The following is a 57671-nucleotide window of genomic DNA, read 5'->3' as shown; positions in this document are numbered from 1 at the left end:
AACGCCCAGTTTGCTTTAGGGAGTACAATGCAAGAAAATTTACTGAATTCAGTCATCAAAATAACAAAAAATAGAGACGTAGATTCTCTTGAATATAGTTTGATATCGACCATCCAAGAATTTATAGGCTGTAAAGAAGTCTCAGTTTATAAAGATATAGAAGTTCAAGGCCAACTGACTATTGAGCAAAGTCTTTGCTTAAAAGTCACGGGTGAAAAGCAATTCGAGTGGGTACAACGACAAATTGTTGCACAGCCTGAGGATGAACTTCTATCGTGTTTACGTTCTGCCTGTATTATTACTGTTCAGTCTGCCGATGGAATTGAACGCCGTTGGCTCCCCATTACCCGCCAAGAAAAAACAGTTGCTGCCATTTCTGTGGTTTCAAAAAGTTTAGATAGTTCGGCTCAAGTGATGCTAAATGCTTTTTGCCGCATATTTGAAAACTATTTAGTGATACTCCATGAAAACGAAAGAGACAAATTAACGGGGCTGTTAAATAGACAGACCTTTGAGAAAAAAATAAAACAGCTAATTGAAAAACAAGTATTAAAAATGCACGGCTCATCCCGAGATAAGGATAAAAGGCAACAAAAGCAGGCATCAACATCTTGGCTGTCTATTTTAGATATTGATCATTTTAAAAATATAAATGATCAATACGGTCATATCTGTGGAGATGAAGTGTTACTGGTATTAGCGCAAAAAATGCGTCACTTTTTTCGCTCAACAGATTTAATTTTTCGTTTTGGTGGGGAAGAATTCGTGATTGTTTTTGAGCCCACAGATGCTGACTCAATCAGTAATAAAATGGCTGAATTTATACAGCTCATTAGAGATACATCGTTTCCTTTTGTTGAAAATATGACGATCAGTGCTGGTTTAGCGCGTATTAGTCCTTATGATTTTCCAATTGCAGTGCTAGAAAGCGCAGATAAAGCGCTTTATTATGCAAAAAATAATGGCCGAAATAAATTTTGTATCTATGAAGATTTACTTGCCGAGAACTTAATCAGTGTACAAGTTAATTCCTCAGAAATAGATTTATTTTAAACTACTGCGGCTGAGGATGGCTTCGCTGCACTTTCACTTTGGTTACTTGGTCGAGCTTTATAAAATAAACATTGCCGCCAATGCCTTTAAACTCCTCATCGGAAAAGGCGATGGTATTGTCATCATAAAAGGTGATTGCCTCTTTTTGGGTTACAATACCTAAGTCAATTTTAAATACATCGCCAGAGAAAAACTTATCGTCTTTAAAGTTTTCAAACAGCCAAATACTGGTTGAATCTAATAATGCGAGCTTTTTTCTATCTGGGCTAAGTGCTGCGGATGTGATCCAGCAAAGCTTTTCCATGGTGGTGCACGTTTTAAATGAATCTATCAGCTGGGCATCAAAATTCGCTGCATGGTCGCCTACTTTGTAAACGTTAGTAATTCCATCAAATGGCTCTGTGCGATTTTTAGTAAACAAGTATAAATGTCGACCAAAAGCCACAAACGCTTCTAAGTCATAATTACGTTGATCAGGTTGTATTGGGCTGCCATCTAATTCTGGGTAGGTAAACTTTATAATTTCAGCTTCTGTTGTATTGGTTTTTATATCTATGGGGTTTTCTATTTTATAAATTGTTAGCCATTTACGATCATTTTTATTATTACCAAAGTCGCCTAAAAAGAAATGACCAAACTTATTTTGCGTCATATCTTCCCAGTCTATATTTTTTGCATTCGTGACGAGTACTTCTTTTGCAATTGAACCATCGTCATTGAGCCTATAAAGCTTAGGCTCGTCGCCACTATCGTTAATAGCCCAAAGTCGTTTATGTTTATCAAACTCAATGCCTGAAATTTCTTTTAGTTTTGGGTCTACAGAGACTACCTTTTTACTATATAGTGTATAAATTGAACTGCCTACAACAGCCGTAATGATGCTAAAGACGATAACAGAAGTAATAAGGATGCTTTTTTTCAACATTGTATTTAAGTGTTCATCGGGTTGGCTGAGTAGATAGTTATTATCGCTGATGATGTTGTTAAGCTAAAGGTTTTTATAGTTTTAATGTAGTAATAAAAATTAATAAGTATGTGTATAAGGACAAAAGCAAATTAATTAGCTGTTATGGTGTAGTTGGTTTAAAAGTTGCTCAGTTGCAGTGCTTACTTAAAAATCAGTTTTAATGGTTAAAATTGCACCAAACCAGTGCGGTAAAATAAATAACGCACTGTAATAATGCGTAAATAAAGTTTTGATTAACTTTAAAGCTGTTTTTATGTGAATGAATGGATTCCACATCGCCTTTTTAAGCTGTTTGGCCTGTGGCAAAGATGAATAACCCTTATGGTTTAGTTGGAGCCTATTATGTTGAATAAACGCTTTTTTAAAACAAAAAATGAAGCAGAAGTAACCTTTGAATTTTCTCACCCAGATGCAGATGATGTCTGTTTACTTGGAGAATTTAATGATTGGCAGCCGGTGCCAATGAAGCACAACAAAAAGCTTGGCGTATTTAAATGCAAGCAACGTCTTCCCGTTGATAAAGAGTTTCATTTTCGCTATTTAATAAATGGTAAACAGTGGGATAACGATCATCAGGCTGATGGGTATATTGCTAATAATTTTGGTACAGAAAATAGTATAGTAAATACACAACGCATTAATTAAGGTCGCTGAATGGACGCACTATCGCAATTGTTTTATTTGCATGGTATTGGTTACGAATACACTAAGTATACGGGTGAACACGTTATATTTAGCGAAGACACCCGTAAATCTGCTTTGCACTGCTGTGGCGTTGACACACGTGATACGGCGAAAATAACCCAGTTAAATTATCAATTAGATGCGGCTACATGGTTAACACTCGCACCTGCTGTTAGCATAATAGATCAGGCTAGTAATGTGCTAAAGGTGCGTGTTAATGAAGCTGATACGCATCACAAAATTACATTAACTGTGGCAGCATTAAATATAAAGCTGCAATTTGAACACATTGCTCAGTATGCAGCATTAGGTGAGTACTTTGTAAATGGGTGTCGTTATATAGAAATAGCGCTACCACTGACGCATTTACCAACCGGCTATTATGATGCGTTATTAACGATGGGTGAGCAATCAGCGAAAACACAAATTTGGTCGACCCCTGAACAAGCCTACCAAATAGCGGATAAAAAACGCTTTGGCTTATCAATTCAGTTATATACATTAAAAAATAAAGCCGGACTCGGGATTGGCGATTTTAGTGATTTACTTGAGTTGGCAACCTTATGTGCAAAGCAAAATATGGACTATATTTTACTTAACCCATTGCACTTATTGTTTGCAGATAACCCTGAGTGCGCCAGCCCCTACAACCCAAACAATCGTGCCTTACTCAATCCGCTATATATCGCAATTAATTTATCGCCAGACAGCTTTAACAATCCGGATTTAACTAAGTTGTTATCTGCTAATACCTCAAGTAAATACAGCGACCAAGGTGTAGCCTTTATTGATTATAAAACGGTTACTGAGTGTAAATATGCTGCTTTTAAGCTGCTTTTTAAGCATTTTCAACAACAGGGCAGTCAAGCACGGCAAAACGAATTTAGTGCGTTTTGTAAACAGTACAGTGATGTACTGGCTCTGTTAGAAACTACAGAACCCACATTTGAATATTACCTCCAATGGCAAGCACACAGCCAACTTACGCAATGCCAACAGCATTGTATTGACCAAGGGATGGCGATTGGTTTAATTAATGATTTAGCGGTGGGCTGTGCTAATGAGGGCACTGAATTTAAATATCAGCAGGGATTATTTAGTCAAGATGCAACCCTTGGTGCACCACCAGATCCTTGGGCACCTAACGGCCAAAATTGGGGGCTGCCAGCAATAAACCCGCAGCGCCTTGCTGACAATAACTATCAGTTTTATCGCTCACTTATACGCGCCAATATGGATGCTGTAGGCGGGTTACGAATCGACCATGTAATGGCGATTAGGCGTTTGTGGTGGTGTTTCATAAACAATAATACCCAAGATGGCTGTTATGTGTACTACCCATTTGAGCATTTATTAGCAATTTTAAAAATTGAATCTCATCTTAATCAGGCCATAGTAATAGGCGAAGATTTAGGGGTTGTACCACCGGAGGTAAAAGAGGCACTGGTTGATAGTGGCATTTTCTCAAACAGCTTATTTTATTTTGAAAAACAACAAAATGATGAATTTGTAAATAGCGATGACCTTAGCGATCAATGCCTGCTAATGATAGCCAATCATGATGTACCGCCATTTGTGGGCTGGTGGCAGCATAGCGATTTAAAAATTAAACAGCAGTATGGGCTGATTGATACTGATGAGTATCAGCAGTTAGTTCAGCAGCGAGAGCAAGAGCAACACCGGTTATTACGCTTTTTAAATCCACAAAACACTTCCTTTTCACTTAACACGGATGCTTTTGACGTTTATAGCGCTTTGGCTGTATGTTTAGCTAAATCGCCGTCTCGTTTATTTGCATTACAGCTTGATGATTTAGACAAGCAACACTACCCAGTCAATATTCCTGGCACCGATAAAGAGTATCCTAATTGGCGACGGGTACTCACACATACATGCGACGATATTTTTAAAGATAATGCTGCTCTTTTGGCTGCAATACATTCAATAAGGAATGCGTAAATGGGCAGTACTAAAAATAGGGTATCAACGCAATTAGTTGATTATGACGCACAGGTAAACGCATTAACTGCAGGGCGATTTAAAGACCCGTTTAGTTTTTTAGGCGCGCACAACACCCAAAGTGGCACTGAAATACGCGTGTATTTGCCAGCGGCATTACGCGTCGAACTGTTAATTGATGGTCAAGTTATTAGCGCGTTACGCTATAAACACAGTGATTTATTTATCGCTGAGTTATCAAGTATGCCTAGCAGTGTTTACCAATGCCAGGTTAGTTATGAAAATAGCGATGTTACATTTTATGATGAATACAGCTTCAGCAGTACATTGGATGAACAGGCTATGTACTTGTTTAACGAAGGTAGCCTTGAGCATGCTTATACTCACCTAGGTGCGCAATTTACTACACAACAAGGGGTAGATGGTGTTCGTTTTTGTGTGTGGGCGCCTAATGCCGCCAGTGTATCGGTTATTGGTGAGTTTAATTTTTGGCAAGCGAATCGCCATTTTATGCGATTTCATCCGGCAAGTGGGGTATGGGAATTATTTATCCCGGGTTTAAGTGCAGACATGTGCTACAAATTTGCTATTACTACGCTCAGTGGCGAAGTTTTAGATAAAGCCGATCCTTTTGCATTTAAAATGCAGCAAGCACCGGGCACTGCCAGTATATTACAGTACAAACCAGCGCCTATTTTGCTAAGTGAACAAGCGATTATAAATCGCCAAAAGCGTAATCATATTGATGCCGCTATTAGTATTTATGAAGTGCACTTAGGCTCTTGGCAACGCGCTGAGCATAACCGTTACTTAAGCTACACCGAGCTTGCAGATAAGCTTGTAGGCTACGTGATTGAAATGGGGTTCACGCATTTACAACTTATGCCGATCAGTGAATACCCGTTTGATGGCTCTTGGGGTTATCAGCCAGTAGGGCTGTTTGCACCTACGAGCCGCTTTGGTGATTACAACAGCTTTAAATACTTAGTTGAGCAATGTCATAAAGCTAACATAGGCATATTACTTGATTGGGTTCCTGGGCACTTTCCAAGCGACCCACATGGCTTACATTGCTTTGATGGCACCCATTTATACGAACACGCTGATATGCGCCAAGGGTTTCATCCTGATTGGAACACCTATATTTATAATTATGACCGCCCTGAAGTAAAAAGCTTTTTAATTTCTAATGCGATGTATTGGCTTAGCCAATTTGGCATAGACGGACTGCGTGTAGATGCGGTGGCGTCAATGCTTTACCTTGATTACAGTCGTAAAGAAGGACAGTGGGTAGCTAATTGTTATGGCGGTCGAGAAAACTTAGGGGCAATAGAGTGCCTAAAACAAGTGAACTTACGCAGTTATAAAAATAACCCCGGCATTATGATGATTGCCGAGGAGTCAACGGCTTGGCCTGGGGTCACGCAAAGTGTTGAACACAATGGCTTAGGTTTTGGTTATAAATGGAATATGGGCTGGATGAATGACAGCTTAGATTATATGCAGCAAGATCCGTTATTTAGAAAATATCACCATCATAAAATGACATTTTCTATGGTGTATGCATTTAGTGAAAATTATATTTTACCGCTCAGTCATGATGAAGTGGTGCATGGCAAGGGATCACTACTAAATAAAATGCCCGGTGACGATTGGCAGCAGTTTGCAAACTTACGTGCTTATTATGCGTTTATGTGGGCACATCCAGGCAAAAAATTACTGTTTATGGGCGCCGAAATAGCACAGCGTAAAGAGTGGGATCATGACCATTCACTAGACTGGCACTTGCTTGAGCATCAAAGCCATCAAGGGATTCAGCATACGGTTAAACGTCTTAATCAAGTGTATCAAGCGCATCCATCTTTATATGAGCTTGATAGCTGTGCAACGGGCTTTTCATGGATAGATAATAATAACAGCCAGCAGAGTATCTTTAGCTTTATTCGTTATGCTAAAAATGCTGACCACTTTATGGTTATTGTCGCTAACTTTACACCAACGGCTTATCAACACTACACCTTAGGTGTGCCAGCGAAGGGCACATATAAAGTGGTATTAAATACCGATGAAGTTTGCTTTTTTGGCTCAGGTTATCGTGTCACAGAGGATAAAAACCAGCTTATCCATTCAGTCGTTCAGCCAAGTCATGGGTTTGATCACAGTATTACAGTTAATATTGGTGGCTTAACCACACTTTACTTAGAAAAGGTGAATGATGAGTAATTGCTTTGAGGTTACTCAGGGTGCGCCTTTGCCACTGGGTTCGAGTGTACAAAACCAAGGCGTTAATTTTGCCTTGTATGCCCCTAATGCAAGCCAAGCTTTTGTGTGCTTATTTGATAAAAGCGGCCATACAGAAATATTAAAAATAGCCATGAATATTAATGAAGGCGGCGTATGGAGCATTCACATAGCCCCATTAAGCACAGGCGCATTGTATGGCTTTAGGGTTGATGGCGAATACAGCCCAGAAAAAGGCATGTTATTTAATGAACATAAATTACTGATTGATCCGTATGCAAAAGACTTGTTTAACGAATTTACTTGGAGCGAACGTCATTACGGGCAAATGCCCATTGGCACTAAAAGCGTGGTTAATAATGCGATAGATATGCCTAAATCAAAAGTGACTGCGCCGGTTGCTTATTCAAATAATAAGCCACAGCATAGTTGGGCCAATACCGTTATTTATGAGTGCCATGTTAAAGGTGCCACCTGTCGCCATCCTGATATTCCCAAAGCGCTACAAGGGACATTTTTAGGTTTGAGTCATCCCAGTTTTATTGATCATTTAAAAAGTTTAGGGGTAACAGCTATTGAGCTTTTGCCTGTGCATGCTTTTATAAGCGAACAGTTTTTAACCGCTAAAGGACTGCAAAATTATTGGGGCTATAATAGTCTTAATTTTTTTACTCCTCATAAAGACTATTTGGTTAATGACGATATAAACGAATTTAAACAAATGGTGAGTGAGTTACATCGCGCCAATATTGAAGTTATTTTGGATGTGGTATACAACCACACCGCAGAGGGAGGAAATGATGGCCCTATTTTATCTCTGCGAGGGCTCGACAACTTGACATATTATCGCACCATTGACGGGCAACCCAATGTTTATATTAATGATACAGGGTGTGGCAATACGTTAAATATCGATCACCCTAAAACCTTACAATTGGTACTCGACAGCTTACGTTACTGGGTTGAAGTTATGGGCGTTGATGGCTTTCGATTTGATTTAGCCACCATTTTAGCGCGTTCAAATACGGGCTTTAGTGCGTCTCACACCTTTTTACAAGCAATTGCCCAAGATCCTGTGTTAAATAAAGTTAAACTGATCAGTGAGCCGTGGGATATAGGTCCTGGTGGTTATCAGCTTGGTGCATTTCCTTCACCTTGGCGAGAGTGGAACGATCAATATCGTGATGTGATTAAACGCTTTTGGCAAAGTGAAAAAGGCATTATTAGTGATGTGGCAAAGCGTTTACATGGCTCGTTTGATATTTTTGAACACAGTAACCGAGGCCCGCTAAATAGCATTAACTTTATTACCAGCCATGATGGGTTTACGTTAGCCGACTTAGTCAGTTATGAGCAAAAACATAACCAGGCCAATGGTGAAAACAACCAAGATGGCCATAGCGCTAATTATTCGTTTAACTGCGGGGTTGAGGGATTTACCAGCGACCCAGAAGTAATGAGTTTGCGCTTACAACAGCAAAAAAACTTTCTACTCACCTTATTACTCTCCAAAGGCGTGCCAATGATAGCCGCTGGCAGTGAGATGGCGCACTCGCAAGGCGGTAATAATAACGCTTATTGTCAAAATAATCGCACCAGCTGGCTTGCCTGGAAAGACTCACAACTGAATCATTCATTGATTCAGTTTATTGATGATGCGCTAAAAATCAGGCGTGGTCACAGTGCATTTAAACACAGTGTGTTTTTGGATGATATTGATGAGCGCTTCACCGTTAAGTGGTTTACCGAGCAAGGTAAAAAAATGGATGAAACACATTGGCATGAAGATACACGGCAATTTTTAATGTATAGCTTACTTGATAAGCAAAATAAGCATGCGTTATTGATTATTCTTAATGCTAGTAAACAGCCTGTGGTCTGCCAATTACCACAATCGCCCATTATCGCGCCATGGACGTTAGTGTTATCAAGTGTAAATAACGCATCATCTGTTATTCAAGAAGATGCAACCGTGAATATTTCAGCACAAAGTAGTTGGGTTTTTAGTGCCAATTTAGAAGGCGATGATTATGACTAAGCAAGACGAGCAAGTGTGTGTAGTAAAAGGCTGGCAAGCAGGCCCAGTGATAGACGAAAGTACTTTAAGTGATGATTTAACACGGCACTTTTATTACACCTTAGGGCGTGATGTGGTGGGCGAGTCACAGCTGTATTTGTATCATGCATTAGCACTGACGATCAGAGACCGATTAGTGGCACGCTGCAGGGAAACCAATCAACAAATAAAACAACAAAAACGCCGTAAAACAGCCTATTTATCGTTAGAGTTTTTAATGGGCAGAGCGCTGGGTAATGCAGTATTAAATTTAGATTTAGAATCACAAGTTACAAAGGCACTGCAAGCTTACTGTACTGAGCTTGAAAGTGTGGAACAAGCTGAGCATGATGCCGGTTTAGGCAATGGCGGCTTAGGGCGACTAGCGGCCTGTTTTTTAGATAGCTGTGCCAGTTTAGCGCTGCCAGTAGTCGGTTACGGTATTCGTTATGAATATGGCATGTTTAATCAGTCAATAAAAGAGGGTAATCAGGTTGAGCAACCAGATAACTGGTTACGAGAAGGTCATCCTTGGGAATTAAGCGCACCGGAGCAAGCTAAACGAGTTAAGTTTTCTGGTTATGTACAAAGCTACACCGATAAATTTGGCCGTGAGCATCGCCAATGGATCAGTTCTCAAGATGTATTAGCAGTGCCTTATGATGTACCTATTCCGGGCTATAAAAATAATATTGTTAATACCCTTAGACTTTGGAAGTCTGAAGCAACGGACGAATTTAATTTAACAGAATTTAATGCCGGAAGTTATTCTGAAGCAGTAGCACAAAAAAATCTCGCTGAGCAAATAACCATGGTGCTGTACCCTAACGACAGCAGTGAAAATGGTAAAGAGCTGAGATTACGTCAACAATACTTTTTATCATCGGCAAGTATTCAAGATGTACTTACACAATGGATTGAACAATACGGTAATGATTTTACTGAATTTGCTCAGCATCATGTGTTTCAGCTTAACGATACCCACCCAAGTATTGCGGTTGCCGAGCTGATGCGAATTTTAGTTGATGACCATGAACTGGATTGGGATCAGGCATGGAATATCACCACCAAAACCATGGCTTACACAAATCATACCTTACTACCAGAGGCATTAGAGAAGTGGTCGGTATCATTATTTGCTAAATTATTACCGCGTATTTTAGAGATTATTTATGAAATTAATGCCCGCTTTTTAGCCGAGGTGGCCATGCATTGGCCAGGTGATGTGCAAAAACAACGGGATTTATCATTAATTGAAGAAGGGGGCGAGCCGCAAATACGTATGGCCTTTTTAGCCATTGTCGGCAGTTACTCTGTCAATGGTGTGGCAGCGCTACATACGCAGTTATTAACCGCGGGTTTGTTTAAAGATTTTTACGCGCTATGGCCTGATAAATTTAACAACAAAACCAATGGTGTTACTCCACGGCGCTGGCTTGCATACTGCAATCCGAGTTTAAGCCAGATCATTAGCGAAAAAATAGGCAAAGACTGGATAGGTGATTTTGCACAAATTGGCCAATTACGTCGTTACTACGATGACCCGCAGTTTCATATAAAGTGGCAGCAAGCAAAACAGCAAAACAAACAACGCTTAGTTGATTTAGTAAAACAAAGATGTGGCGTAGAGTTTGATATCAATATGCTATTTGATGTGCAGGTAAAACGTATTCACGAATATAAGCGCCAGTTACTTAACATTTTACACGTTATTCATTTATATGACCGCATACGCGGTGGCGACACACAAGGCATGGTGCCTCGTTGCGTTTTATTAGGTGGTAAAGCAGCACCGGGTTACATGATGGCTAAAAAAATCATTAAACTCATTAATAATGTTGCTGAGGTGATCAATAAAGACCCACAGGTATCTGCTTTTCTAAGAGTCGCGTTTTTACCTAATTATAATGTAACCGCCATGGAAACCATTTGCCCTGCAACGGACTTATCGGAGCAAGTATCAACCGCGGGCAAAGAGGCCTCAGGTACCGGCAACATGAAGTTTATGATGAATGGCGCGCTAACAATAGGCACCCTAGATGGCGCTAATATTGAAATACGTGACGCTGTTGGGGCTGAGAACTTTTTCTTATTTGGCGCACAAGCTGAGCATATTGACGACATAAAAGCGTATTATAACCCCAGTGAAATAATTGCGAATAACCCTGATTTGAATAGTGTGATGCACTTACTCGAAAGTGGCCATTTCAATCTATTTGAACCTGGCTTATTTGACGATGTGATTAATGGCATTAAAAGTAACAACGATCCTTGGTTAACCGCCCATGACTTTGCCAGCTATATAGCTGCGCAACGTGATGTTGATAAAGCCTATGCAGATCAAACCTACTGGACTCAAATGAGTATTTTAAATACTGCCGCCAGTGGCTCATTTTCTAGTGACAGAACAATTAGTCAATATTGTGATGATATATGGCATTTAACTCCACTAGATACCACACACCAAACAGTAAAAACAAACACTGACACTAACAGCTGACACTAAACGGAGAGAGTAATATGCCCAGTTATGCAAATCGTTATATAAGTAATTTAACCAGAGAAACCTACGCTTTAATTCTTGCCGGAGGTCGCGGTTCTCGCTTGCATGAGCTAACCGACTGGCGTGCTAAGCCCGCCGTTTATTTTGGTGGTAAACATCGTATTATTGATTTTCCACTATCAAATTGCATTAACTCAGGTGTAAGACGTGTCGGAATTGCAACGCAATATAAATCACACTCACTGATTCGCCATGTAAATCGAGCGTGGGGGCATTTTAAAAAGGAATTAGGTGAGTCAGTTGAAATATTACCTGCGTCACAGCGCCATGGTGATGAATGGTATTGCGGTACTGCCGATGCGGTATTTCAAAATATGGATATTATTCGCCATGAGTTACCTAAATATGTGATGATTTTATCTGGCGACCATGTGTATCGTATGGATTATGGCGGGCTGTTGGCAAAGCATGTAGAAAATGGCGCCGACATGACGGTATGCTGTTTAGAAGTACCGGTTGAAGAAGCTGCGGGTACCTTTGGTGTGATGACGGTTGATGAAGAAAGTCGTGTACGTCGCTTTGACGAAAAACCTGCCGAGCCCAGCTCAGTGCCTGGTAAACTAGGCACCTGTTTAGCATCAATGGGAAATTATGTATTTAATACTGAGTTTTTATTTGAGCAGCTACAAAAAGATGCGCAAACAGAGGGCTCAGGGCGTGATTTTGGCCATGATATAATTCCGGCTATTATTGAAGAGCATAATGTGTTTGCCTACCCGTTTAGAGATCCCGCACAGGTAGGACAACCCTATTGGCGCGATGTGGGAACTCTTGATTCGTTTTGGGAAGCAAATATGGAACTGGTTATGCCAGAGCCTCAACTGGATTTGTACGATCCTACTTGGCCAATTTGGACTTACCAAGAGCAACTTCCTCCTGCCAAATTTATTTTTGATGATGATGATCGCCGAGGGATGGCGGTTGACTCAACGGTGTCGGGTGGGTGTATTGTTTCCGGCTCTTTAGTGAGAAAATCATTATTATTTTCTAATGTACATATTCGTTCATATTGTACCATTGAGGAGTCGGTCATTTTACCCGGTGCTATTGTAAATCGAGGGTGTAAAATTAAGCGAGCAATTATAGATAGAAGCTGTGAGATCCCACCTGGACTAGAAATTGGTTTTGATCGTAAAACCGATGAATCCAATGGATTTCGGGTATCAAAAAAAGGGATTGTATTGGTCACCCGCGATATGCTGATGAAGTTAGGCAATAAGTCACATCGTTAATAAATAATAATTAAAAGAGCAAGGCGAAAGCCTTGCAGCAAACTATAAGAGTAAATTAATGCATGTATTAATGGTTGCTGCAGAGAATGATGCGTTACCTAATGCCAAAGTTGGTGGTGTTGCTGATGTTATTCGTGATGTACCAAAGGCGTTAGTGGCGCAGGGGCTGACGGTAGATGTGGTTATTCCTGATTATGGTTTTGAACTAGGTGAGCGCTGTTTTATTGGTGAAGTGAGTGTGGCATTTAAGTCAGAGACCCACGTTTTATCTTTGTTTGAAATTACACAGAATCAAAAAGGGGTGAGGCAAATAGTTATAAGTCATCCTCTTTTTAGTCAATCATTGAGTGTGTATTGTAACGACAACGATAATAGACCATTTGCTACCGATGCGACCAAGTTTGCACTGTTTAATGCCGCTATTTGTGAAGCCCTGATACAGGGCGTATTAACACAACCCAACACTTTACATTTGCATGATTGGCACAGTGCCTGTGTGGCCGTGTTACTTAAATTTAACCCTCGTTATGGCAAGCTTGCTAAGCTGCGCTTGGTATATACGGTGCACAATTTAGCTTTGCAGGGAATTCGTCCTTTTAAAGGGGATGATTCCAGCTTAGAAGCATGGTTTCCCTCGTTAAGTTACGACGGGCAACGATTATGCGACCCTCGTTATCCGCATTGCTTTAACCCTATGCGCAGTGCCATTAATTTAGCCGACAAAGTACATGTGGTTTCACCGAGTTATAGCCAAGAAGTGCAAATAGCAAGTAATGACGCCCACGGATTCTTTGGTGGCGAAGGACTTGAACGAGATTTACAACAAGCGGCTGAGCAAGGCAAATTAATTGGCATACTCAACGGCTGTGATTACGCAATTCAAGACGAACATGAAGCAACCTATAGTCAGCTATTAGAGCAAATAGAATCGACTTTGTTTAGTTGGATGGCAAAAAGCGCGCAATTACACAGCAGCCACTACATCGCCCATCAGCGTGTTTTACAATTTATGGCGTGTGATAAGCAAGGGCCACTTGTAACAAGTGTAGGGCGGCTCACTGAGCAAAAAGTATTGTTACTTTGCCAGCAACAAAGCAAAGACCTGACTATTGATTCAGTGTGTCAGATCATTAATCAATTTAAGGGGCGTTTACTTGTGCTGGGCTCAGGCGATAGTAAACTTGAACACCTTTTTACCTGCGCTATGGCACGTAATAACAACTTTTTGTTTTTAAAAGGCTATGGGCAAGGTGTTGGCGATTTAATGTATCAATTAGGTGATTTATTTTTAATGCCGAGTTCTTTTGAGCCCTGTGGGATTAGCCAGATGCTCGCAATGCGAGCCGGCCAACCTTGCTTAGTGCACAGTGTCGGAGGTTTAAAAGATACCGTAGAGCATAATGTCAGTGGATTTTGTTTTAACGGCGATACACTAAGTACACAAGCTGATGCACTCTTGCAGAGTTTAACTGAGGCACTTAGCCTATATCAAACAAACCCTAAGCAATGGCAAGCAATAAAAAGGCGAGCTGCTGATGCACGATTTAGTTGGGATAGTGTGGTAACTGATTATATAACATACTTATATTAAAAAATTTTATAAAGTTCAGTGACATCCGTTCTTATTTACGCTTTAATTACTTAGTCTGGTGGAAATAATATAAAGTAGGTAATGTGTCTGTATTTGTGGCAAGGCAAGCAATACTAAATCGAAATCAAAATGTAGTTGCTTATGAACTGCTATTTCGCGATAGTCCTGAAAACTGCTTTCCTGGTGTATCTGATGGTCAAGCAACGGCGAGGCTTATCATGGAAAACCAGCTTAACCTAGGTACTCGTCACATTACCTCGGGTAAAAAAGCATTGATCAATATTGGCCCTGAGTCGTTAAAACTTGATTTGTGTGATTTTTTACCTTGTAAAGATGTGGTTATTGAATTACTTGAAACCATAGAGCCCACCGACGATACCTACGAGCTATGTCGCAAACTATTTCACAGTAACTACAAATTAGCCCTGGATGATTTTGTTTATACGCCGCAGTGGGAGCGCTTTTTAAAGCTGGTCAACTTAATTAAATTTGATATTCGCCTTACTCCACTTGCTGAAATTCCGCTGGTGGTTAATAAGCTTAAAAAGTACAAAAATATTAAACTACTAGCCGAAAAAATAGAAACCGATGAAGAATATAAATTGGCCCGTAAAATGGGCTTTGATTATTTTCAAGGTTATTATTTTGCGCGCCCAGTGATGATAGAACAAAAAGATATTCACTATAATTACGGCCTAGTGATCGCCATTTACTCAGAAGTAATGAAGCCAGATCCTGATGTTAAAGTGATCACCGGTTTATTTGAGCTTGATGCGGCATTGGCCTACAAGTTACTGCGTTTATTAAATAGCGGTGTGTTTCCGCTACAAAGCCAAATTTCGTCGTTAAAACAAGCGTTAGTTTACCTCGGCCAAGCACGTTTAAAAAAGTTTGTTAGTTTAATTGTCACTGCCCATACAGCACGCTCTAAGCCTATAGAGCTCATGCAGATGTGCGTTATTCGCGCACGGTTTTGTGAATTAATAGCTGCTAAAGTTGCTAAGCAGGTTCAAGGTGAAGCATTTTTAACGGGGCTTTTTTCACTGCTCGATGCTATTTTAGACAAGCCAATGGACTTGCTGGTTGATAAACTTCCATTCCCGGAAGATATAAAAGCAGCGTTAACTGGTGAAAAAAATAACTTATATTATATCCTTGAAACAGTCAAAGCCTACGAAACAGGAAGCTGGTGGGCGCTTGAGAATGCAGTATTACTGATTAATTTAGACAGTGCTTTTTTACCAAAATTATACAAACAAGCGGTACAATGGGCCGATAGCTATAAAGATAATATTTAGGGAATTCATGCTTTGCGCAATTATAATATGGACTTTATAAGAGGCATAGCCGTACTTGGTCTGGTATTTATTAACTGTTTTTCCTTCGCTATTTTCGAGATTAATTATACGCCACTCACAACACCACCACCTAGCGATCAGTTTCTAAACATACTAAGCCTTATATTTGTTGAAGGGCGGTTTCGCACTTTATTCACTTTACTGTTTGGTGCGGGTCTTTATATTCAGTATCAGCGATACCAATGCACTGAGCCACTAAAAAAACGATTACATTGGCTAATTGTGTTTGGCTTAATACATGGTTTTTTATTGTGGGCGGGCGACATTTTGTTTTTATATGGGGTGTCAGGTTTATTTATATTGCGCTATTTAGATTACACGAATGAAGAGCTTAAAAACAAAGCGGCGCTTTTTACTTTTATTTCTTTAATGACCATTGCCATATTTATGTTAGGGCTTAATGAGGCGCCCTTATACAGAGATTCCCCCGAGTACTACGAAATATACACTAGTTACTACCAAAGCATCGGTGCTCACTTTAACCAAAATATAGCAATGAGCGCCTATATGTTGTTGGCTGTGCCTATTTTATTATTGTGGGCTAGTGCTGGGTTTATGCTAATTGGTATTTTGGCTTACAAATACGGTGTGTTTAGTAAAGGGCTTAGTAAGGCGCTGCTTATTAAGCTTATTCTATTAAGTGCGTTATTTATTAGCTTAAGGTTAATGTTAGTGCCATACAATCAAGGTATTGGTTATGCCTTACAAGAGCCTGTTAATGAACTTGCTGCCTTATGTGTTGCACTGCTTTATATTCATTTAATTGTTAAACTTTGTGACAACAGCGCCCACATAGGGGGGCTTATCCAACAAGTTGGACGCTTAGCGTTTACTTTATACATAAGCCAAACCATTATGCAGTTATTATTGTTTAAAGTGTTTTTTCCGCAGTGGACGCTCAAATTTAACCGACTCGATTATTGGCTGCTCGCCATTAGCTTAATGATTGTACAGCTTATATTTACAGCTATTTATTGCCGGTATTTTAAGCAAGGCCCGCTTGAATACCTATGGCGTAAATTAGCGAAAATTAACCGCGAAAAAATAGCTTGAGTAGTTTAAACTATGCGCCTTTATATTTAAGAAGATTTGCCTGATGACAGACTTGAAGCGTTTAAATAAATTTATTAGTGAAACCGGGTTTTGCTCTCGCCGCGAAGCCGATAAATATATTGAGCAAGGTCGTGTTACCGTTAATGGCGAATTACCAGAAATGGGTGTTAAAGTTGCCCAATCTGATGTGGTATTAGTGGATGGTAAGCCATTAAAAGCGCCACCTAAACGTGTGTATATTGCTTATAATAAACCTGTGGGCATTACCTGTACCACAGAGCGTAAAATTCAAAGTAATATAGTTAAAGCCGTTAATTACCCCGAACGTATATTTCCGATTGGTCGTTTAGACAGACCCTCAGAAGGGCTGATTTTTTTAACCAATGAAGGCGATATCGTTAATAAAATTTTGCGAGCTGGCAATAACCACGAAAAAGAATATGTGGTTACTGTAGACAAACCACTTAATCGTCAGTTTGTAAATAAAATGGCGAACGGTATTCCTATTTTAGATACCGTGACTAAAAAGTGTAAAGTTACTCAGACCGGTGCGCAGCAATTTAGCATTATTTTAACCCAAGGCTTAAACCGTCAAATTCGCCGTATGTGTGAATACTTAGGCTACGAAGTAGTTACACTAAAACGTGTACGTATTATGAACGTAACCCTCAAAGGCTTAAAAGTAGGGCAGTGGCGACATTTAAGCGACGCTGAAATGGCGGTCATTAACGACTCAATTGCTGATTCAGGTAAAACGCAAGAACACTCACTTTATGATGATACTGAACAGCGCAAGTACACTGAACAAGATAAAAATAGTGGCGCTAAATCTGCTCATAAGCGTGATTTTCAGGGCGGGAAACTACGTCGTGAAAATAATGACGAGCAACAAAAGCACGCTAAAAAAAATAGTCGAAATACCCCTTACCAAAAACGCTCTACTACTTATGTGGGTAAATCAAATACCCACAAAGCAAATACTGCCACAGGAAACAAAACCCGCAGCAGTGGCACGTTAAGCTTAAAAAAGTAATTAAGCTTGTGTAAAAAAGCAAATAAAAACGCAGCCTTAGCTGCGTTTTTTGTTAGCCTACTGTTTGGGGTAATCAATCCTAAATACCACAGTGTATAAAACCGGCACTACAATTAGCGTCAGTATGGTGGCAAACCCTAAGCCAAACATAATGGTGACCGCCATCGACTGAAAAAATACATCGAATAGTAATGGGATCATGCCAAGTATTGTCGTGATAGCGGCCATGGCTACAGGGCGCACACGGCTTACGCCTGAGTCAAACACTGCTTGATATGGCGATTTACCTTCACTCAGTTCTAAGTTTATTTGATCAACCAGTACAATGCCGTTTTTAATTAGCATGCCGCTTAAGCTTAATAAGCCCAGTAGCGCCATAAAGCTAAACGGCGCATTCATCACTAATAAGCCTGCACTAACACCAATAATAGCCAGCGGTACAGTTGCCCAAATAACCAAAGGTTTTTTCACTGAGTTAAACAGTAATACTGTTACTGCAAACATTGCTAAATAGCCCAGTGGTAACGAGCCAAAAATAGCCTTTTTCGCTTTGCTTGATGATTCGAACTCGCCGCCCCATTGCATTTCATAGCCACGGGGTAAATCAATTGCTTCAACCTCAGCGCGAACCCGAGCAAATAATTTTGCAGGCGTTTCATCACCCAAAACATCATGATCTGCCATCACAGTAATGGTGCGTTTACGATCGCGACGCATAATTAAGCTGTCTTCCCACTCAACAATAAATTCATCAACCACTTGGGTAACCGGCACAAACACGCGTAAAACAGGGCTATAAATTTGTAAATCGTGAACACTGTCTACATTTAAACGCTCGCTTGCCGGTGAACGGGCAATAATAGGCAATAATTGCGTACCATCACGATACACACCCACTTGCTTACCCGACAGGCTCGTTAACAGAACTTGGTCAAGATCAAATTTGGTGATCCCTAAACGGCGCGCTTTTTGTTCATTAAATTGCGGACGAATCATTTTAGTGCGTGCACGCCAATCATCTCGAATGTTAAAGGCACCGTCGTCTTTGGCAATGATCTCTTTAGCCTGTGATGAAAGCTGTCTTAAAACAACCGGATCGGGGCCTGAGAACCGCGCTTCTATTTTGGCATCAGTTGAGGGGCCAATCTCCATTGGTTTTACTTTTAACTTTGCTGACAGTGGATGTTGCTTTGCGTAATCGCGCACTTTTTGCATGACTTTTGCGACGGCTTCACGATTGGTGACACGAATAATTAACTGCCCATAAGCAGGGTAGGATTTTTCAGGCGCGTAAGTCAGCATAAAACGCGGCGCACCTTGGCCAACCGTACTGGTGATTTCTGTGACCAGTTCATTCTTTTGTAAATAAGCTTCTAGCTGCTTAATGCCCTCAAGGGTTGCGCGAATATCAGCGCCTTGATCTTGCCAGTAATCGACATAAAACATCGGGGTATTCGAGGCTGGAAAAAATGATTGCTTCACAGCACCAAACCCCACTACAGCGCTGCATAAAAGAGCAACCATAAGGACTAAGGTTGTTTTTCTAAAGCGCATAGCTAAATTTAATATCGCTTTATAACCATTGAATATGATGCCTTGGTAAGGGTCTTCATGCTCTTGATTATGTTCGTGTTTAAATTCGGTTTCTTTAAACATCAAGTGGGCAAAAAACGGCGTGAGCGTAATTGCGGTGATCCAGCTCAAGAGCAAAGAAATAAACAGCACCCAAAATAAGCTACCAGCAAATTCACCACTGGCATCTGAGCTTAAACCAATCGGTGCGAAAGCGGTTATGGCAATAACTGTTGCGCCAAGTAGTGGCCACTTAGTTTGATCGACAATATTAATTGCCGCTTTAAGCTTTGTTTGTCCGCGCTTGAGGTTGATGAGAATACCTTCGGTCACAACAATGGCATTATCGACCAGCATACCTAGTGCAATAATTAGCGCACCTAATGATATACGTTGTAAGTCGATCGCAAACAGCTTCATAAATATAAAGGTGCCTAATACGGTCAGTAATAATATACCGCCGATTAAAACCCCACTTTTAAAGCCCATAAAAATAAGTAGTACTACAATAACTATTGCAATGGCCTCTATTAAACTAACAATAAAGCCATCTACCGACTGCTCTACTTCTTTAGGTTGGTTATACACTGAGCTAATATCAATACCATGCGGGCGTTGATACTCAAGAGATGCTAAGTGCTCATCTATGTGTTTACCCACATCAACAACATTAACCCCAGACATAAACGACACACCAATAAGCAGAGCCTGTTGTTGATTGTAATGAATCACATTGGTCGGTACTTCAGCATATTCACGGTAAACCTTTGCAACATCGCCTAGATAAATGAGTTCGCTGGCACCTGATTTTGAAATTAGTAAGGTTTCAAGTTCTTTTACATCTTTAAATTCACCAGTAGGGTGCAAGCGAATAGACTCATCACCCACGCGAATACGTCCAGCGTTAGATACGGTGTTTTGTGATTGCAGTAAATCATAAATATGACTAGGCGCAATACCGAGTTGGGCAAGCTTTTGCGTCGATACCTCAACCATTACTTGTGGCTGCTGTTGGCCCGCAATTGTAACTTTACTCACTCCTTTGACTAAAACAAGTTCTCGTTTTAAATAATCAACATAGTCTTTTAATTCATCATACGAGTAGCCATCGCCCGTGACGGCAAACATAACGCCGTAAACATCGGCAAAATCATCAATCACATTACTAGGGTAAACACCACTTGGCAGCGACGGGCTAAGGTCGTTAATTTTACGACGCATTTCATCCCATATTTGTCTAAGCTCTTGTTTACGATAGGTGCTTTTCATTTCTACGGTAATTTGTGATTTACCATTGGATGAAATAGAGGTGACATAATCAACATAAGGGAGCTGTTGAATGGCATTTTCAATCGGAAATGTGACTTCTTCTTCTACTTGCTGTGGAGAGGCGCCCGGGTATAAAGTGATCACCATGGCTTTTTTTAAAGTGAATTCAGGGTCTTCCAGCTGGCCTAAATCAAAATAAGACACACTGCCGCCAATTAACAGCAACAGCGTAAACATCCAGCTAATGACCTTTTTCTCAATAGATAGTTGCGCAAAGCCCATAATTATAAGCCTCGCTCTTTATTCCAAGGGCGAACAGACATGCCCTCTTGTAAAGAGTGAACACCAGCAGAGACAATTTGTTGGCCTTCTTTTACGCCGCTAAGAACTTCAATAGTGTCGTGATGCAATTGGCCCACTTGTACTGCTTGTTTATGCACAGTGCCAGTTTGCTGATTAAAAACCCACACATAGGCATTATCGCTTAGGCTTTTATTAGGATCTGAAAATACCGACTCAATAGGTAAAATAGTGTAGGGGATTTGTGAGCGTGTAACTTTGCTCAAATCTATCATCACTTGTCCCGACATACCCGCAAGTAAGTTAAAATCTTCTGGCACCGGTAATGAAAACACCACTTTATAGGTGAGTGTTGCAGGATCGGCTTGGGTATCCCATTCTTTAAGTGTGAGTTTGTATTGCTTGTCGTGATAGCCATCAAATTCAACCATAGGTTGATATTGGGTATCTTTTTGAATACGTGCCACGATTTTTTCAGGAACCTGTATTGCTACATCCATAAAATCGCGGGTTTCTAAGCGCAAAACATTTTGTTTTGCTTGAATACTTTCAAAGTTTTTTACAAACACTTTGGCTACTATGCCAGCAAAAGGAGCACGAAGTTCACTGTACTCTAAATTTGTTTCTGCAATTTTAAACGCTGACTCAGCGACTTGTTCATTGGCAACCGCTTGATCAAGCTCGGATTGACTGGTGATATTTTTATCAAATAGTTGTTTAATACGTTTTAGCTGCGACTTAGCCAGTTCATAGCGCGCTTTGCGCTCATTATATTGTAATTGAAAATCTTCAGGGTCTAATTTCGCCAATAGTTGCCCTTTTTTTACCTGCTCACCGGCTAATACAGGAAATTCAACCAACTCACCATTGACCCTAAAAGCCAGGTACGAGCCCTGGTTTGCAACGACTTCCGCAGGAAAACTGCGTATGTTTGTTTGCGAATCATGACCAATACTAAATAATTTAACAGGGCGAATCGGCTCTTCTTTAACTATTTTCTCGGGCTCCGAGCAGCCTATTAAACTTAGTAATGTCGCAGATAGTAAACATAAGCGAAACAGTGGCATGATATCTCCATGATAAAAAAAGGCTAAATAAGTCAGTGCAGCATACGCTGCAAACATATAAAATAAAATTCATTAAATTTTAGAAACTCAATAAGTTTTACTTATAATGTGCTGGGCTGACTATGAAACTTAATCAATTACAAATTTTAGATGCTATTGTGCAAAGTGCGAGCTTAAGTGGCGCTGCATTAAAGCTACATAAAACTCAGCCTGCATTGACACTGGCGATTAAAAACTTAGAGGCGAAATTAGGTTTTGATCTACTCGACCGTTCTAAATACCGATTACAACTTACCGAAAAAGGACGTATTTTTCATCGTGAAGCTAAACAGCTTTTAAACGCGAATGAGCAGCTTACACAGCTTGCAACTGAGCTGGCGCTGGGGAATGAAGCGCAATATAGAGTTTGCTATGAGCAAATTTGTCATGTGCAAAGTTATAACGAGATCATAAGTAATACTTTTAAGCATTTTTCTAGTACAGAATTTCGTTTAACCAGTGGTAAACGGTTTGTATCTTTAGAGCAAGTGAATACCGGCCAAGCCGAGCTTGGGATTGGCCCATGGTTTGATTTATTTCATGCCACCGGCGATTTAGAAAGCTTACCGATAGGCAAGCTCGATATAGGTATTGTTGGCGCAAAAGGGATTTTACCTAAGCAGCTTACCTACGATGAGTTACAACTTTACCCGTGTTTAGCGATGTTTGAAAGTGGCTTGAGCATAGACAGCGACAGGCTGTCTTATTCTAAAGGGGCTGCGGTGATGAAAATAGATGACATATCTACCCTAAAGTCGTTTTTATTGTCAGGTGCAGGATGGGCAATGATGAGCTTAGGCCACTGTAAAAAAGAAATTGCCGCGGGCTCATTACAACAAATAATAGTAACAGACAGAGAGCATCAGTTTAGCGCACAAATTCGTGCTTTTCGTCAACATGCTATGCACCATGGTCCTGTTGCCCGTAAAATTTGGCAGCAATTTGAATTACTCAGTCAGGAGTACTTAAACAATAATGGACGTTAATAAAGAAACGGTTATTTATACTATTATTGCGAGTATACCCTCAGGGTGTGTTGCCAGTTATGGCCAAGTAGCGGCGCTTGCAGGGTATCCTAATAATGCAAGGCTAGTTGGCCGATTATTAAAAGAGATACCAAAAGATTCGACGATCCCTTGGCATAGAGTGGTTAACAGCCAAGGTAAAATAGCGTTTGCACAGGGCAGTGCGCAGTATCAAACACAACGAGAAAAGCTACTTTCTGAGGGTGTTACTTTTAACAATCAACGAATCAATATGGCAAAACACCGCTGGCAATAAACTAATTATCCATTTTATGTAAGTCAGTTAAAGCCCAAATTTCATCTGCGGTCCATTCGTCTAGCCAAATAGGAATATCTTCGGCTTTCATTGGCTTAGCAATACCATAGCCTTGTGCTAGATAACAGCCAAGTAGCATTAGTGTTGCTGCATGCTCAGGGGTTTCTACGCCTTCAGCTATAACGCTTCGTTTAAACGAATTAGCCAGTGCAATAACGCCTTTTACAATTGCTAAATCGTTCGAGTCTTCAAGCATATCTCTAACAAAGCTTTGATCTATCTTTATTAAGCTTGCAGGTAAACGCCTTAAGTATGTGAGTGAGGAGTAACCCGTACCAAAGTCATCTAGTGAAAACTCAACGCCCAAAGCTTTACAATCTTGCATGGTTTTAGATACGTGGGCCACATCTTTAAGTGCACTGGTTTCAAGTACTTCTAGCTCTAGGTTTCTAGCATCGACCTGTGGATGAGCCAATAGTAATTCAGTTAGCCGCGCTGTAAATTCAGGCTGCTGTAATTGAACTGCGGCAACATTAACGCTCACTTTTATGTTTAAACTAGGTGTTAAAATTTGCCATTGGTTAATTTGAGATAATGCAGCGTTAATAACCCATTCGCCAACGTCTATCATTAGCGCATTGTTTTCAATTACCGGTAAAAATTCAATAGGGCTAAGCAGGCCGCGCTCTGGATGTTGCAAGCGTATTAATGCCTCAACACCAATCATACTGCCCGTTCGCATATCTACTTTTGGTTGATAATAAAGCACAAACCAATTATTGGCTAAGGCTTCACGGATAAGTGAAATACCGGTTTGCTGTAATTTAACTGTATCTCCTTGACTCGTATCGAATAAATGATAACGATTTTTGCCCATTTGTTTGGCAATATACATGGCTTGATCGGCATGGCGCATCAGTTGTTCAGCATCTAAATTATCTTCTGGGTATATTGTTACGCCAATACTGGCAGAGACATTCAAAACAATATCGTTAACAGTGACAGGTTTAGCTGCTGCGGCCAGAAGCCTCTCAAGTACGGGCACGCAATCGGCAACTGATCCTAAATTAGTCAATACAGCAACGAATTCATCGCCACCAATACGGGCCAAGCTATCACCTTCACGAAGTGCATCTTTTAAACGAATAGAAAGTGCAATTAATAATTTATCGCCAATATCATGGCCATGAGAGTCATTAACATGCTTAAATCCATCTAAATCAAGAAACACCACAGCCAGAGAATTGTTAAGGCGACGGCATTGCAACATGGTTTGACTGAGTCTATCGGCAAGCAATACGCGGTTTGGCAAGTTAGTTAATAAATCATAATGTGCAATACGACTAAGTTGCTCTTGTTGGCGTTTAGCTTGGGTGATATCGGTAAAAATTCCTAAGTAAAAAGTAACGTTGTTGTCGTCTTTTAAAACTGAAATATTGAGTAGTTCAGCATACAGTTCACCGTCTTTTTTGCAGTTCCATACTTCACCTTGCCAATGACCATATAGGCTGAGCTGTTTCCATATGTTTTTGTAAAATGACTCAGTTTGTTTGCCCGAATTTAAAAATGATGGATTGCGACCTATAACTTCATCATGGCTATAACCGGTTATATGACAAAAGGCAGGATTGACATCAACAATAACTTTATCCGCATTTGTAATAATTATCCCTTCGTGGGTATCTCTAAAAACCCGAGAGGATAAATGCAGTTTTTCTTCAATTAATTTACGTTCAGTAATATCAACCGAGACACCCAGCATGGTAATTGCGCTACCAGAGTTGTCTCTAACAAGAGTCCCTTTAGTATTAAACCAACGAACGTTACCCCGTTTAGTAATAATACGATGATCAACATTATATTCTTTCGCAGCGTCAATACATTCATTTATATCGCTTACTATATTGGTACGATCATCTGGGTGAATACTGGCTAGGTATTCATTTTTAGTCATTTCTAATTGTTTAACATTGCCGGTAATTAGTCTTATACCATGTTCAGAAAAGCGGATTATACTGGTTTTTATGTCCCATTCCCAAGTCGCAATTCCCCCCACTTTTTGGCTTAAAAGAAGTCGTCTTTCGGTATCAGTTAGTGCTTTAATGTTATTTTGTAATGCATGAGTACGTTGCTCTACTTTTTTTTCTAATTTTAGGTGGCTCGCTCTTAATCGGGTTATCAGATAAGATGAAAGTGTAGTTAAGAAAGTAAACACAACCGCAATAGCAATACCAAGTAACAGCATACTATTGTCTTGCCAGCCCCTGATAGGGTAGGCTTTAAATACCCAAACGCCGTTTGGCACTTGTATGTTAAAGTCGACCGTGTTTTTTGTTATTTGGTTGTCTGAGGTAGCAATGATTTGCACATCATTTGTGTCGGGCATGACTTTTGAAAGCTCATAACCAATGCCTGCCTGTGGCAGTTGAGCTAAATTAACGCTTTGAAGAATATCAGGAAAACGAATAAGCGCAGTGGCAAATCCCCAAAACTGGTTTCCCTGTGGGGTATCTAGATACACAGGCAGCCTAGCCGCTGCACCCATACCACCTTGAAATAATTCAAAAGGGCCAGCAAGGGTTAATTTACCTGTTTTTTTGGCTAAAAATGCCTCTTGCGTTCGCAGTGGGTTCTCTAAAACATTATTACCGATAGCACTTTCATTGCCCTTAAGTGGAACAACGTGTGTAAGAATACCGTTTTTATGAAGTTGTAAGGCGTCAAGACCAGGATAAAGACTTAACATTTCAGAAGCGAGTTCTTCAAAGCCTTTAGTCTCGCCATTTTGAGTACGAATTAATGCCGCAATTGGGTAGGCTGCAGAAAGTGCTTGGTTAAGGTTATTTCTAATATGGTTAACGTAGCTACCCGCCACCTTTCTAATAGAGTTTTGCTTTTGCTGATAAATGTATTGATCAAGTAGGGATATTGAATACACAGATGCAAGCGTTGAGATTAACAATGTGATCAACACCAGTCTTGCTTTTATAAACAAGCTCAGTATCTGTGGTCGAGTATTAGATGGTGACAATGTAAATAACACCTAGCGTTGTTTAAGCTGCGTCCATTTAGATCAATGGCGTTTTAAGTTCCTGAAACAGTATAGCAAACAGTCATCTAAAGCATTAGGGAGATTTAATTATACTTTAAAATAACCACCGTGATTTACTAAAGCTTGAGTAAAATAATAGGCTACATTGTGAGATTAGCTAGGAAGGCACTATGTGTATTTAGTTAATACACATAGTGAGTAATGGCAATATAATGACTTACACAACCGCCAATGACAAAAAGATGCCAAATAGCGTGGCTATATTGAGTGTTTTTAGCGCTGTAAAACAATGTACCCACGCTATAAAATAAACCGCCAGTAAGTAGCCAGTATAGTGCGTTGATAGGTAAGTTTGAGTAAAGTGGGTATATAATTGCCAGTGCAAACCAGCCCATTAATAAATAGGTAGCGAGTGACACTTTTTTATTGCCATTTTTAACAAGCAGTTTATAAGCAACACCGGCTAAAGCTACTGTCCAAATAAATACCAAGGTGGCCCAAGACCAAACCCCAGATAAAGAGAGTAATAAAAAAGGGGTATATGTGCCAGCAATAAGCATGTAAATAGCACAGTGGTCACATTTTTTATAAAACGCTCTTAATTTAGGGCGAACACTGGCGTGATAAAGTGTAGAGGACAAAAATAAAATAAATAAGCTGCTGCCATAAACGACTGTGCTGGCGTAACCTTTTACAGAGTTAGCTTGATTAAATAAATCCCAAATTACAAATGCAGCAAATAAAATACCTAAAGCATGGCTAACAACATTTAATAGCTCTTCTTTTTTAGAATAGGGCGCTTCAACAGACATAACAGATCCTACCACTTACAATTTAACGTTTAGTGTACAAGTGTGCGCTGAAATTATCAATTGAGAATTGATTGACATGGTGCTGCCAGTTTATGGATTACGGCATGTTAAAAAATACACTACTATTTGGTTATATTTTTTAAATTGTTAGTTAAATTAACTAACCCATATTTTGCAAATCTTAACATTTTTATTTTATATCCTTATAAAACAAAGGTTTATTGATTTTTTTCTTTATGGCACAGCCCTTGATTGTATCTAGGTGTATTAACCAATAAACAAACAAGGAATAACATTATGAAAACTTCAATTAACATGACACTGGCTAGTTTACTTTTATTAGGTTCATCTCAAGTACATGCAACAGAGGTCGATTTAGATATTACAGATATGTTGACTAAAACGGTGACAACTTATGTATCACAAGCAACCCATGAACTTGAACAGTCAGTAAAAGAAGCCGTTTCTTTTGATGCCCAAGCTATTTTAGATGGTTTACTACAAACCAACCCAGTTGTTGATAATAGTGGCATTGATGAAAAGCAACTTGTAGTAAAAACACAACAAAAGCAATAAAAATAGGGAATAAGTGATGAACAGCGAGTTCGAATTGTTAGCCCTGATGTTGGCGCCAGTGGCAAGTGTACTGAGTGTATATTACATCGCTTACATGATAAAAAATGTGGGAACGAGGTTTAATTAGCGAATGCACTTACACGGTAAAACAATCGATGTAACTAAAGCTGATCGACTTCAATAGAGCGCACGTAAATAAAGGCAGAGTGTTTGAAAGAAGTAGACTTTATGAAACGTGCGATTTTCCCATTACCGATTTTTATATTACCTGAAGGCTATACGCGATTACGTATATTTGAGCCTCGTTATTTGACGATGGTTAAAAACGCATTAAAAACAAACAGCGGTTTTGTACTTTGCACCTTCGAACACGACACACCATTTAATATAAGCGCCCAAGGGTGTTTAATGGATATTATTGATTTCGACCAAGACGAAAGCGGTATGCTGTTGATTGATGTTTTTGCATCAAAAAGTGTGCAACTAGATAACGTGTACCAAGACGAACAGGAGTTACGCCATGGCGAGGTCTCTGCGTGCAATACACCTTATTGGTACAATAGCAGTAACCATGACATTGGTGAACATCAACTACTTCAAGTGGCACTAGAAGAAGTATTCTCTAATAACCCACAGCTACAGTCTCTTTATAAACATACCCAGTTTAATCAACTTACTTGGGTTGTTGCCAGATGGCTTGAGCTTCTCCCTATTTCTATTGAGAAAAAACAACAACTTGCATTTGAAACTAATTTTGATAACTTGCTGAATTTCCTCCATACTGTGATTAATAACGAATTTGCCTAAAATAATTTTGATCCGCTTATAATCTTAGCTCGTAATGGTACTTACAAAAGCTATAACGGGACATTTTACTATGGTAAGTCAACAACAAACATTACGTTGTGAACCTAACACAGGTAAGTATACTGCCATGCCAGAAACGCCAAGTACGGAACTCAGGGAAGCATTAGTTAATGTAGCCCAATCTCGCGATAAAAAATCTTTCGCGTACTTGTTTGAATATTTTGCTCCAAAGATCAAACGCTTTGGCATTAAGCAGTTTGGTGTAGAGGCCCAAGCAATGGAGTTGGTGCAAGAAACGCTCACTTCAGTGTGGCGAAAAGCGCATTTGTACAACAGCGACAAAGGCGCAGCCACTACGTGGGTTTATACGGTAATGCGTAATGCGTCCTTTGATATGCTTCGAAAAATGAAAAGCAACAAAGAAGAAAATATCAGCGAAGACATCTGGCCGTTATTGAATGAATCAGAAGATACACATCACGAATACAGTGACCACCTTGAAGATAAACAAATTAAGCGCTACCTAGATAAACTGCCACAAGCACAAAGAGAAGTGGTACGCGGTGTTTACTTTCAAGATATGTCGCAAGAGCAGCTTGCTCAACAATTAAACATTCCAGTAGGCACGGTAAAATCACGATTACGTTTAGCCTTGCAGAAATTACGTAATGAAATGGGAGATCAGCATGATTAAACATCACCCGAGTGAAACACTACTGACACAATACTGTGCAGCAACACTTCCCGCATCACTAAGCTTAGCCGTATCTATTCATGTAGATATGTGCCCAATATGCCAAGCTGAGGTTGAAAAACTCGAGGCAAGTAATGCAAAAGCAGTGTTTAGTGACAACATGAATGTTAATAACGATGAGCAAAGCGACGATATAGCGGACTCAGGGTTGCTTGAATTAATCACGTCAGACGATTCGATTGATGAAGTTTATGCCGTTGAACCTGTTACTATTGAAGTGAATGACTATAATTACAGCTTACCAAGAGCATTAACACGTATTTCTCATAGCAAATTTACACAAGTAGGTAAGCTTGCTCGTTCACGTATAGCGCTTGACGATGGGCATTTGCGCTCGAGTTTATTGCACATAGACGCAGGCGGTGAAATTCCTGAGCATACACATACAGGTTTTGAAGTTACGCTACTTCTTGATGGCGAATTTACAGATGAAGAAGGCAGTTATGTACCAGGTGATTTTATTTGGCAAGATGGCCGTCATCAACATACTCCTTTAACAAAAGAGGGATGTTTGTGCTTTACTGTAGTCAGTAGTGCGCTACATTTCAATAAAGGACTTAGCAAGTTGCTTAATCCAATTGGCAGCTTGATTTATTAAGAGAATCTATGCAAACAGATACAATAAAAATAGGTATTAGCGCCTGCTTAGCAGGCGAAAAGGTAAGATTTGACAGCGGCCACAAAAAATCTAACTTTTGTATGGAAGAGCTGGCAAAACATGTTGAATATAAAATGTATTGTCCTGAGGTTGCGGTTGGCTTACCTATACCGCGCCCGACAATTCGTCAAGTAAGAACTGCTGATACTATTAAAGTGTGTCGTCCAGATGGTACAGGTGATGTTGGCCCTCAGCTAACAGAATACGGTAAAAAAATAGCCACAGAGCAAGCTGGTCATTTAAGTGGTTTTGTTTTTTGTGCTAAAAGCCCGAGTTGCGGCATGGAGCGCGTTAAAATTTACAATGAAGCAGGAACCGGTAACACCTCTGAAGGGATTGGTTTTTTTGCAGAACAAATCATGAAACACAATCCATTACTGCCCTGTGAAGAAAACGGTCGCTTGAACGACGTTCATTTACGCGAAAATTTTGTTATGCGTGTTTATACATTACATAACTGGCAGCAGTTGGTGAAAGAACCCATTACAGTTCATCGGTTAACTCAGTTTCACGCGCAATACAAATACTTGTTGATGGCTCATAACTATCAAGCTTACCGTGACTTAGGCCACTTGCTTGGTACTTATTTAGGTGATGATATAAACGCATTAGCCGATGAGTATATTCTCGGTTTAATGACCGCGTTGAAACGTCCTGCGTCAAGAAAAAACAATTCAAATACTTTAATGCACTTGCAAGGTTACTTCAAAAGAGATTTATCGAAAATCGAAAAAGAAGAAATGCGAGATGCAATAGACGAATATCGCCAAGGGTTGGTACCGCTTTATGTACCACTAACCTTGCTTAAGCATCATTTAAAGGTTCATCCTAATGAATATTTAAGCAAGCAAATATACTTTAACCCTTATCCTAATGAATTAAAGTTACGTTACGGTTTGTAATGAATACACTATTTTGGTTTAGGCGCGATTTGCGCCTTTTTTCAAACGAAGCGCTTATTGAAGCGTTAAATAATGGTGCTAAACACACCATTTTTTTTGTGTGCGAAAAACAATGGGCACAGCATAACACTGCCCCAATTCAAATTGACTTACTAAAACGCAGAGTCAGTTACATACGTGAAAAATTAGCTGAGTATGGCATTAATTTACACGTGATAGAGGCTCCTTATTTCACAGACTGCCAAACTAAGCTTCTCGATTTTTGTCAGCAGTATGAGATTAAACACATAATAGCCAATAAAGAATATGAGCTTAATGAGTTTAATAGAGATAAAGCGATTCAAGCGCAATGCGATCAACAGCAAATAACATTTACTTTATACGAAGGTGACATCATTGCACCTGTTGGCAGTGTACGCACACAAAACAATGAAATGTATAAAGTGTTTACGCCCTTTAAGCGGGCGTGGCTAAAACAGTATCAAGATACTCACTTTAGCTTGGTGCCGTGGCCATTATCTTCAAACCCTATTGAGATTGAATCGTGTGAATTACTCAGCAGTGATGACAGTTCAAAAAAATGGCCGGTTGATGACGACACCTTAGCGAATGTGGTCGATAATTTTATCCATGAAAAATTAGCAAGTTATGATGATGTACGCGATATACCTAGTGTAAAAGGAACATCGGGTTTAAGCCCATATTTAGCATTAGGGGTTGTTAGCAGTAAGCAGTTAATGGTCAACATACAACAGCAGTATCCAGATATTTTGACTACTTCAAAAAGTAAAACCTTTACGTGGGTGAACGAGCTGATTTGGCGTGAATTTTATAAACACCTCATTGCCGAATTTCCTAAATTATCGCGCGGTGCTAATTTCAACGAAAAGTACGATAGTGTTGTTTGGCGTGATAATGAGGCTGAGTTTAAGCTTTGGTGTGAAGGCCGCACTGGCTATCCACTTGTTGATGCTGCCATGCAACAGCTATTGCAAACTGGTTGGATGCACAACCGTTTGCGAATGGTAGTGGCAAGTTTCTTAACTAAACATCTTTTAATCGACTGGCGTAAGGGCGAGCAGTTTTTTATGCAGCACCTTATTGATGGTGATTTAGCCTCGAATAATGGCGGCTGGCAATGGGCGGCAAGTACAGGCTGTGATGCACAGCCTTATTTTAGAGTGTTTAACCCTATTACTCAAAGTGAACGCTTTGATCCAAATGGTCAATTTATTCGTAAATATCTGCCTGAATTAGAAAAAGTCCCAGATAAACACATTCATTTTCCTCATACCTATTTAGCAGCAACGGGGCAAAGTGAACACTGTTACTGGCCGGCAATTGTTGATCATAAAGCAGCACGAGCTAGGGCTTTAGATGCATTTAAGGTGTGATATGGATAACCAATTATCAGTCGATAAATTTGTAGAAATATATCAAAAGCTTGATAAAAATAACCTTGAGTTATTAACCGAAATTTACGCAAAAAATATACAATTTATAGATCCGCTGCACGAAATTAATGGTCTAGAAGATTTAAGGCGTTATTTTTGTGGTTTATACAGTAATGTTAAGGATTGTCGATTTGACATAACCGATTCATTTACCAACGATAATAACGCATTTGTGTATTGGACAATGTATTACTCTCACCCAAAACTGAATGCCGGTAAAACCATCACAGTGCAAGGGCACAGCAAGTTGGTATTTGAAGGCGACAAGATTGTAAAACATCGAGATTACTTTAATGCTGGTGAGCTGTTATACAAGCATATCCCATTACTAGGTAATATCATTAATTTTATTGATAAAAGGGCTGGTTAACTATGATTACCCTTATTACAGGTGCAACGTCGGGTATTGGTGAACAACTTGCTATTAAGTATGCCGAGCAGGGTGATACAGTGATCGCTTGCGGGCGTAATACGCAAAAACTTGCTGAACTAGGTAAACACAACAACATAGAAACCTGCCAATTTGACGCCACTAATTTGCAAGATATAAAAGCGGCAACGTTAGGGTACACTCAATTTGACCGCGTAATTCTTAATGCTGGCAACTGCGAGTATGTTGACGATGCACGTAATTTTGATAGCGCCTTATTTGAGCGCGTTATTAACGTTAACTTGTTATCAATGGGTTACTGCTTAGAGGCGCTTTTACCAAAAATAGTCTCTGGCGGGCAATTAGTAATGGTTAGTTCAAGTGTTACTTATTTACCATTACCACGTTCAGAAGCCTACGGCGCATCAAAGGCAGGCGTTAGCTATTTAGCTAAGAGCCTAGCGATAGATTTAACCGATGTTGATGTGACATTAGTACATCCTGGTTTTGTAAAAACCCCTTTAACTGATAAAAATGATTTCCCTATGCCGATGGCTGTTACAGCCGAAAAAGCGGCTAACTATATAATAAAAGGCGTCGCTAAACGCCGCAAAGAAGTTCATTTCCCCTATCGTTTTACACTTATACTTAAAGCATTGCGAATATTGCCACTTTCGCTTTGGCTTAAAATTGCAAAAGGATTAACCCGTTGAAAAAAATAGCAATAATTGGGACTGGCGTATCAGGTTTAACCTGCGGGCATTTACTGCACAAGCATTACGATGTCACATTATTTGAAAAAAATGATTATATTGGTGGTCACACCGCAACTGTAGATGTAGAGCACAGCGGTATTAATTACGCGGTAGATACGGGGTTTATTGTATTTAATGATAGAACGTACCCTTATTTTGAAAAGTTGCTTGAACGCATTGGTGTAAAACGTAAACCGACACAAATGAGTTTTAGTGTGCATAACGAGGCAACCGGCTTTGAATACAATGGGCATACATTTAGTAGTTTATTTGCTCAGCGCAGAAATATAGTTAGACCTAAATTTTGGCGTTTATTGTATGACATCGTGCGTTTTAATAAGTTATGTAAGGCTTTGCACGCAAAAGGTCACTACACAGAGCAATCACTAGGTCAATTATTACAACAACATGGTTTTAATGATTTCTTTAAATACCACTACATTTTACCTATGGGTGCTGCCATTTGGTCTACTAGCATTAAAGAAATGGAAAATGTAGGGGTTGAGTTTTTTGTAAAGTTTTTCTTCAACCATGGTTTGCTAGACATTACTAATAGACCTCAATGGTACGTTATTCCCGGTGGCTCGCGAGAATACATTAAGCCTTTAATTGCCGGTTTTGCCGACAACATAAAACTTAACAGTCACATTAAGTCTGTCACTAGAAACGCAGAAGGCGTAACAATTACCTTTGCAGATGATCAGCAAGCACAGTTTGATAAAGTCATTTTTGCCTGTCACTCTGATCAAGCTTTAGCTTTGCTTGGCGATCCTTGTGAGCAAGAAACCACTGTTTTGGGTGCTATCCCGTACACAGAAAATTCAGTAGTACTTCACACTGATGAATCATTATTACCGGATAGAAAAGCCGCATGGGCAAGTTGGAATTATTTGCTCAATAACAATACCGATAAAGCGGCGGTGGTTACGTATCAAATGAATATACTGCAAGGGATCAAATCAGATACACAGTTCTGCGTTACCTTGAACCACTTAGAAGGTATTAATCAGAGTAAAATTTTACGTGAATTTACCTATCATCATCCGGTATTTAATCAAGAGTCTATTGCCGCTCAACAGCAAAAGCATACCGTTGATGGACAAAATAACACGTACTTTTGCGGAGCGTATTGGTACAACGGTTTTCATGAGGATGGTGTGCGCAGCGCCGTTGATGTGGCCAAGCAACTTGGAGTAGAGTTTGACTAATGCAGTGTATTTAGGCGATGTTAAACATCGCCGTTTTGCTGTTAAACACCACGCGTTTAATCACCCGCTTTATATGATGTGGGTTGACTTAAATAACATCGAAGCACTTAACGGGGTACATAAACAACTTGGTACCACAGGATTTAAGGCTTTAAAATTTAAACAGTCTGATTATTTGAAAGGATTGGCGAATACTGACAATAACCCCATTGTAGAGCGTGCTCACGGTCAGTTAGCTGCGCTAGGGGTTACAGAAAAGTTCAGTCATGTTTATATGTTAGGGCAGTTACGCTGCTTGGGTATTTACTTTAGCCCCGTTAATTTTTATTTTTTTGGCCATGATGATAATCAATTTAGCTACATGGTCGCTGAGGTGAGTAATACCCCATGGAATGAACGACATTACTACTTGGTTCCACTACAAAAAAAAGTGAACTTTAAGAAAGTTTTTTCCGTATCACCTTTCATGAACTTAGATATGAACTACCATTGGACTGTTCGACAAAAGCAAGACAATATACTGATACGTATAGAAAATAAGCGTGATGACGAATTACTTTTTGACGCATCACTAAGGTTACAGCGTCAAACACTGAGCTGTGAACAAATGAGTAAATTGCTTAAGCGTTTTCCAGCAATGACATGGTCTATTTTCAAAGGTATTTATTACCAAGCGTTTAAACTATTTGTTAAAAAAGTCCCATTTTTAGGTCATTCAGGTAGATCATAATTTTTTATTAATTTATGTTGTTTAACAAGTAATAACAATAATATAGGTAAGTGTATGGAAAAGGTATCGAGCTTACGCGTTCAAGAACGCACAAGTTGGTTTACTAACTTATACAAGAAGTTAGTATTCAAAGCGTTCTCGTCTATTGAAACAGGCCAAATAGTGCTTGTAGACAATAATCAGCAGTCTGTATTTGGCGATATGTCATCAGAGCTTAAAGTAACGGTAACCGTTAATGATACTGCTATGTATAAAGCATTTGCGCTCTCGGGAAGTATTGGCGCGGGAGAATCTTACATATTAGGGCAGTGGCAGTGTGATAACTTAACTCGGTTGATAGAAATTTTTGCAATTAACCAAGACCAACTAGACGCATTTGAAAAGAAATTCGCTTTTTTTAGTAACATTGCTCATCGTATAAACCACATTAAAAATAAAAACTCTCACTCGGGCTCTAAAAAGAATATTGTTGCACACTACGACTTAGGCAATGACTTATACGAGTCTTTTTTAAGCAAAGAAATGCTTTATTCAAGTGCCGTATACCCAAGTAAAGACGCCACCCTCGAGCAAGCACAGCAATACAAACTTCAGCGTATTTGTGAACAAGTCGAGTTACAACAAGGCGACACCGTCATTGAAATTGGTACAGGTTGGGGAGCATTTGCAATATATGCGGCTACTCACTACGACTGCCATGTAACAACCACTACCATCTCTGATGAACAGCACGATTATGTTGCAAATAAAATTAAAGAGCTTGGGCTTGAAAACAAAATAACTTTACTCAAACAAGATTACCGTTTACTAACCGGTAAATACGATAAGCTAGTATCAATTGAGATGATAGAAGCGGTTGGTCATGAGTACTTGCCTAGTTTTTTCACTCAGTGCGGTCAGCTATTAAAAGACGACGGTGCTATGCTTATTCAAGCAATTACAATTAGCGACCAGCGTTACCAGCATTATTTAAAAAATTCTGACTTTATTCAGCAATATATTTTCCCTGGTGGGTGTTTACCTTCGCTCAACGAAATGAGTGAGCAAATCAAAAATCATACCGATATGAATATCCACACAGTTAGCGATATTGGTGCTCACTACGCAAGAACCCTTGCTGATTGGCGAGATCGTTTCATTGCAAGTTGGCCAAACCTCGATAGTAATAAATTTGATGAGCGATTTTATCGTTTATGGCTATTTTATTTTGCTTATTGCGAGGGCGCATTTAGAACTCGCGCAACAAGCACCGTGCATTTAATGGCACGCAAACCCCGTTTTACGAGTAGTAATGATGAGATTGCACTCGCTTATTAATTTTGTACTGTTTCAAGTAGTGTGGTTTTTATGCCTACTGCTTGAACAGCATTCAATTGTCTATTCAACAGTAGTCATTGCATTAATGTTTTATTTGTCAGCGCAAAAAAAACAGGATGCTTTTTTGCTTCTAAAGTGCTTACCACTAGCCTTACTAAGTGAGTTTATCGCGGTTAAGTTCGGTCTGATTGAATTTAAAGTAGCGCCATTTCCACTTTGGTTAGTGTTTTTATGGGCTGCTTTATTGCTATGTATTAATACCTCAATGTCGTTTTTAACAACCCTCAAACCTTGGCAAGCGTTTATTGTATGCTTAGTGTTTGCACCAGGAAGTTACTGGGCAGGGGCGCGATTCGATGTGTTAGAACTCGGCTTGCCGTTATGGCAATTTTGGCCTTTATACGGTGCTTTATGGGCTGCAACGTTTAGCGTTATTTTATTTATTAACGGTAAAATTGGCGCGTTTATTAAGCAATAAAACAATTGTATTTACTGCTTGGAGCTGATTATGAAAACGCTTTTAAATTTAGTACTAATTTATGCCCTGTTTAACCATGCTGCTTATGCTGATACCCAGTTTAACAAAGTGGGCGAGGCACGTATGGAATACCTTTTTTGGGATGTTTATGATGCAACGCTTTTTACTCCCTCTGGATCCTATAGTCCCAAGCAAACGCCGGTTAAATTTACTTTAACTTACCTGCGCGACTTTGATGCTAAAGACATTGTAAAAGCCACTAAAGAGCAATGGCAACATTTAGGTAAATCACAATTATCAGCTCGCTATGCAGATAAATTATTAGCCATATGGCCAGACATTAAAAAGGGTGAATCGTTAACCTTACTGACCGATCAGCAAGGACACAGTATTTTCTTTCACAATGACAATGAAATAGGCCGCATAGAAGACACCACTTTTGCAGATGACTTCTTAGCTATTTGGTTAAGTGAGAACACCTCAGAACCATCGATTAGAAATCAACTTTTAGGGATTTAATATGATTAATCTAAAACGTATCAAAGTAACTTTGCTACTGGTAGTAAGCTTCTTTATTGCAAGTTGTTCAGCGCCGAGTGTAGAGCATTACAAAGGCTCAGAACCTAATTTCGATTTTAAGACTTTTTTTAGCGGCGATTTAAAAGCCTACGGTGTTGTACAAGACTTTAAAGGCGAATTAACCCGAAAGCTTGTTGTAGACTTGAGCGCTACGTGGGATGGCAACCAAGGCGTTATTGAGGAAGACTTCGTTTATGATGACGGCGAAACCCAAAAACGTATTTGGAAAATAACCTTAAACGACGACAACACGTTAACCGGTACTGCTTCTGATGTTTTAGGCACGGCCACAGGCAAAAGTGAAGGCAGTGTTTTTCATTGGAACTACAATGTAGAAATTCCTTACGATGGCAGCACTTTTGAAGTTAACTTTGATGATTGGATGTATTTAGTCACCAACACGCGCTTGATAAATCGCACATCTATTGTTAAGTTTGGCGTTGAGGTCGGGGAAGTGACCTTAGTAATAGAAAAAATATAGCGACTCATCACAGTGCATAGCTGCACTATATTTGTGCTTAAATTAAGTTTTTGTTAACTCAACTCGCTGTATTTTACAGTGAATTATTATAATTTTACTAATTTTTTAGTATTTTAGATAAAAAACGTAATTTGCTGTTGCTAACTCTTCGAAAATGCATAAAGATAGGATTTGCGAAGGCAAAATAATAACGAATAGGAATCTAATAATGAACAAAGCTCAACTAGTTGAAAAAATCTCTACTGACGCAGAAATCTCTAAAGCAGCCGCTACACGTGCACTTGATGCATTCACAGGCGCTGTAACTTCTTCACTAAAAGAAGGCAACTCTGTTGCATTAGTTGGTTTTGGTACTTTTTCAGTTAAAGAACGTGCTGCTCGCACAGGTCGTAACCCACAAACAGGTGCAGAAATCCAAATTTCAGCAGCGACTATTCCAAGCTTTAAACCAGGTAAAGGTCTTAAAGACCAAGTAAACCTATAAGGTTTAGGTTTATAAAAATAATAAAAGGGCTATTAAGCCCTTTTTTTTTGCCGTAAATTTAACGCTTATTTAGCTTTAAGCGCCTTATCTCCGCGACCAATGCCGACCGCGCCAGAGCGAACCACTTCTATAATGTCTGTTTCATGACGTAAGGTATCTAAAAACGACTCTATTTTATCGGTGCTGCTTACCAATTGTAGGCTGTAACTTTGACGCCCCATATCTAAAATAGCGCCCTGAAATACATCTACAACCCGCGTTACAGCAGCTCGCGTAGCTTCATCTTGAGCAAATACTTTTACTAGTAACAGTTCGCGCTCTATGTGGCTCATTTCGGTTAAATCAATCACCTTAAGTACATCGACCAGTTTATTTACCTGTTTGGTGATTTGCTCAACAATTCTATCATCGCCTTTAGTGGTGACAGTAATACGCGAGAGTGACTCATCATCAGTGGTTCCAACAGTTAAACTATCAATATTGTAAGCTCGTTGAGAAAAAAGCCCCACTATACGTGATAACGCACCGGGTTCATTTTCTAATAATATAGATAATATACGACGCATTATGCCTTTACTCCTTTTCTTAACCACATCTCATCTATGCCACCGTGCTTAATTTGCATCGGGTAAACATGTTCTTTTTCGTCTACTAAAATATCTAAAAACACTAATCTATCGGTTATCGACATGGCTTTGTCTATTGCCGGCTGTAATTCATCCAGTGTATTGACTCGTATTCCTACATGGCCGTAACTTTCTACAAGTTTTACAAAGTCAGGAAGTGATTCCATATAGGAAGAGGAGTGTCTGCCGCCATAAATCATATCTTGCCATTGTCTAACCATACCTAGTGAACGGTTATTTAACGAGATCACTTTTACCGCTAAGTTGTATTGTAAACAGGTAGAAAGCTCTTGAATGTTCATTTGAATAGAGCCGTCGCCAGTCACACATAAAGACTCTTTATCAGGAAAGGCGAGCTTAACCCCCATTGCAGCCGGTAAACCAAAGCCCATGGTGCCCAAGCCGCCTGAGTTGATCCACTGACGAGGGTGCTTAAATGGATAATACTGCGCTGCAAACATTTGGTGTTGGCCCACATCTGAACTGACATAAGCATCACCATTAGTCGCTTTATAAATAGCCTCTATAACTGCTTGAGGTTTAATTTTATCGCCATCGGTATTGTAGTTTAAGCATTTTTGTTCGCGCCAACTGATCACTTGTCGCCACCAATCTTCTTGTGCACTGCGGTCTATTTTTATTGGGCTTTTATCTATAGCAGTTTGTAACTGTTCAAGTACCGTGGCTAAACAGCCAACAACCGGAATATGTGCTTTTATGGTTTTGGAAATTGAAGTCGGATCGACATCTACATGCACGATAGTGGCATTAGGGCAAAACTTTTGTACGTTATTGGTAACCCGATCATCGAATCGTGCGCCAAGGGCTAAAATAACATCAGCATTGGCCATGGCTTTATTTGCTTCTAATGTACCGTGCATACCCAACATACCAATAAAGTTAGGGTGAATGCCTGATATACCGCCTAGTCCCATTAGGGTATTGGTAATAGGGGCATTAAGCGATTCGACTAAATGGGTTAGTTGTTCTGATGTATTTGAAAGCACAATTCCGCCACCAGAATAAATAACCAGCTTTTTCGCTTCTAAAATAGCAGTAACGGCCTTACGAATTTGTTTAGAGTGACCCTTGGTATTAGGGTTGTAGGTTCTGAGTTCTGTTGCCGCTGGAAAGTTGTAAGCAAAGGTTAGCTCAGGGTTAAGCATGTCTTTAGGAAGTTCAACGACAACTGGGCCTGGGCGACCTGAGCTGGCAATATAAAAGGCTTTAGCAAGAATATTGGGGATTTCACTAGCGCTTCTACAATTAAAGCTATGCTTTACAATCGGGCGAGAGCAGCCAACAATATCCGTTTCTTGAAACGCGTCATCGCCAATTAAGTTGGTTGGCACTTGACCTGATAACACCACCATCGGAATAGAATCCATATACGCAGTTGCTATGCCTGTTACACAGTTTGTTGCCCCTGGTCCAGAAGTGGCAAGTACAACACCGACTTCACCGGTTGCTCTTGCGTAACCATCGGCCATGTGTGTGGCGGCCTGTTCGTGACGGACTAAAATATGTTCAATATCATCTTGCTGAAATAGCGCATCATATAAGTCTAATACTGAGCCACCGGGGTAACCGAATATATACTTAACGTTTAACTCTTTTAATGACTTAACAACCAATTCAGAGCCATTATATTCTTGTTTACTCATCCTCATTCCTCTGTTGACTGATTTATGCAAAAAAAAACCCCCGCGTAGTGCGAGGGTTTTAAAAAGCATGTTTCACCTTTTAATACATCCCCGCTGGGCTTATCACTAAGACCAGTACGAGTAAGACTAAAAGACGAAATTGTGTGTTCATGATGTTTTGCTCTTTAAAATAAAATGCTGTTTAAATTACAATTTTTGTATGTGGTTATTTTTAAGGCTTTTGCGCGCTCATGTCAACCCAAAACTAACGTTTTTGGATTAAAAATTCATTTTTATATCTTTTTTAATCTTAAATTCTAATTGTTGTAAAGTATTCTCACATTAAAAGCAGAAATTATGCATTTTTAATTTTAAGGAGTAGGGGGCTTAAATACACATTAATTACATTAAAGTGATACAAGCGGTTTTGAGCAGGCATAAAAAAAGCCAACAGATGTTGGCTTTATAATTCAATTATACTGTTACAGACGGTCGATTACTGACTGAGTGAAGTCAGTTGTACCATGGCTGCCGCCTAAATCGCGAGTAGTACGGTCGCCTGATTTAATTACATCAGCCACTGCGCTACGAATGCGCTCTGCCGTATCGCCCATATTTAAATGCTCTAGCATTTGAATAGACGCTAAAATAACTGACGTAGGGTTTGCTAGGTTTTTACCTGCAATATCAGGTGCGCTACCGTGAACAGCTTCAAAGATAGCCGCATCTTCACCAATGTTAGCACCAGGCGCCATGCCTAAACCACCAACTAAACCAGCACATAAATCAGATAAAATATCGCCGAATAGGTTAGTCGTTACAATTACGTCAAACTCTTCCGGTGTCATTACTAGTTTCATACAGGTTGCATCAACAATCATTTCAGTTGATTCAATCTCAGGGTAACGTTCAGCCACTTCACGAGCAACTTTTAAGAACAAACCCGATGTTGATTTTAAAATATTTGCTTTATGAACAGCGGTTACTTTTTTACGGCCTTCGCGTACAGCTAGCTCGTATGCAAAAGTAACGATTTTTTCAGCGCCTTCACGGGTGATCACAGACATTGCCTCAGCTTCGTTGCCATCAGCACTCACTACTTGACCTGCACCTGAATACATACCTTGGGTATTTTCACGAACAGTAATAATATCAATGTCATCGTAACGTGCTTTAGTACCTGCGAACGACTTCACAGGACGAACATTAGCGTATAAACCAAACTGCTTACGAAGTGTTACATTGATTGATGTAAAGCCTTCGCCTACAGGGGTCGTTAATGGACCTTTTAAAGTGATTTTATTTTTAGCAATCGTGTCAATTGTTTCTTGTGGAAGCAATTCGCCCGTTTTTTCAAGCGCAGCGAGGCCAGCGTCAACAAATTCATAATCAAAATCGCATCCTGCGGCTTTTAGTATTTCAAGTGCTGAGTCGATAATGCTTGGGCCGATGCCGTCGCCTTTGATCACTGTTATGGTTTGTTTGGCCATGAACTTTTCCTTTAAAGATTTGGATACACACATAAATAAAAAATACTCACAGAGTTTAGACTACTTATATGACAGGGGTGCTAAATTTAAGCCGGCATTTATACCAATTTATTGAACATTTTGCCAGTTTATACTGCAAATACAGGGTATAACTTTAATTTATAGTGATAATAAGTCAGCTAAATACTATTGTGCAGACCTAATTGCTGCAGGGATTGATAAAAAATGGCCTCACTTTTCCAGCCATGGCGGGTGAGTTGTTGATTTAATATCTGCTGTTGCCATGCTGTTAATGGCTGGTTAGGTTTAAGTACGCGCTGGGCTACAACTTTCAAAGCTGCCCACAACTTAGCGCTATCATCGAGCTGCTTTTTAGGCAATGTTTCAGCTTTTAATAACGCTATTGCCCAAGGGTCGCTACTAAGTAATTCATTAAGCTCATTAGTTAAATGAGGGGTATCAACATTGTTTATGCCAAAAAATGTGCATATTGGCGTATCTAAGGATTTATTCGGTGTTTGGTCTAGGGTGATTTTTCTAGAAACTTCTGGGCTGTAATTAATTAATAGATAATATAAATAGGCATATAGGCTCAAACTAATGCGTTCACTTTGCAAATTTTTATCGTGTTTTACTAACAGCTCTACAATGTTGACTAAACAACCCATGCGGGTACACAAAAATGTATGTAAAGGATGGGCAATACTATTTACTAACTGCTCGAAAACCATGCCTTGAATAATCGCAGGGGCCTTATCGTAACCTACCATAGACAAGCTATGCCTTAAATCTTTTGCCGGCTGCAGCTCTTTATTATACTGTTTTACTGCATGGCACACTGATTTTATAACATTAGGATAAGGGGTAAGTAATGTATTTAATGCTTTGTAATTGTACTCTTGTTGGTTTTTTATTTGTTTAACTAATTCGTACAAAGAGGACTGTGTATTGTCACTCTTATGAACAATATGCAGGTATTCACTGTCCCAAACTTTTAAAAACAAGCGATCGTCATTACACGGCCATGCCTTTAAGCCATCCTCTAATGATGCTTTTATTCGATACCAGGCCATTTTTGTATTGGCATTATTAACGATAATATGACGGCCTGCCGAATCTGTAGCCAAATAAATCATTGTTTGGTCAGCATAAACTACTTGGCTACCTGGTACATATTGTCCAACGTGTGCCACTAAGTCTTTTAATAGCCTCTGTGCGAATGAGTTGGGAGTTCTTATGTATAAATCAGCTACGGCTTTATAAAAACTAATATGCTGCTGTTTTGCGTTGCAGGTTACGTTAAGCGCCAAAATATTTGCCAAAGCAACCAATACACTGGCTCCGTCATAAAGCATGACTTTAGGCGTGTTTAATAATGCGTGTTTGTATTTGGCTAGTTTAGCTAAAATATGGGCAATTTGATGTGCTGGTTGTTGTGATGTCAATATCACTTTGGCAGCGAGTTTATGGCGTAACTGCCACATTTTAGTGTCGGTATTAGTAAATGCTTGCTGTTGGGCTAGTTTATTCAACTGATTAGCAACACAAAGGTGTTCCACCAATGAGGCACTGATATAAAGCTCTGTTAAGTGTTTATCGTAATTTTGGCTAGCACTTAATGCACAGGTTAAAACACATTGATTAACCACTAAATTGGTTGCAAAGCTATAGTGTGTTTTATACAAATTGAGCTGAGCTTGTAACGCTGCTGGGTTTTGTTTATATAACGATGCGTATTGCTCTGCAAGTTTACAAACAATCGGGTAAAAAGTATGCCACTGGTTTTTATTATTATGTGAACTTAAAAGCAACTGTGTGCTTTCGAGTAGCTTTTTTAGGTTACCCGACAGTGGTGCTTCCATTAAATTGTTCCATCATTTTGCTCAAGGTATTTTTCATAAGCACTTGGGCCCCACATTATTAGTTGGCCGTTTTTAAATAATAACCCGGTACATTCATCCATGGTGGTAATGCCATCCGAGGTTTTATGTTGTGTACGATAAAATATAACTTGCCACACCTGTTCACCATCGCGCTTGGCGTAGGTTAAATCTGGGCTGCCTAAATATTCAAGCACAGCATTTAGCGTAAAAGCATCTTCTAAGCGCAGTTTTTCAATATAGCGTTTATTGAATGCTTCGCGGTCTTGCCAAATCATTGCTTGTGGATCGTCTTTATAAAACATAATAACCGACGTGGCTATCAGTGCATATAAACCTAATCCCAATATCAAATACCTAAAAAACTTTTTAAACATTGCCTACCCAGACCAATATAACTATTACTAGTATACGTATTGCGATCGTTCAGTGCCATTAACTTGCGACTAATTAAGCCTTAACTGCTTTAAACTAAAGCCTAAGTGGATATCAGTACGCAAACTCACCAGTTGTTTAGAAATAACAAACATATCCATATCATCAGCAAGCTTTTTTTGTAAGCGCGCACTTAATGATTCATCGCTTAATGCCTCTTCGAGAGTGTTGTACTGATTCACCAATTGTTGCGCCGATTTAACACCAATGCCTTTAACACCTGGAATGTCATTGGTTTTGTCTCCTGCCAGAGCCCAAAAGTCTATGAGTTTGTGTTGTGCCACGCCAAAACGTTCTTGGATATGCTGCTGTGTGAGCTGTTGTTTTTTAAAGTAATCATACACTTCAATTTGCTCATTTAAATGCGGTAAAAACCCTTTATCGGTAGAGACAATAGTGTTATTTATCTGATTGTTGGCGGCTTTATGGGCTAATGTTGCAATAATGTCATCGGCTTCATCGTTAGTCGGCTCAAATACCACAATGCCGGTTTCTTCAATGGCCGCTTTAAAATGTGGCAAGGCTTCTTTTAACGTTTGTGGCATCGGGGCGCGCGAATGTTTGTAATCTTTGTAAAAGTGATAGCGCCAACTTTTATCGCCATCAAATACAGCAATTGCATGGGTTGCATTAGTGGTTGTTATGAGTTTTTTGCAGGCATGTGCTACTCGAGCGCAGCATGCTTTTAACATATGTTCGTCGCTGTGATGCGTTTGGTTAGCATCAACAGCATAGATGCGCCTAATTAAATTAAGCGCATCAATAAGAAGTAAATGGGGATTCAATTATAAACTCACGCTTTTATTGTATAACAAGGAATATACTTACTGCCAGGGAGCTTCATTCTACCTTGTTCTACAAACGCTTGTAAAAGTGTGTCCATTGCTTTCATTAAATCAGGCTCGCCACTGAGGACATACGGGCCGTCTTTTTTAATCGCATTTAAACCTTCTTCTTTTACATTTCCCGCCACTATTCCCGAAAACGCACGGCGTAAATTAGCCGCTAACTGTTGTTTGGGTTGATCAAGGTGTAAATCAAGCGACGCCATAGCCTCATGAGAGGGGTAAAAAGGTTGCTGAAAATCACTGTTTATTTTCAAGGTCCAGTTAAAGTAATATGCATCCCCTTGGCTTTTACGGTATTCGCGTACACCATTCATTGCCGACTTTAACTTTTGGCTTACTAATTGAGGATCATCAATAATCACTTCAAATTTATCTAGGGCTGCATCGCCTAAAGTCATTTGAATGAATTGACACAGCTCCTCAAAGTAAGCTTCACTTTGTTTTGGACCGGTAAGAATAACAGGTAAACATTGCTTTTCGTTTTCAGGGTGCAACAAAATGCCTAATAGATACAATAGTTCTTCAGCTGTGCCTGCACCACCAGGAAAAATAATAATGGCATGAGCGGTGCGAACAAAGGCCTCAAGTCGCTTTTCAATATCGGGTAAAATAACCAGTTCATTCACAATTGGGTTAGGTGGCTCAGCTGCAATAATACTGGGCTCAGTTAAACCTAAATAACGGTTGTTAGTTATACGTTGTTTGGCATGACCAATAGTGGCGCCTTTCATCGGGCCTTTCATTGCACCAGGCCCACAGCCAGTACAAATATTTAACCCGCGTAAGCCTAATTCGTAACCTACTTGTTTAGTGTATTTATATTCTATTTCGTTAATAGAGTGGCCGCCCCAGCATACAATCATGTTAGGTTCACTATTTACTTTAAGAGCGTCGGCATTTCTAAGCATGTCAAAAACCATGTGGGTAATGGCTTTAGTTTCTTGGAGATTTTTTTCATACTTTTGGCAAATAAATAAGATATCGCGAATAACCGAAAATATGTGCTCATGTATGCCGGTGACTATGTGGCCGTCAACGAAGGCCGTTTGCGGCGGGTTCTCTAATTCAATTTTAATACCGCGTTCACGGCTTACCAAACGAATATCAAAGTCTTTATGTTTTTCGTATATATCGTTACTTACATCGGTATGGCTACCTACATTAAGCACAGCTAAAACACAATTTCTGAATAACCTGTAGCGTTCGCTTGTTGATGACTGTTCTAGTAGGTCTACTTCTAGCTGCGATAATAAATCTAATACCCCTGTTGGGTTTAACTGTATTAGCATCGGCATTCTCCTTGATACTTCTTGGGTAAATTTACTGCGTAATTATGCCTTGTACTCAAAGGTAGAAATGCATAACACTATTTACTAATGCACAGACGATCCCGGCCTGAATTTTTAGCATCGTATAAAGCTTGATCGGCTCTATCAAATGCTTTTAGAGGGGTATCACCCTCTTTAAATTGGGTTGCGCCTAGCGAAACAGTAATTTCAATTTGTTTGTCTTTAAATTTAAACGGTATCTTTTTAATAGACTGTCTTAATTTATTGAGGTGCGCTGTCGCGTTTTCAAGTGAAGTGCGTGGCATTAATAGCACAAACTCTTCGCCGCCATAGCGTGCAATAAAGTCTGATTGCCTAATCGACTTTTGCAGCGCTTTGGCAATAACTTGTAAAGTAATATCGCCCGCAGTATGGCCAAATCGATCGTTGATTGATTTAAAATGGTCGACGTCTATAACAACTAGCGTTATGTCTGACGGTTGTTCGTTAAATAAATTAATTTCGTGGTTGTAACGCTCATCAAATGCCGCGCGATTAGGCAGTTTTGTCAGGCTGTCGAGTAAGCTTTTAAATCGTTGCTCATTTAAACGTTTTTTATAGTTACTGACTTTATTTTCTAAGCTATTAATTCTTTCATTTATTTGTGTAAAGCTGGCAACTAAAATTCTGCGATCTTTTTGTTCGAGTTGCTCTTTTTCTAAAATATCTGCACTGAGTGAGCGTAACTCGTTTTCAACTAGCTGCTTTAACGCTGTGATTGAGGTCGCATTTTTTGTTTGTGTATTTAAACTTTCTAGCTTTTCACCAATGCGTTGATTTATTGAGTCAAATTCAACATTCATTGATTCAGAGTGTTCACTGGTTGATACCAATGAGCGATGCAGCTCTTCAAGTGTTTGGTTTAATGAAGCTAAAAAGCTTTGCGCTGATTCACGTTCAACGTGAATACTTTTAACAATTAAAGTAATCACATCTATTGCGGCATCAAGTAACTGGTCAACGGCTTTATTTTTAGCAATGCGTTTTTTTATTAAATACAGTGATTCGTTGGCTTCTTCTTCTAGTACGAGCTCACTAACTAATTTAAACAGCTTTTCAGTGAGCACACTTAGATTGGGTGGTTCAAAGGTATTATTGCTTTTAGCAATTAAAGCTTGATGATAAAAGGTGATCAATTGGTTTAATATTGGGATAAACCCATGCACCGATTGTATATCGTCTAGCTCGTTATCGAGTAAGTGGCGCAGCGTTCTGCGGGTTTCGTCAGGCAGGCCTTTCGTTTGTTGTAACTGTTTTCCTGCATTTTGTACGCTGGTTAACAGGTCGCGTTGATGCGCTAGTTGAATCGCTTCCTGATTTTTTAGCAAGGCCAAAATATCATCTACCAAAGGAGAGAAGTCTTCAAAATCCATTCCTTTGTTTAATGCGCTACGGAACTTTGCTAGGCGGTTATCAAGCTCAATATCAAGTCCTTTACAGCTTAAAGATAATTTAGCCGCAAAGTTAGAAAGGGTGTCAACTTGATGTTTACGAGCGCTTTCTATTACTTTTCTACTGTCAATTGCTTGTTTTAGTTTTTGTTCCACCGTATTGGAGCTCCTAGACACCTACACACCATTATTTTAATACCTTTATTGGTTTAGTTTACAACAAAAACATATTAATAGTAGGTATGAGATCAAAAACTTAATGTTTTTAGCAACAAAATACGAACGATCTTAAATATAAGTGTATTTATCGCTTTTAATTCACTTTTAAAATGGGTCTTGTTAACCTTGGCACAACAATACGTTATATAAAAAAGAGCCTTTATGAAAAAGCTACTTGCCTTATCAATTTTAGCTGCCTGTTCAGCACCGGTATTTGCCGACGTTAATTACGCTTTAAACATTTCTCAGCCAGAGCATCATTTAGGTGATGTGAACGTAGAATTTCCTAAAACGGCGCAGTCTTTCTTAGATGTGAAACTTCCAGCATGGCGCACTGGTCGTTATGAAATTTTAAATCTTGCCAATGGCGTTCGCTATTTTAAAGCCAGTGATGATGAAGGTAATGCATTAAAGTGGGAAAAGATTGACCACAGCACATGGCGCGTTCATTTAAGTGAACCCACTGAAGTAAATATAGATTACCAAGTGTATGCCAATGAGCTAGGTAAGCGCGCCCGCCATATAGACGACAGCCATGCCTTTATTGATGCATCAGGCTTTTTTATGTTTAGCGAATCATTTCGCCAAGAGCCAGTAACGGTTGAATTAAACGTCCCTAAAGCATGGCGCTCTGTGTCAGGCATGGAAAATTATAAAAATAAGCACAGCTTTAAAGCCAGTGACTACGATGTATTAGTTGATTCGCCAATCGAAACCGGTATTAACGAGCTACGTACTTTTGAAGTTGATGGCCGTGAGTACGAACTGGTGGTATGGGGTGAGGGCAATTACGATATTGAACTGATGCTAACCGATTTGAAAAAGCTAGTGGCTACCGGCAATGTCATTTGGGACAACTACCCGTATGAACGCTATGTATTTATGGTACATGCTACATCAGGCGCAAGCGGGGCAACTGAGCACTTAAACTCAACGATTATTCAGCGCCCACGCGACCGCTTTGCTAAACGTGAAGACTATTTAGGTTTTATAAGTACTGCAGCTCATGAGTTTATTCATACTTGGAATGTAAAAGCGTACCGTCCTAAAGGGCTTGCGCCATATGACTACACTAATATTAATTACTCAAAATTGCTTTGGATAGCAGAGGGCTCTACCAGCTATTTTGAAGATCATTTATTAGTGCGTTCGGGTATTCAAACTAACGATGAGTTTTTTAAAGTATTAAGCAAAACCATTAACCGCCACCTCACTACCCCTGGGCGTGAAGTGCAAAGTGCCAGCGAAACCAGTTTTGATAAATGGATAAACCAAGGCGGCGATCACGCACGTAACTACAGCACTAATATTTATCTTGAAGGTTCATTATTGTCGATGGCGTTAGATATCGATCTACTTGAAAATAGCCAAGGTAAAATTAGCTACAGAGATGTACATAAAGCGCTTTATAAACAGCATAAATTACCGGCAGGGTTTACTGAGCAAGACGTACTGGCTATTTTAAAACAACTATCAGGGCGTGATTACAGCGCGTGGTGGCAGGCAAATGTTAGCTCACCAGCCAACCTTGATTTTGATGCACTGCTAGCAAAAGTAGGTTTAAGCTTTGAGTTACCAGAAAAAGCCAAGGCCACACCAAGCTTAGATGCATTTACTAAAAATACTGGCGAGTTACTTACGCTTACCCATGTACGCCGCGATGGTGCAGCATGGCAAGGCGGCTTAACCACCGACGATAAACTCGTCGCTATTAATAAAAAGCATGTAGGTAAAGACTTAACAGCCAGCCTAGAAACCTTTAAAGCAGGCGATAAAGTCACTGTTGATTTTATTCGTCGTGATGCCTTAATGTCGACTGAGCTTGTGTTGTCTGAAGACTTCGACAAACCTAAAAAAGTGGTTGCGAATAAAAATGCCACTGATGAGCAAAAAGCATTATTTAAAGCATGGATGGGTGTAGCGCATCCAAATGATGTGAAAAAAGACGACTAACATCGTTTATCATTTTGTTTAAAAAGGAGCTTAGCTCCTTTTTTGTTTATTGGGCGCTATATTGTAACAATTTATCTCAGCGTAGTTGACCTTACTCATACTTAATGAGTAATCTGCAGGTTCAATAATAAAAGGGATTCTATAATGCGTTTAAAACCTCTTGTTGCCACTTTGGTAGCAACCTGTTCACTGGCACTTTCTTCTGCGGCCAATGCCGATGAAGGTATGTGGCAACCTCATCAGCTACCAGAGCTGGAATCAATTTTAAAAGCCAAAGGCCTTGAAATCAGTGTTGATTCAATTTCAAAATTAACCGAATTTCCAATGAATGCGGTTATTAGCTTAGGCGGATGTACAGCCTCGTTTGTTTCGCCAAAGGGCTTAGTTGTTACTAACCATCACTGTATTTATGGCTCAGTGCAATATAATTCAACGCCTGAAAACAACATACTTGAAAACGGCTTTTTAGCAAAAACACCGGCTGAAGATTTACCTGCTGCGCCAGGTTCACGTGTGTACGTTACAGAAACAGTGACCAACGTGACTGATAAAGTAATTAGCGGCACTAACGAGCTAAGTGCAAAAGCACGCTACGATGCGTTAGAAAAAAATCAAAAAGCCCTCGTTGCAGAGTGTGAAGCTGATGAAAGCTACCGTTGTAATGTATATTCGTTTCATGGTGGTTTAGAGTTTTACCTTATTAAATCGCTGGAAATTAAAGATGTACGTTTAGCGTATGCACCTGCTATGGGCGTAGGTAAATACGGTGGCGATATCGATAACTGGATGTGGCCGCGTCACACAGGCGATTTTGGTTTTTACCGCGCCTATGTAGGTAAAGACGGCAAACCAGCAGAATACAGCGAAGACAACGTACCGTACGTGCCTGAGTCTTACTTAAGTGTAAGTGCTAAAGGCGTGCAAGAGGGTGATTTTGTCATGGTTACTGGCTATCCAGGACGAACCAATCGTTACCGTATTGCGGCAGAGGTCGATTATGTATTTAACGACAGCTACCCTAAAGCGCGCATCCACAATACTAAATACGTGTCATTAATTGAAGAAAACTCAGAAGATGGCAGCAAAGCGCGTATTGCTTACGAAAGCACCATAGCTGGTTATAACAACTACATTAAAAACTATGGCTCGATGATCGAAAGCTTTAAAAAAGGCACCATGTTTGAGCGTAAAAAGCAGTTTGAACAAGAACTTACAAGCTGGATAAACAGCGATAGCGAACGTAAACAGCGCTACGGTAACGTACTTAATGAGTTATCAGCACTTGTTGCACAATCGCAAGAGCACAGTGAGCGCGACCGTATGGTAGGCTATGTTCACCGTTCACAAATGATCAGCACGGCACGTCGTTTATACCGTTTAGCTTATGAAAAACAAAAGCCAAATAGCGAGCGTGAATCGGGTTATCAAGAACGTGATTTACCGCGTATTAAATCGGGTTTAGAGCGTATGTCACGTCGCTTTGACGCAAACGTAGATAAAGCCATATTACTGCACTTTTTAGAGCAATATGCAGCATTACCTAAAGCAGAGCGTTTTAGTGAAATTGATAAAGCCTTTGCTTTAGAAAATGGGTTTGATAAAGCAAAACAAAGTGCATTACTTGATGAAATGTACGCTAAATCAACGCTTGATAACGAAATTGTACGTAATTCATTATTTGAGCAAACGCTTAGCCAATTAAACCAAAGCCAAGACCCATTCATGCAATATGCAAAAGCCATATTCACGGTAATGAAAGATGAGGAAGATAAGTCAAAAGCCCTTGCAGGTAAGTTACAAGCCGCTCGCCCAGAGTTAATGAGTGCGATTATTGCCTTTAATAAAGCGCAAAACAAACCGGTTTACGCCGATGCAAACAGCACATTACGTGTAACTTACGGCACGGTAGGCGGGTATTCTCCGCAAGATGGTTTAGTGGCCACGCCGTTTACCTCACTTGAAGGGTTACTGGCTAAAAACACCGATGTTGACCCATTTAATGCGCCTAAAAAGCTGCAAGAGCAAATTAAAGCGAAGCTTTATGGTGATTACACAGGTGGCATGAATACCGTACCGGTTAACTTTTTATCAAACGTAGACACAACTGGCGGTAACTCAGGTTCACCAACACTAAATGGTAAAGCTGAGCTGGTGGGTTTACTGTTTGACGGTGTGTACGAAAGCATTATTGGTGATTGGGATTATAACCCAGAACTAAATCGCTCAATCCATGTAGATTCACGTTACATGCTTTGGGTTATGGATAAAGTAGATAACGCCCAAAACTTATTAGACGAAATGAAAATCGTAAAATAAGAAGCAGTTAAAATAACAAACAGGCGCTTACCTTAATCGGAAGCGCCTTTTTTGTTTAAACATTTTCGGCGATTAATTTAACTTAGGGTACGGGCTTTGGGCTACGGGCTACGGGGGAAGCTAATTTGTTTTTAGCAGTAAGTATCTTTAGTAGCAGCGATTTTATATCGCGTCAGAGTTAAGCCTAAATAAGCATTTACCACCGAGGACACAGAGTTCACAGAGAAATGCTTAAAAGATATCAATCCATCTCTGTGCAGCGCAAAGCGCCTCGGAATTCTCTGTGGTGCAAAAATTGTTTTTATCAGTAAATGTCTTTCGTAGCAGCGATTTCATATCGCGTATTTATGGACATTAGCATTTTACTCGCGCCTCGTAGTTCTCACTTCTCTTTGTTAAATAAGGTCTTTAAGTGATTTATGAACAAAGAGGGCGAGAAGACGCTGCGCTTTTAGAGGAAGATATAAAACAAGGTTGTTTGGTGGTTTTGGTTTCTCATTTGCTGCTCATTCACTTCTCTTTGTGTAATAAGCTCCTTCAGTGATTGATTTACCATGAGGGTGCAGAGACGCTGCGCTTTTGTAGGAGCAGGGTGTTTTTAAATATAAACTTTTTAATAATGGTAAATACGTGCGTTTAATTTACTAAATGCCAACCAACATGATTTTACCTTGTGCCATCCCTTCAAGCTGACAACTAAAATCAATGCGCTTTTCTGCAGGCGTTTTATATAGCAAAGTGAGCTTACGAAAAGGCGTGGTAATCACTTTGACTGTTTTGATTTGTAAACTGACTCGCGTTCGCTTATCTAAAAAGGCAAAAGCCGTTTCCGTTAACGCTTTTTTACATGCGCTTAATGCTGTATTCGTTACAACGCCCGATATTATTGAGTTACTAATATCTTCAGCCGACAAGCTACTATAGCCACTTGCCATTACGCAGGCAGCATAAATATCAAGTATGGCAATGGCACGTACTTTTTGACTTTTTGGATCCTCATAAACAGCCATGACGCAGGGGACTTTAGACTCATCAAATACCTGCGGTTGAATCGTGTTTACGATTAAGGACTGACTTATATGTTTATGAAACAAACGTTCTAATTGCGACAGTTTTGGTAACGCTAAATCACTGTTTAATTCAATTTCATCAGGGATGATTTCGTTATTTTCAACAAGCTGCACTAAAGGCAATAATTTATCGTGTAGTTGCGCGTCGGTGAAAGGCTTTGATAATACAAAAGATGCACCAAAGCTAATAGCTTCCTCAATTTGAGACTTTTCATCAACAGTGGTCAGCATTGCCACTATTATATTAAGTTGTCTTTGTTTAATTGCACGTAGTAGCGTAACTCCACACATATCAGGCATATGCCAGTCTGTAAGGACAATATCGGGGTGCCAACTACCAATCAGCGTTAACGCAGATTTAGCATTGTTGGCTTTTTCTATTAATAACTTTCGATAGCCAAATTTCTCCAACCCTCGGCGTACTATTTCGAGTGTTGCTTGGCTATCATCCACGATAAGTATTTTCACGCATGTTACTTTTTTTTAAATGTTGTTGTTATTATGGCAGATTTTTTTCACAGCGCTAAACTCTAGTAAATAAACACTTAATTTAAGATAATTTAATAATGCCATATGCCGTTTTTCCGCCAGAGGTTTATCATTATATTGCTATAAATTTTGGGCTACTTATTTTAGCCGCGTGGTTTTATATTCTTTTACTGATACTCAGAGAGTTTAGGGCTTTTGCGTTGAGTATGGTTAAAAGTAACGGCACAATGGATGATGCGACGTTAGCTATGTGCAGAGAGTCTGTTGAAAATGCCATGAGCTATGTTAACGATAATCGAAAAACTATTGCTGAGTTAATCAGTGTACAAATGCTGTTACAACAACAATTAACAGAGGTTACTTCATCAACCAAAGATCATGTTACCGAAAAAGAACAACAGCTAATCGATGATCTCAATAAAAAATTAAAACGCTCGCATCAGTTAATTCGCAAACTTAAAGGAGATCTCGATAAAAGTGTTGAAAAATTAAAAGTTACCCGTCAAAAGCTCTATGCACAATATGATGCAGTGACTGTGCTTCAAGAAGAAAAAGACCAGCTACAAGCAGATTATGAAGCGCTTAAAACCGCAAGCGAAAATAGTGATAAAACATCAAGCACAGATACATCCTCAACGCCCGATCAAACAAGACTACTTAACACTTTAAACGAATATAAAAGGCAAATTGCAGAGCAAGACCAACTACTACAGCAATTGCAGTTACAAACAGACGGGCCAGAAAGTAGTGAGGAGTTAGACACACTCAAGCAAGAGCTAGAAAAAACTCAGTACGCACTTAAACACCTTACAAAAGAGAAAAAATTCATTGAAGGACGCTATTTAGAAATGATGAAAAATAGCCAAAAGCCAAGTTAGCCAACATCTTTTTTTAGTATGAGCCAGTACACGTTATAGCTGTGTTTTCTGCTTATTCACTTCTCTTTGTAGAATAAGACCTTTTAGTTAACGTAAAAAAAGCCATATATTGCCCTGTAGAAGCGATTTCACATTGCGCCAGAGTTAAGCCTAAATAAGTATTTACCACCGAGAACACAGAGTTCACAGAGAAATACTTAAAAGATATGAATCCATCTCTGTGCAGCGCAAAGCGCCTCGGGATTCTCTGTGGTGAAAAAACTGTTTTTTACAGTAAATGTCTTTTGTAGCAGCGATATCATATCGAGCCAGAGTTAAGCCTAAATAAGTATTTACCACCGAGGACACAGAGTTCACAGAGAAATGCTTAAAAGATATCAATCCACCTCTGTGTAGCGCAAAGCGCCTCGAGATTCTCTGTGGTGCAAAAATTGTTTTTATCAGTAAATGTCTTTCGTAGCAGCGATTTCATATCGCGTATTTATGGGCATTAGCATTTTACTCGCGCCTCGTAGCCCGAAGCCTCCCATCCACTTCTCTTTGTTAAATAAGGTCTTTTAGTGATTTATGCACAAAGAGGGCTAAGAGGCGCTGCGCTTTTAGAGGAAGTTATAAAACAAAGCTGTTTTTAGCTAGTCACTACCATATAGTGCAACGTTATCTTTGCTGAGTATGTAAGGTGACGATTTATAGTAAACAAAGAACCAGCCTAATATGGCTAATATTACGCCTAAACCGTACTCACTGAGAATCTGAATATACATTATCAATCTAAACACGACTGCCGAATACAATAAAAATATAGCCCAGAATAATTTTGAGCTGATAAGTTTCAATCTCGTCTGACAATTGGCACATTTAAAGTAAAACGGAAATGCAGATAAAGAAAAGCTGAAAACATCTATTTTATGTTCACAGCGAGGGCATAGACTCATAAATTTCCTTGTACTTTTAACGCCGTTGTAACCGGCAAAAAATTGTTGGCTAAAATGTGAAGCGAAGCGTAACAGCCAACAAGTTTTTGTCCGCGTTGACAACATTGTTAGGCTCTACATTTCGTATAAGCTTAAACCCATTGAAGCACCTATAGCGTACCAAACTCTCTGCCAGAGAACCCGCTCAAGGTCATAACCAATGAATGATGTTTCCTCATTACCATGCCGAAGTAATTTCCCATTGGACAAGTATTGGAAATTAAGGGTGCCCAGCTGCTTATCACTTAGCTGTTCAGGAAGGACAGCACGAAGAGGTTTAAGATAAACAGGATCATCCGCAACTAAAATAAACTCATCAAATAAGTGCGAAAAACTTTCCATATGGTTACCTAACTCGAGTGTATACCATTCTTCAGAAACAGTATTTATCCTAATTTCACCTTTTTCATAATCCTTTGTTGAACCATCAAGATGCTTTATCTCATGCCCATCTTCAGGTGGGTGGAAGACAAACGCAGTGATAAATGATTTCTCATGAAGCCATTCTATAGCATGAGGGATAAATTCATCAATTTCGACAGGCTTTAATAATCGATTTGGATGGAGCTCTTTAAAGAAACGTAAAGCCTTAGCTGTTTCTCTATAAAGAAAAGGATAGTCGATGTACATTACACGGTACTTAGCCGGTGCTCTTTGCATTCGCTCTTTGTATATTTCTCTGACTTCTGCAACGCATGATTTAGGATTTCGGTTTATCTCTCGCCCTGTGAACCTTATAACGGTATAGCCAGCTCGTGAAAGGTAACGCTGCCGTATGGCGTCTTTTTCTAACTGCTCTTTCGTTGAATGATATTCGTGCCCATCTAACTCAACTATTAGTCGAGCATCTTTCAATATAAAATCAACACGGAATCGCCCATGTTTCTCTTGGTCTCCGAACCAATGTTCACTTTCAATTGCACTTGCTAAGTCATCCAGCTCTTTACTAAATTCCTTCTCAATATATGACTGCCCTCTGTCTCTATACCAACTTGGAGGAGACTTAGGTTGACCTGGATACTTCATTGCTACCTCTATTTATGAGTTGAGCCTAACATTTTAGTATTTATGCGACACGCTGTTTGTGTTGCATAATCGCTTGTTGGACTGAGCCGCTACCTGCTCGGTGTGTCAGAGTTGGTGTTGTTTATGCTATGGGAATTTGCTTTTTGGAGGCTCTCACTTTCCTAGCTGATTTAATCAGCTTAGCTAGTGTTATGTAAGCTTTCCCTGCATTGCTCAGCGCTTATTATGTATTCATTACACCTAAATTTGCCTTAATAAGCAATTATATTTTTTACACGTACAAAGGCCGCTAGCCTGAGCAGTTAAGCAGGTTAACTAATTGATTTTAAGCAGCTACCTAGCTGCTAACTCGTTCGCCCTACTTTGGTCC

General features: G+C 39.6%; 46 protein-coding genes. 31 read left to right on the top strand and 15 right to left on the bottom strand.

The annotated features are described in order from the left end of the window. Nucleotides 1-27: 27 nt before the first annotated feature. A complete protein-coding gene (locus tag BM380_RS04220; RefSeq protein ID WP_090493121.1) occupies nt 28-1053 on the top strand; it encodes a GGDEF domain-containing protein in 1026 nt (341 codons plus the stop codon). A 1-nt stretch (nt 1054) separates the two neighbouring features. Here BM380_RS04220 and BM380_RS04215 read toward each other — a convergent pair whose 3' ends face one another. After that, nucleotides 1055-1978: a hypothetical protein gene (locus BM380_RS04215; RefSeq protein ID WP_090493119.1), complete on the bottom strand. Its 924-nt coding sequence runs from the start codon at nt 1976-1978 to the stop codon at nt 1055-1057. A gap of 384 nt (nt 1979-2362) precedes the next feature. On the opposite strand from BM380_RS04215, the gene BM380_RS04210 reads away from it, so the two are divergent. The 10 genes from BM380_RS04210 to rluF all read left to right on the top strand — a co-directional run bounded on the left by BM380_RS04210 (nt 2363) and on the right by rluF (nt 17790). Continuing rightward, entirely contained in the window at nt 2363-2665 is a 303-nt protein-coding gene (locus tag BM380_RS04210) for an isoamylase early set domain-containing protein (RefSeq protein ID WP_013463235.1), read from the top strand. Between the two features lie 9 nt (nt 2666-2674). After that, nucleotides 2675-4663, top strand: a complete 1989-nt coding sequence (malQ, locus tag BM380_RS04205) for a 4-alpha-glucanotransferase (RefSeq protein WP_090493117.1) — start codon at nt 2675-2677, stop codon at nt 4661-4663. Further along, nucleotides 4664-6886 carry a 1,4-alpha-glucan branching protein GlgB gene (glgB, locus tag BM380_RS04200; protein ID WP_090493115.1) on the top strand — a complete coding sequence of 741 codons (2223 nt, stop codon included), beginning with the start codon at nt 4664-4666 and terminating at the stop codon, nt 6884-6886. After that, a complete protein-coding gene (glgX, locus tag BM380_RS04195) occupies nt 6879-8942 on the top strand; it encodes a glycogen debranching protein GlgX (protein WP_090493113.1) in 2064 nt (687 codons plus the stop codon). The genes glgB and glgX overlap by 8 nt, the downstream gene beginning before the upstream one ends. Beyond that, nucleotides 8935-11460 carry a glycogen/starch/alpha-glucan phosphorylase gene (locus tag BM380_RS04190; RefSeq protein WP_090493111.1) on the top strand — a complete coding sequence of 842 codons (2526 nt, stop codon included), beginning with the start codon at nt 8935-8937 and terminating at the stop codon, nt 11458-11460. The genes glgX and BM380_RS04190 overlap by 8 nt, the downstream gene beginning before the upstream one ends. A 20-nt stretch (nt 11461-11480) precedes the next feature. After that, nucleotides 11481-12755 (top strand): glucose-1-phosphate adenylyltransferase, encoded by a 1275-nt coding sequence (gene glgC, locus BM380_RS04185; protein ID WP_090493109.1) that lies wholly within the window; start codon nt 11481-11483, stop codon nt 12753-12755. A 58-nt stretch (nt 12756-12813) separates the two neighbouring features. Continuing rightward, nucleotides 12814-14346 carry a glycogen synthase gene (locus BM380_RS04180; protein ID WP_076921806.1) on the top strand — a complete coding sequence of 511 codons (1533 nt, stop codon included), beginning with the start codon at nt 12814-12816 and terminating at the stop codon, nt 14344-14346. 83 nt (nt 14347-14429) lie between these two features. Further along, on the top strand, nt 14430-15644 hold the full coding sequence (locus BM380_RS04175; protein WP_024600880.1) for an EAL and HDOD domain-containing protein: 1215 nt from the start codon (nt 14430-14432) through the stop codon (nt 15642-15644). 27 nt (nt 15645-15671) lie between these two features. Further along, complete coding sequence (locus tag BM380_RS04170; RefSeq protein ID WP_090493107.1) at nt 15672-16757, top strand: DUF418 domain-containing protein; 1086 nt, start codon at nt 15672-15674, stop codon at nt 16755-16757. Nucleotides 16758-16800: 43 nt separating this feature from the next. Beyond that, nucleotides 16801-17790, top strand: coding sequence for a 23S rRNA pseudouridine(2604) synthase RluF (gene rluF, locus BM380_RS04165; protein ID WP_090493105.1), 990 nt, complete (start codon nt 16801-16803; stop codon nt 17788-17790). A 57-nt stretch (nt 17791-17847) separates the two neighbouring features. On the opposite strand, the gene BM380_RS04160 is transcribed toward rluF, so the two are convergent. Together BM380_RS04160 and BM380_RS04155 are read right to left on the bottom strand one after the other, a co-directional pair. After that, a complete protein-coding gene (locus BM380_RS04160; protein ID WP_090493103.1) occupies nt 17848-20913 on the bottom strand; it encodes an efflux RND transporter permease subunit in 3066 nt (1021 codons plus the stop codon). Nucleotides 20914-20915: 2 nt separating this feature from the next. Beyond that, on the bottom strand, nt 20916-21998 hold the full coding sequence (locus BM380_RS04155) for an efflux RND transporter periplasmic adaptor subunit (RefSeq protein WP_064663042.1): 1083 nt from the start codon (nt 21996-21998) through the stop codon (nt 20916-20918). A 122-nt stretch (nt 21999-22120) separates the two neighbouring features. On the opposite strand from BM380_RS04155, the gene BM380_RS04150 reads away from it, so the two are divergent. Both BM380_RS04150 and BM380_RS04145 read left to right on the top strand, forming a co-directional pair. Continuing rightward, entirely contained in the window at nt 22121-23023 is a 903-nt protein-coding gene (locus tag BM380_RS04150; RefSeq protein ID WP_024600876.1) for a LysR family transcriptional regulator, read from the top strand. Further along, nucleotides 23013-23318, top strand: a complete 306-nt coding sequence (locus BM380_RS04145) for an MGMT family protein (RefSeq protein WP_090493101.1) — start codon at nt 23013-23015, stop codon at nt 23316-23318. Before BM380_RS04150 ends, BM380_RS04145 begins: the two co-directional genes overlap by 11 nt. A 1-nt stretch (nt 23319) precedes the next feature. Here the strand turns inward: BM380_RS04145 and BM380_RS04140 are convergent, their stop codons facing one another. Together BM380_RS04140 and BM380_RS04135 are read right to left on the bottom strand one after the other, a co-directional pair. Continuing rightward, entirely contained in the window at nt 23320-26349 is a 3030-nt protein-coding gene (locus BM380_RS04140; RefSeq protein ID WP_254772049.1) for a bifunctional diguanylate cyclase/phosphodiesterase, read from the bottom strand. 203 nt (nt 26350-26552) lie between these two features. Continuing rightward, the gene (locus BM380_RS04135) at nt 26553-27182 is read right to left on the bottom strand and encodes a PAQR family membrane homeostasis protein TrhA (protein WP_090493097.1); all 630 of its coding nucleotides are present in this window, start codon (nt 27180-27182) and stop codon (nt 26553-26555) included. A 297-nt stretch (nt 27183-27479) separates the two neighbouring features. Here BM380_RS04135 and BM380_RS04130 point away from each other — a divergent pair, with 297 nt between their 5' ends. The 15 genes from BM380_RS04130 (at nt 27480) to BM380_RS04060 (ending at nt 38735) form a co-directional block, all read left to right on the top strand. Continuing rightward, nucleotides 27480-27758 carry a hypothetical protein gene (locus tag BM380_RS04130; protein WP_013463251.1) on the top strand — a complete coding sequence of 93 codons (279 nt, stop codon included), beginning with the start codon at nt 27480-27482 and terminating at the stop codon, nt 27756-27758. Nucleotides 27759-27986: 228 nt separating this feature from the next. Further along, nucleotides 27987-28565, top strand: a complete 579-nt coding sequence (locus BM380_RS04125; protein ID WP_036950068.1) for an LON peptidase substrate-binding domain-containing protein — start codon at nt 27987-27989, stop codon at nt 28563-28565. A gap of 70 nt (nt 28566-28635) precedes the next feature. After that, a complete protein-coding gene (locus BM380_RS04120) occupies nt 28636-29259 on the top strand; it encodes a sigma-70 family RNA polymerase sigma factor (protein WP_013463253.1) in 624 nt (207 codons plus the stop codon). After that, nucleotides 29252-29917, top strand: coding sequence for a ChrR family anti-sigma-E factor (locus BM380_RS04115; RefSeq protein ID WP_013463254.1), 666 nt, complete (start codon nt 29252-29254; stop codon nt 29915-29917). Before BM380_RS04120 ends, BM380_RS04115 begins: the two co-directional genes overlap by 8 nt. Before the next feature lie 8 nt (nt 29918-29925). Beyond that, nucleotides 29926-30879, top strand: a complete 954-nt coding sequence (locus tag BM380_RS04110; RefSeq protein ID WP_024600872.1) for a YbgA family protein — start codon at nt 29926-29928, stop codon at nt 30877-30879. Further along, a complete protein-coding gene (gene phrB / locus BM380_RS04105) occupies nt 30879-32273 on the top strand; it encodes a deoxyribodipyrimidine photo-lyase (RefSeq protein ID WP_090493095.1) in 1395 nt (464 codons plus the stop codon). Before BM380_RS04110 ends, phrB begins: the two co-directional genes overlap by 1 nt. Nucleotide 32274: 1 nt before the next feature. After that, nucleotides 32275-32703, top strand: a complete 429-nt coding sequence (locus tag BM380_RS04100; RefSeq protein WP_013463257.1) for a nuclear transport factor 2 family protein — start codon at nt 32275-32277, stop codon at nt 32701-32703. A gap of 2 nt (nt 32704-32705) precedes the next feature. Beyond that, nucleotides 32706-33416, top strand: a complete 711-nt coding sequence (locus tag BM380_RS04095) for an SDR family NAD(P)-dependent oxidoreductase (protein WP_090493093.1) — start codon at nt 32706-32708, stop codon at nt 33414-33416. Then, entirely contained in the window at nt 33413-34666 is a 1254-nt protein-coding gene (locus BM380_RS04090; RefSeq protein WP_090493091.1) for an NAD(P)/FAD-dependent oxidoreductase, read from the top strand. The genes BM380_RS04095 and BM380_RS04090 overlap by 4 nt, the downstream gene beginning before the upstream one ends. Then, nucleotides 34659-35396, top strand: a complete 738-nt coding sequence (locus BM380_RS04085) for a DUF1365 domain-containing protein (protein ID WP_090493089.1) — start codon at nt 34659-34661, stop codon at nt 35394-35396. Before BM380_RS04090 ends, BM380_RS04085 begins: the two co-directional genes overlap by 8 nt. Before the next feature lie 54 nt (nt 35397-35450). Next, nucleotides 35451-36713, top strand: coding sequence for an SAM-dependent methyltransferase (locus BM380_RS04080; protein ID WP_024600867.1), 1263 nt, complete (start codon nt 35451-35453; stop codon nt 36711-36713). Further along, nucleotides 36691-37191 carry a DUF2878 domain-containing protein gene (locus BM380_RS04075; RefSeq protein ID WP_090493087.1) on the top strand — a complete coding sequence of 167 codons (501 nt, stop codon included), beginning with the start codon at nt 36691-36693 and terminating at the stop codon, nt 37189-37191. Before BM380_RS04080 ends, BM380_RS04075 begins: the two co-directional genes overlap by 23 nt. Before the next feature lie 30 nt (nt 37192-37221). Continuing rightward, nucleotides 37222-37710 carry a chalcone isomerase family protein gene (locus BM380_RS04070; RefSeq protein WP_013463263.1) on the top strand — a complete coding sequence of 163 codons (489 nt, stop codon included), beginning with the start codon at nt 37222-37224 and terminating at the stop codon, nt 37708-37710. A gap of 1 nt (nt 37711) precedes the next feature. Further along, a complete protein-coding gene (locus tag BM380_RS04065; protein ID WP_013463264.1) occupies nt 37712-38251 on the top strand; it encodes a DUF3833 domain-containing protein in 540 nt (179 codons plus the stop codon). A gap of 208 nt (nt 38252-38459) precedes the next feature. Next, a complete protein-coding gene (locus tag BM380_RS04060) occupies nt 38460-38735 on the top strand; it encodes an HU family DNA-binding protein (protein WP_008112559.1) in 276 nt (91 codons plus the stop codon). Nucleotides 38736-38800: 65 nt separating this feature from the next. Here BM380_RS04060 and ilvN read toward each other — a convergent pair whose 3' ends face one another. The 8 genes from ilvN to BM380_RS04020 all read right to left on the bottom strand — a co-directional run bounded on the left by ilvN (nt 38801) and on the right by BM380_RS04020 (nt 48532). Further along, a complete protein-coding gene (ilvN, locus tag BM380_RS04055) occupies nt 38801-39301 on the bottom strand; it encodes an acetolactate synthase small subunit (protein ID WP_013463265.1) in 501 nt (166 codons plus the stop codon). Further along, on the bottom strand, nt 39301-41025 hold the full coding sequence (locus tag BM380_RS04050) for an acetolactate synthase 3 large subunit (protein WP_013463266.1): 1725 nt from the start codon (nt 41023-41025) through the stop codon (nt 39301-39303). Before BM380_RS04050 ends, ilvN begins: the two co-directional genes overlap by 1 nt. Before the next feature lie 461 nt (nt 41026-41486). Then, nucleotides 41487-42494 carry an isocitrate dehydrogenase gene (locus BM380_RS04045; protein WP_013463267.1) on the bottom strand — a complete coding sequence of 336 codons (1008 nt, stop codon included), beginning with the start codon at nt 42492-42494 and terminating at the stop codon, nt 41487-41489. A 179-nt stretch (nt 42495-42673) separates the two neighbouring features. Beyond that, nucleotides 42674-44356: a hypothetical protein gene (locus BM380_RS04040; protein WP_090493084.1), complete on the bottom strand. Its 1683-nt coding sequence runs from the start codon at nt 44354-44356 to the stop codon at nt 42674-42676. Then, nucleotides 44356-44751: a DUF3192 domain-containing protein gene (locus BM380_RS04035; protein WP_024600863.1), complete on the bottom strand. Its 396-nt coding sequence runs from the start codon at nt 44749-44751 to the stop codon at nt 44356-44358. Before BM380_RS04035 ends, BM380_RS04040 begins: the two co-directional genes overlap by 1 nt. 69 nt (nt 44752-44820) lie before the next feature. Continuing rightward, nucleotides 44821-45594, bottom strand: coding sequence for a flap endonuclease Xni (gene xni / locus BM380_RS04030; RefSeq protein ID WP_013463270.1), 774 nt, complete (start codon nt 45592-45594; stop codon nt 44821-44823). An 8-nt stretch (nt 45595-45602) separates the two neighbouring features. Further along, nucleotides 45603-46946 (bottom strand): nucleotide 5'-monophosphate nucleosidase PpnN, encoded by a 1344-nt coding sequence (gene ppnN, locus BM380_RS04025; protein WP_090493082.1) that lies wholly within the window; start codon nt 46944-46946, stop codon nt 45603-45605. Nucleotides 46947-47023: 77 nt separating this feature from the next. Continuing rightward, a complete protein-coding gene (locus BM380_RS04020) occupies nt 47024-48532 on the bottom strand; it encodes a GGDEF domain-containing protein (RefSeq protein WP_090493080.1) in 1509 nt (502 codons plus the stop codon). A 225-nt stretch (nt 48533-48757) separates the two neighbouring features. Here BM380_RS04020 and BM380_RS04015 point away from each other — a divergent pair, with 225 nt between their 5' ends. Both BM380_RS04015 and BM380_RS04010 read left to right on the top strand, forming a co-directional pair. Then, on the top strand, nt 48758-50548 hold the full coding sequence (locus BM380_RS04015; RefSeq protein ID WP_090493078.1) for a M61 family metallopeptidase: 1791 nt from the start codon (nt 48758-48760) through the stop codon (nt 50546-50548). 144 nt (nt 50549-50692) lie between these two features. Then, nucleotides 50693-52864 carry a S46 family peptidase gene (locus tag BM380_RS04010; RefSeq protein ID WP_090493076.1) on the top strand — a complete coding sequence of 724 codons (2172 nt, stop codon included), beginning with the start codon at nt 50693-50695 and terminating at the stop codon, nt 52862-52864. A gap of 644 nt (nt 52865-53508) precedes the next feature. Here BM380_RS04010 and BM380_RS04005 read toward each other — a convergent pair. Further along, entirely contained in the window at nt 53509-54402 is an 894-nt protein-coding gene (locus BM380_RS04005; RefSeq protein ID WP_090493073.1) for a response regulator, read from the bottom strand. Nucleotides 54403-54500: 98 nt separating this feature from the next. Here BM380_RS04005 and BM380_RS04000 point away from each other — a divergent pair, with 98 nt between their 5' ends. After that, nucleotides 54501-55301: a chromosome partitioning protein ParA gene (locus BM380_RS04000; RefSeq protein WP_090493071.1), complete on the top strand. Its 801-nt coding sequence runs from the start codon at nt 54501-54503 to the stop codon at nt 55299-55301. 1049 nt (nt 55302-56350) lie between these two features. On the opposite strand, the gene BM380_RS03990 is transcribed toward BM380_RS04000, so the two are convergent. Continuing rightward, on the bottom strand, nt 56351-57301 hold the full coding sequence (locus BM380_RS03990) for an endonuclease domain-containing protein (protein WP_090493067.1): 951 nt from the start codon (nt 57299-57301) through the stop codon (nt 56351-56353). Between the last annotated feature and the right edge of the window lie 370 nt (nt 57302-57671).

It is taken from the genome of Pseudoalteromonas sp. DSM 26666 (genome assembly GCF_900116475.1).
GTDB lineage: Bacteria > Pseudomonadota > Gammaproteobacteria > Enterobacterales > Alteromonadaceae > Pseudoalteromonas > Pseudoalteromonas tetraodonis.
The sequence above is the reverse complement of the archived record's forward strand: the minus strand, read 5'-3'. Positions and strand labels throughout refer to the sequence as shown.

Coding starts and splice junctions, on each gene's coding strand:
- BM380_RS04220 (WP_090493121.1), top strand. CDS start 28: ATGCAAGAAAATTTACTGAATTCAGTCATCAAAATAACAAAAAATAGA.
- BM380_RS04215 (WP_090493119.1), bottom strand. CDS start 1,978: ATGTTGAAAAAAAGCATCCTTATTACTTCTGTTATCGTCTTTAGCATC.
- BM380_RS04210 (WP_013463235.1), top strand. CDS start 2,363: ATGTTGAATAAACGCTTTTTTAAAACAAAAAATGAAGCAGAAGTAACC.
- malQ (WP_090493117.1), top strand. CDS start 2,675: ATGGACGCACTATCGCAATTGTTTTATTTGCATGGTATTGGTTACGAA.
- glgB (WP_090493115.1), top strand. CDS start 4,664: ATGGGCAGTACTAAAAATAGGGTATCAACGCAATTAGTTGATTATGAC.
- glgX (WP_090493113.1), top strand. CDS start 6,879: ATGAGTAATTGCTTTGAGGTTACTCAGGGTGCGCCTTTGCCACTGGGT.
- BM380_RS04190 (WP_090493111.1), top strand. CDS start 8,935: ATGACTAAGCAAGACGAGCAAGTGTGTGTAGTAAAAGGCTGGCAAGCA.
- glgC (WP_090493109.1), top strand. CDS start 11,481: ATGCCCAGTTATGCAAATCGTTATATAAGTAATTTAACCAGAGAAACC.
- BM380_RS04180 (WP_076921806.1), top strand. CDS start 12,814: ATGCATGTATTAATGGTTGCTGCAGAGAATGATGCGTTACCTAATGCC.
- BM380_RS04170 (WP_090493107.1), top strand. CDS start 15,672: ATGGACTTTATAAGAGGCATAGCCGTACTTGGTCTGGTATTTATTAAC.
- rluF (WP_090493105.1), top strand. CDS start 16,801: ATGACAGACTTGAAGCGTTTAAATAAATTTATTAGTGAAACCGGGTTT.
- BM380_RS04160 (WP_090493103.1), bottom strand. CDS start 20,913: ATGGGCTTTGCGCAACTATCTATTGAGAAAAAGGTCATTAGCTGGATG.
- BM380_RS04155 (WP_064663042.1), bottom strand. CDS start 21,998: ATGCCACTGTTTCGCTTATGTTTACTATCTGCGACATTACTAAGTTTA.
- BM380_RS04150 (WP_024600876.1), top strand. CDS start 22,121: ATGAAACTTAATCAATTACAAATTTTAGATGCTATTGTGCAAAGTGCG.
- BM380_RS04145 (WP_090493101.1), top strand. CDS start 23,013: ATGGACGTTAATAAAGAAACGGTTATTTATACTATTATTGCGAGTATA.
- BM380_RS04135 (WP_090493097.1), bottom strand. CDS start 27,182: ATGTCTGTTGAAGCGCCCTATTCTAAAAAAGAAGAGCTATTAAATGTT.
- BM380_RS04130 (WP_013463251.1), top strand. CDS start 27,480: ATGAAAACTTCAATTAACATGACACTGGCTAGTTTACTTTTATTAGGT.
- BM380_RS04125 (WP_036950068.1), top strand. CDS start 27,987: ATGAAACGTGCGATTTTCCCATTACCGATTTTTATATTACCTGAAGGC.
- BM380_RS04120 (WP_013463253.1), top strand. CDS start 28,636: ATGGTAAGTCAACAACAAACATTACGTTGTGAACCTAACACAGGTAAG.
- BM380_RS04115 (WP_013463254.1), top strand. CDS start 29,252: ATGATTAAACATCACCCGAGTGAAACACTACTGACACAATACTGTGCA.
- BM380_RS04110 (WP_024600872.1), top strand. CDS start 29,926: ATGCAAACAGATACAATAAAAATAGGTATTAGCGCCTGCTTAGCAGGC.
- phrB (WP_090493095.1), top strand. CDS start 30,879: ATGAATACACTATTTTGGTTTAGGCGCGATTTGCGCCTTTTTTCAAAC.
- BM380_RS04100 (WP_013463257.1), top strand. CDS start 32,275: ATGGATAACCAATTATCAGTCGATAAATTTGTAGAAATATATCAAAAG.
- BM380_RS04095 (WP_090493093.1), top strand. CDS start 32,706: ATGATTACCCTTATTACAGGTGCAACGTCGGGTATTGGTGAACAACTT.
- BM380_RS04080 (WP_024600867.1), top strand. CDS start 35,451: ATGGAAAAGGTATCGAGCTTACGCGTTCAAGAACGCACAAGTTGGTTT.
- BM380_RS04075 (WP_090493087.1), top strand. CDS start 36,691: ATGAGATTGCACTCGCTTATTAATTTTGTACTGTTTCAAGTAGTGTGG.
- BM380_RS04070 (WP_013463263.1), top strand. CDS start 37,222: ATGAAAACGCTTTTAAATTTAGTACTAATTTATGCCCTGTTTAACCAT.
- BM380_RS04065 (WP_013463264.1), top strand. CDS start 37,712: ATGATTAATCTAAAACGTATCAAAGTAACTTTGCTACTGGTAGTAAGC.
- BM380_RS04060 (WP_008112559.1), top strand. CDS start 38,460: ATGAACAAAGCTCAACTAGTTGAAAAAATCTCTACTGACGCAGAAATC.
- ilvN (WP_013463265.1), bottom strand. CDS start 39,301: ATGCGTCGTATATTATCTATATTATTAGAAAATGAACCCGGTGCGTTA.
- BM380_RS04050 (WP_013463266.1), bottom strand. CDS start 41,025: ATGAGTAAACAAGAATATAATGGCTCTGAATTGGTTGTTAAGTCATTA.
- BM380_RS04045 (WP_013463267.1), bottom strand. CDS start 42,494: ATGGCCAAACAAACCATAACAGTGATCAAAGGCGACGGCATCGGCCCA.
- BM380_RS04040 (WP_090493084.1), bottom strand. CDS start 44,356: ATGGAAGCACCACTGTCGGGTAACCTAAAAAAGCTACTCGAAAGCACA.
- BM380_RS04035 (WP_024600863.1), bottom strand. CDS start 44,751: ATGTTTAAAAAGTTTTTTAGGTATTTGATATTGGGATTAGGTTTATAT.
- ppnN (WP_090493082.1), bottom strand. CDS start 46,946: ATGCTAATACAGTTAAACCCAACAGGGGTATTAGATTTATTATCGCAG.
- BM380_RS04015 (WP_090493078.1), top strand. CDS start 48,758: ATGAAAAAGCTACTTGCCTTATCAATTTTAGCTGCCTGTTCAGCACCG.
- BM380_RS04010 (WP_090493076.1), top strand. CDS start 50,693: ATGCGTTTAAAACCTCTTGTTGCCACTTTGGTAGCAACCTGTTCACTG.
- BM380_RS04000 (WP_090493071.1), top strand. CDS start 54,501: ATGCCATATGCCGTTTTTCCGCCAGAGGTTTATCATTATATTGCTATA.
- BM380_RS03990 (WP_090493067.1), bottom strand. CDS start 57,301: ATGAAGTATCCAGGTCAACCTAAGTCTCCTCCAAGTTGGTATAGAGAC.